Source organism: Streptomyces sp. NPDC088554 (assembly GCF_044752945.1).
Lineage (GTDB): Bacteria > Actinomycetota > Actinomycetes > Streptomycetales > Streptomycetaceae > Streptomyces.
This window is the reverse complement of record NZ_JBIVMF010000005.1, coordinates 1-54,720: the sequence shown is the minus strand read 5'-3', so window position 1 is coordinate 54,720 and position 54,720 is coordinate 1. Positions and strand designations below refer to the sequence as shown.

The following is a 54,720-nucleotide window of genomic DNA, read 5'->3' as shown; positions in this document are numbered from 1 at the left end:
CGCTCGTCGTGGCTGGTGGAGACGAACCAGGACTCGAAGGACGACGGCGGCAGATAGACCCCGTCCGCCAGCATCGAGTGGAAGAAGGGGGTGAAGCGGAACGATTCCTGCTTCTTGGCGTCGTCGTAGTTCCGTACCTCGTCCGCCGTGAAGAAGACGGAGAACATGTTGCTCGCCGTCTGCACCCGGTGCGCGACGCCCTCCTTGGTGAGCGCCTCGGTCACCAGCCCCTGGATCTCGCTCGACACCGCGTCGATCTTCGCGTACGCCGCGTCGTCGAGCAGCCGCAGCTGCGCGAGCCCGGCGGCCGTCGCGACCGGGTTCCCGGAGAGCGTGCCGGCCTGGTAGACGGGGCCCACCGGGGCGAGGCGGCCCATGATGTCGGCGCGACCGCCGAACGCGGCGGCGGGGAAGCCGCCGCCCATGACCTTGCCGAAGGTCATCAGGTCGGGCTCGACGCCGTCGACGCCGTACCAGCCCGCCTTCGACGTACGGAACCCGGTCATCACCTCGTCGGAGATGTACAGCGCGCCATCGGCGGCGCAGAGCGCCTTGAGCCCGGCGTTGAAACCCTCCCCCGGCGGTACGACGCCCATGTTGCCCGGCGACGCCTCGGTGATCACGCACGCGATCTCCCCGGGGTGCGCGGCGAAGGCCCGCCGTACCGCTTCGAGGTCGTTGTACGGCAGGACGATGGTGTCGCCCGCCTGCGCGCCGGTCACGCCGGGGGTGTCCGGCAGCCCGAAGGTCGCGACGCCGGAGCCCGCGGCGGCGAGCAGCGCGTCGACGTGCCCGTGGTAGCACCCGGCGAACTTCACGATCTTCGCCCGCCCGGTGAAGCCACGGGCCAGCCGGATCGCGGACATGGTCGCCTCGGTGCCGGACGACACGAGCCGTACCCGCTCCAGGGGCGCGATCCGCGCCACCATCTCCTCGGCGAGCGCGACCTCGCCCTCGCCCGGTGTACCGAAGGAGGTGCCGCGGGCGACCGCCGCCTGGACCGCCGCGATCACTTCCGGGTGGGAATGACCGAGAATCATCGGCCCCCAGGAACATACGAGGTCGACATATTCGCGACCGTCCGCATCGATGAGGTATGGACCGTTACCGGACACCATGAACCGGGGCGTACCACCCACCGCGTTGAAAGCACGGACGGGAGAGTTCACGCCGCCGGGCGTCACAAGGGCCGCACGGTCAAAGAGTGTCTGCGAAACTGGGGCGTCATAGGGGAAGCTCACGCAATCCATGGTGTCAGAGGCTCGGACGTATCCACGGACCGGTGTTTCACCGGATGACCGTGGGGGAGGTCACTGTCACGATGATCGGGTTGCGCGGCCGGGGCTGCGAGTGGTCGGGTGGAGATATGCATCGCGGTGGCGGAGTGGGCGAGGGGACCGACGACCTGGGTCCGGAGCCTGCCCGGGGGAAGCACCGGCGGGGAGAGCGCCGTGAGCGCGAGGCACACGAGGCGCCGGAAACGCGCGAGCGTGACGAGCGGACTCCCGAGATCAGGAGCGGTGGCCGGGTGGGGGTGACCTACAAGTACTTCGGCGCCCCCGACGGCGCCACGGCGGCCCGCGTCCCGGTCTCGATGCGCCCCGCCGAACTGGGCGGCGACGAGCTGGGCATGGGCGGCATGTTCTCCAAGATCAAGCCGGAGACCATAGCCGCGATGGTCCTGACGGGCATACAGGGCCTCCCCCTGCACCAGGTCCCCCCGCTCGAACTGGTCGTACTGCACCCGGATTACGCGGTGGTCAAGCTCCCGATGACGGTGGTGGACCCCCTGCGCGACATCGGCGAGGAGTCCGTCGGCGCGGCGGCCTTCATCTGGTCCACGGTCCCGGACCGGGGCGGCCCGAGGGACGCGTTCACCGTCTACCAACTGCTGCACGAGTGGCAGGACTTCTCGCACCGGCTGCACGAGGCGGGGCATCAGCCGTACTGCTTGGTGTGGCCGTAGCCTGCCTGCTTGGTGTGGCCGTAGCCTGCGCGGAGCGCGCGCCGGCCCCGCCGCCGCGCGGAGCGCGCGCCGGCCCCGCCGCGTCCGGATGCGCCGGGCGCGGCGGGCCGGGCATGACCGTGGATCAGATACCCATGGACGCGAGTTCGATCGCGGACCGGTAGTTCGCCGCCGTTACGTTGACGCAGGCGCGGTAGGTACGGTCCTGGCTGACGACGAGGAAGTAGTCGCGGAGGTTCTTCCAGTAGCTCACCAGATATCCCAGGCCCGGGATGAACCCCGCCGGCCTGGGGACCAGGGCGAAGGCCGCCGAACAGCGGAGGATCTCGCCGGTGGCGGTGGAGAGGATGTCGGCGACGTCGCTGTTCATGTCCCAGCCCGCCGCCAGGCTGTCGTTCCAGATCGCGCCCGCGACCGCCCGGAGCTTCTCCTGCTCCTCCGGGGTGGGTGCGGCGGCCAGGACGGCGACGCTCCGGGGCGCCGAGGGCTGGGAGGGGGGCGCCGCTCCCGCCGTACCGGCCGTGGCGACGACCAGGGCCGCTCCGGCCACGGACAGGGCCACCGCCGATCTCCAACGGGACAACGCACGCTGCTGCCTCATGAGTTACGCCTTCCGGGTCCGGTGGAATGCCAGAGCCCAGAGTCAGGGATCGCGCACCCTCCGTCAATGGGGCGTGGGCGTCGGGGCCTCGTCCGTCAAGGAGTGCGCAGCGGTACGGAGTCGGCGGCGCCCGGCGCCATGTCGTAACCCCGCAGGGCCAGTTGGCCGAGCGCGAGCGCGGGTCGAGCGCCGGGTCGTACGGCACGGTCCAGAAGCACTCGCCCCGGCGCGGGCACGTTGCCGTATCCCGACACCGGGGCCGGTCCCCCGCTGTTCCCCCGTGCTTCCCCCGTTGCGCTGCGACCATTCTGCCTTTAGGCGGCCCTTACGCGCATTGCCGGAACCCGGCAGCCTTTAACGCGTTCTTAATGCCGGACAGCAACGCAACCGCTGCCGGGGATCACCCGCCCGGGACGGAAAGACGGTGGGTCGCCGCAGCGCCGGAAAGGCACTGCGTCGACCCACCGCGGAAGAGAGGCAAGTCAGAGCCGTTCGATGATCCACTCGCACAGCTCGGCGGTGATCTTCGTGTGGCGCTCGTTGTCCGAGGCGCACAGGAAGTCGTCCAGCGCGCTCCGCTCCGGCGGGAGCGAGCCGATGTCGGTGGTGAGCAGCTCGGTGGTGTCCAGGTCGCAGACGTCGACGGCGCTGACCGAGGGCACGAAACAGATCTCGGGGACCGGGGCCTCGGCGCCGCCGAAGGGGAGGCCGTTGAGGGTGTTGGCGGCGATCTCGAAGGAGTTGAGCGTGCCGCCGGGGGCGCCGTCGATCGCCGGGAGCCCGTCGGTGGTCACGGTCTCGTCCTGCCCGAAGTTCGCCTTCAACTCGGCGACCAGCGCGTCGTCGCCCTCGGCCTGGGCATAGAGGGTGGTGCCGGGGAAGAGCAGCCCGGTGGACCGGAACGCGACCCCGCCGGGCTCGATGCCGGTCCCCAGACCGTCGCCCCTGCCGTTGGCGACGCCGATCTTCCTCGGCCGCATCGGCCAGTTGCCGACGCTCTCCAGCGCGGCGAGGAAGTCACCGCGCGCCTTGTCCTCCCCGGGGATGTCACCGACCGCCTCGATGTGCCGCCACAGCAACTGCCGGGAGGCGGTGCTGTTGATCTGGTCGGAGAGCGCGCCGTTGGCCGGATTGCCCCGCTTGAGGTAGTGCGCGAACGCCTGGAGGCCGATCGGGACCCAGGCGCCCCGGTGCGGACTGTCGTACGAGAAGTAGAGCGCGGTCTGGTGGTCGATGCTCTCCGTCTCCATGCCGGCGAGCGCGTACCGGGCGACCAGTCCGCCCATGCTGAAGCCGCCGACCACCAGCGGCTCGTCGCCCCGGCGCTCGGCGATCAGCTTCATGATCGCCTCGGTCATGTACGCGGCGTTGTCCAGGATCGAGGCGGTGCGGTCGCCGAACCCGAAGATCACCGCGTCCCGGCCGCGCCCGCGCAACTCGCTGATGAGCGGATACTCACCGTTCTCGAACCCGTCGTACAGCTCGTCCAGCTTGCTGGGCCCGGAATTGAACCCGTCGGCCAGCAGCACCGGCCGGACCAGGCCGTGGCGGCTGTTGCTGAAATACACCCAGGCGGTGGCGTCGTAGACCGGCACATAGTCCGCCTGGCCCTGCTCCTCCGGGTTGAGATGCCTCCCGAAGTGCCAGACCGCGTCCGGCACCGGAGCCGGCGGCGGCTCCGGCCGATCCAGCGTCTCCACCAGCCCGAGCGGCCCGACGTACTGCTCCTCGGCCGACTGTCCCTCGCTCATTACTGCCCCTCCCCTTGCGCCCTTGCGCATTGCGCATTGCGCATTGCGCCTTCACGGCTTTGCGCAGACCGGCCCGCACGGGCCGGGTGCTTGATGACGGCTCCATCCTCGGCAGGTGAAAGGTGGGCTAACTGAGACTCATACGATGATCACTCTCTTGAGTGATGTAACGCTCCAAAGAGTTTGAAACCCTCCAGGACGGCAGACGCCGACACACTTACCCCCTGCCCACCCCGCCGCCCGGCCGCGTCGGGAGCGACCACTCCGCCCACACCACCTTCCCGGGCCCGCCACGCTCCCCGACCCCCCACCGGTCCGCGAGCGCGTCCAATGGTGTCGACCGGCAGTCCGCCCGGCGCTGGATGACCGGCAAGCGCTGTCCCACTTACTGGCTTCCGTACCTCGCGGATGTTCTCGGCCTTGAGCTGACGCGCACAGACCCGGAGGATTCCCGGGCGCCTGACGGAACGGTCCTCGATACCGTGGCATCAGTCATCCAGTGGGGAGGAATGACGTGCGACGCCGGAACTTCCTGGCCGCCACCAGTGGATACGCCCTCAGCGCCCTCGCTCTGCCCGACCCGGAGAGCATCACCCGTCGTACCGCCGCGGCTCCGCCCGGCGCGGTACGCGTCGGTACGGGGGAAGTCGCCGCCGTCACGCACATGGTCACGGCGCTCGGCGACGCGGCGGCGGAGCTGGGCGGTGGGCACGCCCGGCACCTTGCCGTCCGCTACCTCACCGAAGACGTGGCGCCCTGGCTGAACGGCAGGTACACCGAGGCCACCGGCCGCGAACTGTTCGCCGCTACGAGCCAACTCGTCCACCTGGCGGGCTGGATGGCCCAGGACGAGGGCGACACCCCCGAGAACCGGGGGCGCGCCCAGCAGTATTACGCACACGCCTACCGGCTCGCCGCCGAAGCCGGTGACCCCGAACTGTCGGCGACCGCCCTGCGCGGCATGGCCGTACAGGCCATCGACCTCGGGCACCGCGCCGAAGCCGTACAGCTCGGCGAGGCATGCGTCCGCCACGGCCGTCACCTGGAGAACCCGAGAGCCGTGGCCTACTACGAGGCCACCCTCGCCAACGCCGCCGCACAGGACGGCGACCGGCGGGCCGCCACCCGGCATCTCGCGCTCTCGGAATCCGCCATCGGCCGACCGTCGGCCCACCCGGGGGATTCCTGGGCGGCCCACTATTCGCCGGGGCGCTGGGCCCATGAGTCCGGCATGATCCTGACCCGGCTCGGGGATCTCTGCGCCGCCGAGGAGCATCTGCGACTGGCTCTGGACATCCATGGGCTGGACCGGCGCCGCACCCGCGCGATCGTTCTCGCCGATCTCGGCGGTATCCGGCTGCGACAGGGCGACGCGGACGGGGCGCTGGCCGCCTGGGGCGAGTTCGTCACCTGTGCTGACGGCATCCGTTCCGTGAAGGTCCGTACCGCGATCGATGACATACGGACCCGGCTCAACCGCCTCGAAGGCCGCGCCGAAGCAGACGAGTTGAGGGCCAGGGCCGCCGGCCTCGCCGCCGCTCCCCGGCCCTGAGCGCCGAGGCGGGTGGATAGCGTTGCCGTCATGCACCCACCGACCGGTACCACCACCGACCAGGCGCCCGCCGATCCGTACGCCACCGACGACATGCTGGCCGCACAGCCCATCGGGTACTGGAGCGGGCTCGCCCACGCGGCCGTCACCCGGCAACTGCGGGACGCCATGGCCAGGCTCGATGTCACGCAGCCGCAGTACTGGGTGCTGAACCGCGTCAGCGGCGGGCCCGGCGCGCCGAGCCGGGAGGAGGTCGTCCGCGACCTCACGCCCCTCGCGGACGGGCCACACGAAATCGCGCGCGTCGTCGACCAGTTGTCGCATCGAGGCTGGCTGCGGGCAGACGCGGAGGACCGGCTGCATCCGACCGCCGCCGGAACAGCCGCCCGGGTGCGGGTGCGCGCGCTGGTGACCGAGTTGCGCACCGTGGTCCACGAGGGCGTCAGCGACGAGGAGTACGTGGCCGCGCTCACGGTGCTCCGCAGGATGATCGCCAACGTCGAGGGCAACAGCGGTTCCTCGCCGGGGCCGCGCTGAGACCATCCCCGGCGAGGGCCGAGAGTGCGGTAGCGCGAACACTCCGAGCACCGCCGCGTGCGGCTACAGCAGGTGGTCGGCCTTGCCCGCCTTGATGTCACGGATGAGGGTGGCGAGCGCTTCGCGGGTGTCGGTGAGGTACGTGTCCTCCTGGCCCGCGATGCTGATGTAGGCGTTGCCGGTGGCGTCGGTGCCGATGCGGAAGCAGTTGTTGCCTTCTCCGCAGAAGGGGGCTTCCCAGGTGATCTCGGTCATGGTGTTCTCCTCACAGGTCACGGACAAGGTGGTGGATGAAGTCGCGTGAGGCGCTTGCAGACAAGCATTCCCTCTCCATCCACTCCAAGTGGGCTCGGTATTTGGCGAGATGTGGCTCGGTGTGCAGGAAATCCGGACCGTGCGCCGAATCCACCTGTGCGGTGTCGAGTTGCGGCACAGCTCCCTGCGCGTAGAGCAGGGCATGTCCCGCCCCCGGGAAACTGCCACGTTCGAACGGCACTATGCGGATGGTGATGTTGTCCTTCTCGGACGCCGTGATCAGCGCGCCGAGCTGGCTCCGGGTTGTTTCGCGACCGCCGAAGCGCATACGTAGCGCCGCCTCGTGTACGTAACCCACGAAGCCGGGAGGCTGTTCCCGGGCCAGCACCTGCTGCCGTTCCATGCGGTGGGCCACGCGAAGTTCGACATCGAGGCGCGAGAGCGCAGGGAGGACTGCCGCGAAGATGCTGCGGGCGTAGTCCTCGGTCTGGAGCAGCCCAGGTACATGGGCGGTCTGGGTTGTATGGATACCGACCGAGTGCCACTCCAGTTCCGCGATGTCCAGCAAGCCGGGTGACAGCTTGCCCCGGTACTCGTCCCACCAGTTCCGCCGGGCGGGTACGGCGAGTTCCAGGAGTGCGGTCGCGTAAGCCTCGTCCGTGCACTCGCAGTAGCTGATCAGGGTCTGGAGCCGGTCGGGGCTGATGTTGCGGATGCCTGACTCGATGTTCGAGATCTTGCCGCGATCCACACCGAGCAGCCCGGCCGCGAACTCGGCGGACATGTCCACGCCGGTGCGCAACTTGCGGACCTCGACGCCGAGTCGCCTCTGTCGCTGCGTGGGTGTTGTCCGTGAGGCCATGCGAATCCCCTCTTCGGCAGTCTTCAGTGCGCCGGGCGCCACGACACCCTCCCCGTGGAGGCTAATTTTCCAATCCTGAGTGGCGAAATACCCATCCAGCGCCCTACCTTCGGTGATGCGACGCTCACGTACAGCAAAGCAGAAGCGCATCGTGCGAGCCTGCCCGCCTTCTCCTGCCCTGGGAGGGGCGTGCTCGCGCCAGGGAGACATGCCACTGCCTTGCCGTATCACCGCAGGCGTCCGTTCACGCGACAACCAGCGCATCGGCAAGTGGAGTTGGCATGCTCGGAAACGAATCCACGCCTGTACCGGTACCGGTTACCGGCGTCCCCGTCCCGCACCCGCCGTACGGCATGTACGGGCCCTCGGGGGCCAGGTCCCGGGGGTGTCCGCCGGCGCGGTTCGACATGGCGGAGCCGGGGGCGGGGAATCTCGCGTACGGGCTCACACTGCCCTCGGCCGTCGCCACGCCCGGGATCGCGTTCTGGGCCACGGAGTCCATCTTCGGGGCGCACGGTGTGGCCGAGGAGCTGATCGAGCCGTACCTGCTGCTCGTACACGAACTCGCCGCCTACGCCTGCCTGTTCACCGGAGCCGGGGAACAGATCCAGCTCACCCTGTGCCGACCGGAGGGCACGGATCCGGTGCAGGTCATGGTGTACGACACCCATCCGCCCCACCGCCACCGCCTCCTGGCCGGGCTGTGCGACGAACGTCGCCGTACCACGCTCACCGGCGTCCCCGACCTCGTCGAGACCCACCGCGGAACCTGGGGCTTCGGGCCCGCGCACCACCCCGCCGCCGGGACCTGCACCTGGGCCACCCTCGCCCAGGCCGCGCCGACGGTCACCACCTGACGAACGGCATCAGCAGGTCGGTCGCACGGCGAAGTTTCTCTTGGGCGAGGCGACTTGGGACCATCAACTGGTCGTACATCCGGTGGGCATGGGCACCGCACAAGCTTGACGCCTACCTCAACACCGGCCCACCCCCGACCCGCGCGGGGAGCACAAGATCGGCACGGCGGGCCCGTATCGGCCGATCTTCGTGGCACTCACACCCAAGGGCAACCTGGCGCCCCAGGTCACCACGCACTCACTGCGGGCAGGCCCGTACACCGACATGGTCCAAGCGAACGTGCCCTCGGCCGAGCGGAAGCGGCGCGGCCGGTGGGCGTCCGGCTCCACCACAGCGGACACCGTGTACAACCGCCCGACCAACGCGGGAAAGGCCGACCCGATGTCGAAGGTACCGGTCGGCGGCCACCCGGAGGAGTAGGAAGTCACCAGCGTTCGAGGGGCCCGCAGGGGCTCCTCGAAACGCTGCCGCACTTACCGGCCTGCTTCTGCGGCCAGCCCAGGGGCGAGCCGTGTGCACCGAGCGGCGTACTCACGAAGGTGACGGACCTCGAACTGCGTCGCGTCCCAGTCGTCTTCACGGACATCGCTGTCTGGCCACACGTAGGCGAGACCGCGCTCACCAGAGGCCAGCTCGACTTCGCGAAGGTCGTACCGATCGTCCTCGAACGCGTCGAGGATCGCCCACTCCCTTCGGCTGAGGTCGGTGAGCAACAGGCCGGGCGCCGCCGCGGTGTCAGCCGCTACGAGCCCTGGATAGACGCGACCCTCCAAGGCCGCCGCGCGCCATCCGGGTGCGTTGGCCCGCACGCGCTGCGGTATCCGGCCAAGCAAGGCTTCGAGCACCGCATCGAATTGGAGCGTCCCGTACGCGAACAGGACCGTGGGATCTTGCGGGAGTCGGTCCCGGCGACTCGAAGCCGTCGGGACCGAATCGGGCTGGGTGATTGCTTGGTACATAGTCGTTCCGGTCATCACGGGCTGGGCAGGAACATGGCGTCGTAGATCGGTGATTCCGGGGCGTGCTTGATCTGCCCCATCACCGTGTACCCCCAATGTAGGTAAGCATCGTGGGCTGGCTGATTATCAACGATGCAGGTCAAAGCGGTGACCTGCTCCACACGCCCCGTGATCACGGTGTCGTGGATCTTCCTTCCCAGCCCCTGATTCTGCACCTCGGGGAGGACCATCAGTTCTCGAAGCCAGAAGACCTGTCCGGCATCGGCCAGCTCCCGCAGCCCCGTCGGCCTCCTGTCGCCGAGCGAGATCCACCATGGCTTGTCCGCGGGAAGTGTGGCGCCGTGCACGTAGCCGACGATCCGACCTTCCTGGCGCGCGGTCACCGTCTCGAACCCCTCATTACCGAAGGCGGCTTCCAGCCGCTCCCGGAACGAGACGACGGAGAAGAAGGGGTCGCCGACGTACAGAGGCGTGTCGTACACCCGCCCGTACACATCCACCAGCTCATCAGCGATGGCCTTGACCGACGCCCCGTCGTACCGCTGGTACTCCGCATCCACTGGTTGCATCTCTCCTTCACTGCATCACGCGACTACCGCGCGAATCTCTTCAAGCAGGTCCCCCACGCCGCGAGCACGGTGGTGAAGGGCCAGTCCGTCGTGGACGATCTTCAACTGCTCGACCGCCCGAGTGGAAGACATGCCCGTCCTGATCAGCTCAATGGCCTTCGTCGTGGAGTCGATGCTGTGCTCGATATCCCCTGCGCCGATGGCCGCGACGGAGAGCCGGCCGAGGCACATGCCGCGGTTCCGCGAGTGCGCCACGTCTTGAAGCTGCTCGGACTCTGTCAGAAGCTTCTGGGCCCGCGCTGTCTGGCCGAGGTCGAGACGGCACATGCCCTCCAGGCACATCAGCTCGGCCAGGTTGAGGAACATCGTCCAATCCGGGTCACGGTCGTCGGTGCCGCGCTCCCACTCCTTCCAGGCCCTCTTGATCGCACCCTCGCAGCTGAAGGCGTCACCGACCCGGGCGTGTCCCTGCGCCTCACGGATCGCCAGGAGCGCCGTCACCCGTGTTGGCGCGCTCCACAGACCGGAGTGAAACTGCGCGATCCGTGCGAAGCGAACAGCTTCTCGCCCCTTGTTCAAGTCCACGGCCTGACGAGCCATGTTGCTCAAGGTCCGGCTGGCGAGCACATCGTCGCCGGTCAGCATTGCGGCGTTCAGAGCTTCGGAGAAGTACTGACGGGCCTGGGCGTGCAGCCCCGCATCATAGCTGAACCAACCGAGGCTGGTGGTGAACTTCCCTGCTAGCGCATGGAGTTGTTTCCCCAGAGGCTCATCGTAGATACCTCGGTCGATCATGTGGTGCACCCAGAGCAAGTGGGCGCGGGTAGGCCGCCAGAGGCGGTTGCCGCCGAACTGCTGATCCTGAGCGTCCATGTCATCCGCGGCCTCACGCAGAAGATCGACCTCGTCCTCGGCGATCCTCCAGTCTGTCGCGGTGGCCGCGTCAGACGTCGTCCGGGCCAGCCACGGCAGCGGGTCTTGGTCACCCCCGCCACCGGGGAGGCGGGGAATCGCGGCGGCCGACTGCTCGATGAGAGGGACTGGCGTGACGACGGGTACGGAGGGTGACTCGAAAGCGCCTTCCCCGGTGGGCCCAGGCCGGAGTCCCAGTTCCTCCACCGACCGGTGGAAGTACGCCTCCAGGACCACCCGCGTCTCCGGGTGCGGGTAGGGACGCGGCTGTGTCTCGCTCTCCCACTTCGACATCTGGCGCACCGTGAAGGTGGGGCGCTTGGCGACGCGCCGCTCAGCGGCGAGCCGTTCCGCCAGGACGTTGAGTTCGGAGACCGCCAACGCCTGGGTCCGGTTACGGCTCTCGCGTAATTCCCTCATCGGGCTGCGGCTCACCGGATACCCCCTGCCAACTGGCGTCAGCTCACCGTAGCGGTCAACCAATGCGTCGCGTGAGGCGTCGCCGGTGAAATTGCAGGCGGGGCTGAAAGGACGGGCCAAAGGGCGGGTGGAGGGCGGCCAAGGTTCCGGCGAAAAGACCTGTTCACGATCCCCCCCTCCGCTGCACTAGGTGACAGCGGGCGCACAGTGCGTGCCGAAGTTGATACAGACCCGGGAGGGCTCATGGAGACCCACACGGTGACCGGCGAGCACGAACGCCTGTCCACGTGGTTCGCCACAGCGGCTCCCGCGCCGACGGACGCCCTGGCCACCTGGCGACTCACCCCGCACTATCCGCGGCGCCTCTCGACCGACATCACCTTTGATGTCGTACTGGCGGACCACTCGCTGGTGGAGCTGTCGTACAAGATCCTTCACCGCTACGAGCAGAACCTCAAGCCGACCAGACCGCCGCCCGGCGGCTTGGAGTTACGCGCCCAGGTCGTCGGGCGGTTCCAGCACAGGGCCAATCCCTGTCCATCAGCCGTCCTCCGGCTCTCCGCTGACCTGGAGAAATGATGCTCACTGCACCCACATATCGCACCATCGAAGGCGCCTATCTCGACCTGCTGCGACTGGCCTGCGAAGGGCCTGAACACCGCATCGCGGCCCGAGGCAACGACGCTCGCGAGGTCGTCGGAGTCAGCTTCCGACTGCCGGACCCACGCCAGCGGCTGCCCTACATCGCCGCGCGGAAGGCCAACCCGGTCTTCCAATTCGCCGAAGCCCTCTGGTATCTGGCCGGCCGCCGGGACCTGGAAATGATCGGCTACTACGCGCAGTCGATGCGCTCCAGCTCCGCCGACGGCATCACGCTCGGCGGATCTGCCTACGGCCACACCCTGTTCAATCCGGCCGATGGAGACACCGAGTCCCCCTTCGCTCGAGTGCTGGAACTGCTGCGCACCGAGACCGACAGCAAGCGCGGGTATCTCCCGGTGTTCTCGGCCGCCGAACTGGCCATCGACCACAACCCCGATATGGCGTGCCTGGCGGGCCTCCACCTCCTTGCTCGCGACGGGCGCCTGCACATGGTGTGCAACATGCGGGCCAACGACCTCGACTGTGGACTCCTGTCCGACGTGTTCTCGTTCACGATGCTTCAGGAGTACGCCGCGATCCAACTCGGTCTCGAACTGGGCCACTACACCCACACGATCGGTTCGGCGCACGTCAACGAGCGTAACGTCGAACGGGTCAAACGGGTTCTCAACGAGGCGGAGCTGCGCCGCACACCGCCCGCGTTCCCCTTTCCCGCGATGTCCGTGGAGACGGGCCCCGACACCATCAAGCAGCTTCTGGAGCACGAAGAGCTGCTGCGCACCAACACGGTGAAGTACTCCGCCGATGAGATCGCCTGTCTGAACGTAGACGCCTATTGGCAGCAGGTGGTGCTGCTGTTCGAGGCATACCGGCAGCTCCAGCACGACGAGACCGACACGGTCAGCCGTGACGTGCTCAATGCGCTGCACCCCGGCCTGCGGTGGCTCCTCGGCCACAAGTGGACGTCCTGCGCAACCACGGAGGGCCCCCGATGAACCGCAAACCGCCGTCCGGTGCTGTGGTCGAGGGCATCGACTTCGGCTGCTGGGCCGTCGTCCTGTGCAAGCCCGACGCGGTGGAGCGCGGCCTGGTCGATGCAGTCCTCGAACGGATCGCCGCCGAGGGCGCCACGATCACGAACCGACGTGAGATCACCGTGCAGCCGTGGCAGGTCCACGTGCACTACTGGGACCTCCTGGTGGACCGTGACTGGTTCCCCGACCGGGACATTCCGGCGTGCCTGGACGAGGCGTACGCGGGACGCACGGTCACCGTCGCGCTGGCCCACGGCGAGCCTGGTGTGCACACCAGGCTGCGCGGCCTGCTCGGGCACTACGACCCCACCAAGGCTGCCGCCGGCACGATCCGCGGCGACCTCGGTGACGACAGCCTGATCGCCGCGCTCGCCGAGAAACGCCTCGTGCACAACCTCGTCCACACCAGCGACGACCCCGACGCGGCCCGACGCGACTTCGGCACCTGGTACGGAGCCGGCCGTCGTGACCTCCTCACCCCGGATCTTCCGGTGCAGAGCACGCCCGCTGACGCCTGACCTACCCCCTGGAGCCCTTATGAGCATCCCCATGCTGGGCGCCCGCCGCGCCTTACCGATCCTCTCTCCGGACAAGATCGGTGGCCTGAAGCGGGAACTCGCTGAGGTGATCGAGTACCGCAAGTCGGGACTCTCGCTGAACTGGATCATCGGCTGCCCGCTGGAGTGCGGGTACTGCATCCGTCACACCTTCGAGAACTTCGAGATGAAGGTCCCGCGGCGTCTGATGAGCGACGAGGAAGCCGTCCGCCAACTGATCGGCCACCCCTACTTCCGGGCGCACAAGACACCGATCCAGCTCCTGAACCGGGCCACCGACCCGATGCTGCCCGTCGTCAAGCCGCACCTGTTCAACGTCCTGCGTCAGCTCGATGATCAGGGCCTGACGAACCACGTCCTGGTCATCACCAGGTGGCGCGTCGATCCGGAGGACTGCGCCGTCCTCAACAGCTTCAAGAACCTGCGTCTCACCGTGCTGGTGACGCACTCCAACATCCAGGATGAGCGGATCGAGCCCGTGGACAGCAACATCGCTGCCGCGAGCCTGCGCACCCTGTTCGAGCACGCCGAGCGTTACCGCACCGTCCTGTACTGGCGGCCCATCGTCCCCGGCCTCAACGACTCCGACACCGACATCGCTCGCGCCCGCGAGCTGTCCCAGCACACGCACGCCACGGTCTTCACCGGCCTGTTCTTCCGCAAGGAGATCGCCGAGTACTACGAGGCGCACGGCCTGAAGATGCCGTACGAGGACACGGCTCGGCGGAAGATCATGCCCGAGGCCGCCGAGCAGCGCCTACTCGACGCCTTCGAGCACGACTCGTCCTGGGGGGCGCTGTTCCGCAAGACCTCCTGTGGTGTCGCGTACGCGCACGGAGAGGCTGATTACAACGGTCACTACGGCATCCGGGAGCTGTGCGACATCTGCCCGCCCACGCAGATCGCGAAGTGTCAGGCCGCCTGGGTCAAGCCGGAGTTGACGGCCGTGACCCAAGAGGCGCGCGGACTCGGGGCAACCGGTTCGGTCGAGGTCAACGAGCGTGCCATCGTCGTGGAGGGACTGGACGAACCGCCGCGCTACTACCTTCAGCACGGCTTCGGCTACCAGTGCCACGACCGAGCCAAGCCCCACCACTACCGCCGGCACGGCCGAGCTGGCATCGGCTGGGAGGCGGGGGACGGAACACCAGTCGCATGAACTTCTCCTCCTGGCCCACGCTCCTCGTTGTCGATGTCGAGGGCAACGGGTGCAACCCGCCCGACCTGGTCGAGGTGGCCGCGCTCCCCGTACGCGACGGGCAGCCCGACAAGAGCACCGCCGGCGCCTGGCTGACCAAGCCGAACCACCCCGTCACGCCCTTCGCTGCCCGGGTGCACGGCCTGACCAACCAGGTGCTCGACGACAAGCCGGGGTGGGAGGAGATCAAGGACGAGGTCCACGCATGCCTCGGCACCGCGTGGATCGCCGCCCACAACGCGCACGTGGACTACCGCGTTCTGTCCGCGCACCTTCCGCGGTGGCAGCCGGCCGGAGTCATCGACACGCTCCGGCTGGCCAAGGCCGCCTACCGGGATCTGCCCAAGTACAGCCTCGACGCGCTGATCGAGCATGTGGCGCCGGACCTGAGCCAAGCCCCGGCACAACGTCACCGCGCGACGTTCGACGCGTACGCGACCGCCCAGATCCTCATCGCCATGGCCAGCCACTGCGAGAGCTGGGAACAGCTCGTGGCCGCCGCTGTCCCGCCCGGTCTGCCCGGAGCCCCCGAACCAGAACAGGAGCCCACCCTGTGGTGACATCACCGAACCTCATCCGCATAGGCGTGATGGGAGCCCACTCCACCGGTAAGAGTCTGCTGATGCGCCGCATCGAGATGGAGCTGCGCGGACGGGACATCCCCGTCGAGCGCACCGGCCAACTCGGGCGCCGCGCTGCCAGTGCTGGGTTGCCCAAGATGCAGCACCACACGGTGGACTCCACCAAGTGGGTCATCGCGACTGGCATCGCTGACGAGATCGCCGCCGGGGCCCGTCTGGACGACGCCCCGGTGCGGGTCGTCCTCGCGGACCGGGCCGGCTGGGACGCACTCGCCTACTTCCGTGCCGCCCAGGAGTGGCACGGAAGGACCGCCCCCCGCACTGACCGCGAAGCCCTGCACCGGCTCGCCGCCGCACACACCCCCTACGACCTCCTCTTCGCGACCGTCCTCGACCCGGACATCCCCGTCGAACGCAAGCACGACTACGACGCCCGCTACCGGACCCTGGTCGATCGCCACACCCACATGCTCCTGCACGAGGAGAACCTTCCGTACGTACGTGTCACCAGCGACCCGTCCAGTCAGGAACTGGCGATCGAGCACGCTCTTCAGCGCTGCCAGACGAAGGCTCCGGTATGACCGGCATCCCGCCCGGCGGCACCATCGAGATCGCCGGAAAGACCGTCTCTCGCCTCGGCTTCGGCACTATGCGGCTGACCGGCCCCGGGACCTGGGGAGACCCCGACGACCGCGCCCAGGCCCTCACCGTGCTGCGCCATGCCGTGCACACCCACGGCATCACCCACATCGACACCGCCGATGCCTACGGTCCCCACACCGTCGAGCACCTGATCAAGGACGCCCTCCACCCCTACCCGGACGACCTCCTCATCGCGTCCAAGGTAGGACTCGCGCGCCCGGCCCCGAACGTGTGGGCACCGCACGGCCACCCCGTGTACCTGCGGTCCTGTGTCGAGGCGAGCCTGCGTCGCCTGGGCGTTGAACGGCTGGAGCTGTGCTACCTGCACCGCATCGACCCCGAGGTGCCGATCGCGGACCAGCTCGGCACGCTGGCCGCACTGCGCGACGAGGGCAAGATCGGGCACATCGGCGTCTCCAAGGTCACCGTGGAGAGCTTCGAGTTGGCACGGAAGGAGGTCTCTGTCGCCGCCGTGCAGAACGTCCTCAACGTCAACGACCGGTACGACCCCGTCATGGAGCGGTGCCGCGACGAGGAGATCCCGTACGTCCCCTACCGTCCCCTCGACGCCGGCGCAGCGGCGCCGGGCGGGAACGTGACCGCTGCCCTTTCCTGGCTGCTCGCCCGCGGCCCGCACATTGCCCCCATCCCGGGGACCGGCAACCCACAGCACCTCAACGACTTCGTGCAGGCAGTGGACGGAGGCGGCTGGACATGACGCCGGTCGCGACGCCACCGGCCCCAGCACCCCAGAAACGGGCGCCGTACGAGAACTGGCGCCCCCCGATCATCGGCGTCAGCGTCCTGCCCCCGTCGGTGTCACCAGCCTGGTCCTCCCCTGTCTTCCCGGCGACGCCTTGGTGTTGCCCACGGGAACGGTCGAGGAAGGGCAGAGCCCCGAAGAAGCAGCACGAGCGGTACTCACCGGTCTGCTCGACGGCCTGCCGGTACGGCGACGAGTCGCCGTGGACCAGGTGCAGATGAGGCGCCGGAAGGTCATCACGCACATCGTCGTCACGGCACCGCTCACCGTGCGCGAGGCGAGTGCCCTCACCTATCGTGATCCGCGCGCGGCCGTAAAGGTTCTGCCCACCGCACAGGCGCTGGCAGCCCTTCCGGAGAGAGCGCGGATGCGGGCGCTCCTGGGCCTCCAAGCTCTCGCGATCCGAGCGATGGTCCACATGCGAGACGGAGAAATTCAGCGGCTCGAATCGGTGCAGGCCGCGTAGGTCGGCATTCCGCCTGGTGGCCCGGCACCTTTGTGACGCCGAGGCCACCAGGTGTAACGCCTGGCGACGTAACTGCGTCCATAGAGCGAGGCCAGCCGTTGATGGTCAGCCACGATCTGATGTAACGCCTCGGCGGACGAGCCGGAGCTGAGCCTCGCGCACGTCTGGATCGTCGCAGCCGAGATCAAGGCCGAGGAACACGTCGCCAAGGGTCGCTGACGGTTCACCCCCGCTCGCGCGGGGAGCGGCACTCAGACCTGCACCACGTGCACGTCCCGCGCGTTCAGCGCCCTCAGGTAGGCGTCGAGGTCCGCCGGATCGCTGGTGAAGACCACAGCACTGCCGTGCCGGGCCGCTGTCAGTGCCACAAGGGCGTCCACCGCGTCGGGACGCTTCTTCGGGGGCAGATCCGCCGTACCGAGAGCGGTGCCGACGCGCTGCCACTCGATGATGTCAGGACCGGTCGCACACACGATGCACGCCGTCTGCCCCGCGCTGGTAGGGCGCATGGCCGGCATCGCGCTACGGGCTTGCGGCACGGTGCAGTCCTTCATCACCTTCGCCAGCGCGTGCACGGAAGCCGGGGCGGGCCGCCAAACCTGGGCCAGTACCGGACCGAGCACCACCGCTCGGTGAGGAGTGTTCCCGATCCCCTCGTGCAGGGCCACGGCCTTCGCCTTGCGGGCCGCCAGCGCGATCAGCATTCCGGTGTCGTACACCGGAACACGGACCGTCACGCGGCACTGCCCGGATGAGCGGCCGGGCCGTGCACGCCATCCGCACCGTCCCTGCCATGGACGAGGTCCATGGCCGCCCGCACCTCGTGCCGCTCCTCCTCGGTGAGATCACCGTCGGCGGACTCCGGCAACGGCGGGAGAGCCGACGCTTCCTCCTCAGCCGCGGCGATCAGGGCGTCGAGCGGCGCGAACTGCGCTTCGGCGACCTCCACCTCGGCCATCTGCCGAGTCGCGGCGTTGACAAGGTAGGCCGAGACATCCATGCCCGCGCGTTCCGCATGGGCGCGAATCCTCTCGGCGTGCTCGCTCTCCAGGCTGATGCTGATCCTCGTCTTGGACATACCTGAAGTGTAAGACGCGTATTACGACTCGCCAAGCACTCCCTCCGGACGGGCCCGGCACCGCCCGCCCGAGCTGGCCGACTGCGGTTCACCCCCGCCCGCGCGGGGAGCACTCTTTCTGGCCAGATAACCCGCGCGCTCCGCTGAAGTGGAGAGTGGCGCCGCCGGAGACGTAGGCGCCGATGCCACGCCGCTGGATCACACCGCCGGGGATGGCCTTCGCGGTCGACGGCAGCTCGGGGACTTTCCGCTTGGCCCGCTGTGTCTGGTCACCGCCGATGAGGTGCCGGTTGCCGAGCAGGGCCTCGCAGTCCTGATCGGCAACGTCCTCGTACGGCCGCCGGCATGACCGGCAGCACACCTCAAGAGCGTCAACGCGCGTGCCCTGCACGGTCGTGAACGAGCCGCGAAAGTCGGCGAGCTTCGCCACCCGGTCCTCGACCTTGATCTCTGCCGCGACGATCCAGACGTGCGCGAAGGACTCTTCCGGCTCCTCAACGACGGCGGCCGGCTCGGCGGTTTCCTGCGGCAGGGCGAAGAGATCAGCGAAGGGTTCGAATTCCAGTTGATCGCGAACTACTGGAGTCGAGGTCGGCACAGTGCGGGTCCTCCCGGCGGCGATACATCAGATCGTGGCCGAGCGTCAACGCCTGACCTGCCATGTAGACGTAGTCACGGCGCCAGGCGTTACACCGTGCAGCCGACCTATGTCCCGCTCTCCGTGTGGAGGATCGCTGTCCTGGCTGCCCAGGCCAAGACGCTCTGGCTTCGCATGGACAAGCCGAGCCGGTTCCAGTGGAAGATCACGTGGTAGCTGAGCACCTGTCTCAACCCGCGCTCCAGCGTAGCGGTTTGAACGGCACGGCGGAGTTCCCGTCCTGTGCTGCGGAAGGCGTCGGCCCACTCGGCGACGGGCTCCAGCAGCCCGCCGGGGCGCAGCAGTACGTCGCTGTCGGCAAAGAGCAGGGGCCGGATCTCCTGGGCGCGCGCGTCGAGCCGGTCTTGGGGGACATCGCTGACGGCCGAGCGGTGCTCTTCCGTGATGACGCGGTGCCAGACGTCCCCCTGCTCGTACCACTCCAGGCCTGCGGCGCGCATCATGATCGTGCAGAGGAGAACGGACAGCTCTCGCGGTCCCACGGGCACGTCCCGGCGCTGCATCAGTTGCGGCGCCTCTCGGCTGTCGGTGACGAACAGAGCGTGCGCGCCCGTCATGCTGGCCGGGCCCCCGAACGCTGCGGTTTCCGGCTCGTAGATCCCGGGCCACCAACGTTGCAGGTGTCCCTCGGAGACGAGGCGGTCGAAGCTGTCGCCGAGGGCGAGCTTGGTTCCGGGCTCGGGATGCAGACGAAGGCGCATGCGCCAGCACGGGTGCTTACGGGTGTACCACCAGCCACCAATGGTCCCCGCGGCCTCTGCCTCCCGGAGCACGGGGAGCACGTGCGCGGTGAAGGTGGCGTCGGTGTCCCCCCAGTCGGCGAACTGGAGGTACGCCTGCCACCAGTCGGTGGTGGCGGCGTGGCGGGCCAGGGCCTCCCGGCCGGCCTGGTCGTAGACCGCCACGGCGTCGGACAGGACCGTTGGTTCCATCCCGTACTGCCCTGCGACCTCGGGGATCGGCAGGCCGGTGAGGGCAGCGGTGACCGCGCGCTGGACGGGGGTCGGTTCCGTCGAGATCAGTTGATCAGGAGACATGCGTCCCATCCGTTGATCGGGGCTTGCTGTGAGACATAGGTGGTGAGGGCGAGCGCGGTGCCGGCGTCACCGTTGATCAGGCCGGGGTCGGGAAGACCGGCGCGGGCGTTCGCTGCGAAGGTGTCGCCGAGGCCCTTCTGAAGGGTCTGGAGGCGGGGGTCGAGGGCATCGGCGGCGGCGCGGGTGGCGGTCTGGTAGATACCTGCCCAGCCGTGGCACAGGCCGGAGTCGGTGACGTGTGCGAGCTGTTCGGGGTCGGTCAGGGCGCAGTACAGGGCGTCTTCGTAGAACGCCTGGACGTCGGGGGCGCGCAGGGCGAGCCCGGCGAGTTGCCCGGCTCGCGCGATGCCCGTGGTTCCGTAGCACCAGCTCGGCCGGGTGGGAGCCTGGTGGTGCGGGCGCCCGAGGCCGAGGTCGCGGCGCGAGATCTGCTCGGGCCACCAGGGACCGGAGGGGCTGAGCTGGCACCAGGCGTCGAGGTGTTCGCAGATACTCCAGATGGCTTCTCGGTGGCCGCTGACGGTGATGCCTCGGCGCATGGCCTGGGCCAGCAGGAGGAGCGGACCGGTGATGCCGTGGGCAGCGCCGAAGTTGCCGTGGCCGCCGGGGAAGTGGGGGGACTCACCGCGGACCGGGTCGTGGCGGACCCACCAACCCGGCAGGCCGCGGCCGTCGGCGGCCAGGGGGCGGGTCAGGGCGACGAGGTACTTCAGGACTCGTTCCAGGAGCAGCCCTTCGGGGTCGGTCCGCAGGAAGTACGCCCCGAGGCCGGTGAGTCCGTAGAACAGGTCGTACTCGGCGAACGTGGGCAGGTCGCCCTTGCGGATGCGGGTGAGCGCGGCATCCACGCGGCGGTGGGTCAGGTCGATGATGTGCTGGTGCAGGGTCCGGCGCGCCGGTTCGTACAGGTGCTGGAAGCACGGCGGGACGGTGGTGAGGACGAAGCCGAGGGCCGGGGCGCCGAGGAACAGCCCCGCGGTGTCGGCCGCGCTGATGTGCCCGGCCGCTGCGGCGGTGATCCACCGGTGGGCGGGGCGCCAGGAGCCGCCGTGACGGCTGGCCATCTCGATGTGCAGCAGGCTGATCCCGGCGGCGCCGTCGGCGAGGGACTGCACCGCCCAAGGTTCGTCGGGAGGCGGCGGAGCGGGTTGTGCGAGGTGGGCGGTGTACTGCTCCAGGGTCGCCGCAGTGGTGACGGCCGGCGCGGTCATCGGGTCGCCATCCGGTGCTGAAGGGCCGCGGTCCGTACGAGCCGGATCGTGGTCTCCTCGGCGCGCGGGTCGACGCCCAGGGCCCGGACGTGGTGCTGGTGCAGCAACGACCGGGCGACGTCGAGCGGATCACGCCGGCCGGTCAAGGCCGTCCGGTAGGTGTCCACGGCGGCGGCGCGGGCCCGCCATGCTTCGGCGACCGTAGGGCCTCCGGGGAGGGTCGCGAGCACGGAGGCGCCGTTCGGCGCGGCGAGTTCGAGCACCTGGGTACTCAGGGCCCGATCCAGTCGCCCCGTGCTCTGGGGGAGGTTGCGCACCAACCACTCCTCGGCCGCCGCGATGTCCGGCGCGAGGGGGGTGACGAGATGCAGGGCGCTGGCGGCGGCGAGGGCCTGCGGGGCGAGCGCGTCGGTGCGCTCGGTGAGTTGGATCTGCGCGAGGGCGGCGGCGGAGTCCGCTGCGAACACCTGGTGCGCGGCGTCCATGGCCGCCGCGCCGCCGAAGCGCCCGGTCTGCGGCTGGTAGGGAGCCAGGACGAGCCCGGCCGCCAGACCGGTCCCGTGCAGGTCGTCCGCCCACCTGCGGACGTGTCGGGCGGCGGTCCCGTATGAGTCCGGCTGCAGGTGCAGCGTGAGGTCGAGGTGCTGGTCGGCGTCCGGGCGGGCCATCTCCCGGTGCCGGGTGAACCACCAGAGTGGCGGGGTGTCGCCGAACGCGGCGAAGAGGCTGGGCAGGTGGCGGCTCAGGATCTCGTCGTAGCGGCGTGGGTGGGCGTGGAGCTTGGCGAGGAGGACGTCACCAGCGCCCGGAAGGTGTCGCCCGGGGGCCGGCGGGGCGGCGGGGCGGGGGCGGGGCACATCGGCGGTGTCCGGCTGCAACCGGCCCAGAGAGAGCCAGATCTCGTGTGCCCGTCCGATCCAGCCATGGGCGTCTGCGTCCGGGACCTCGCGCAGCTCCAGGCGCCGGGCGTTGTCGAGGTGGGCGCGCAGCACCCGGCGGTGGACCGGGTGGGACAGGTCGAGGGGGAGGCGTTGGTCGTACTCGATGATGGCGACCTGCAACGGGACCCGCAGCCGGTCCCGCCAGGCGGTGAAGGCGTTCTCCCACTCCTCGGTTGACGCTTTGCGGCCGGGCAGGTCGGCGGCCATCAGCAGCCATCGGGCCTGTGTGAGGATGGTGCGGCGGTAGCGCACGCGGGGGAGGAACGGGAGCCGGGAGCCGGCGCCGAAGTCGAACGGCTTGTAGGCGGCGAACCGCCCGTTGGCCACTTCGGCGAGGAACCGGGCCAGTGGCGGGGTCTGCGTCCCGCCTTCCAGCGCGTGCAGGACCCGCACGTCGATGCGTCGGCCGGTGGAGAGCTGCACGAGGTGGAAGCTGCGCGGGTCCGCGGTGACGGCGATATCGGCGAGCGGGATCGTCGTCTCGTCCGTCTCCTGATGGCCGGACAGCTCGATGACGTGTGGCAGCAGTCGCGGCGTGCGGGTGACGTTCTCGTTGCGGTGGCGGCGCGGCGGGAACACGAGCTGGGCCGTGAGGCCGTCCGGCGCCCCGTGGTACGTGGCGGCGAGCGCGTCCTGGTGCTCGGGCGGCAGGACGTGGGCGAACCGGCCCGCCATGCTGCTGCCGGGGCGGGGGACCGCGGTGAGCAGGATGTTGAAGGTGCCGCTGGACAGCGCCCGGGTGCTGGGTGAGTGAACCTCAAAGGCGGCCTCCACCCGGGGCACGAACAGCCGCTCGTCCGTCCCGGCGGCCTTCTCCAGGGCGTCGACCATGTCGTCCGTCAGCCGCAGCTCACGGCCGCCGTCCAGGAGGACTTGCTGTACCAGGGCGAGCAGCAGTTCGTCGCGGCCGGTGCGCACCTTCAGGGCGGCGCCGCGTTCGGAGCCGACGTATCCGGCGGGCAGGCCGAGGCCGCTGTCGGCGACCAGGTCCATAACCGGCACCAGGGCGCCGACGCCGTACCGGGCCCGGAAGCGACGGTGGTAATCGCGCCAGTGCTGGTAGCCGTAGGGCTGCGGGGTGGTCCGGTAGAGAGCCGACACGGCTGCTTGCGCTTCCGCGATCACGGCCTGCGGGAGCTGGGTCTCGCAGTCGAGGGCGGTGTCGATGAGCAGCGGTGTCGGGGTGACGGTGGTGAGGTCGAGCATCCGCGCGGCGACGGCGCTCACGCTGGTGTCGGAGAGCGTCGGCTGGTGCGCGGACACGTCGTCGCGTAGCGCGTACAGCGCGTGGACCAGGTCCCGCACCTCGGGGACGTTGTCCGCCTGGTGCCGGTCCAGTTCGCGGCACAGGTGCTGGAAGGCGTCCACGGTGGTCATGGGCGCCCAGAGGCTGGTGATGAGGAACTGCTGCTCGACCAGGCTGGTGAGAAGGGCGTCGATCTTCTCCGGCGTGGCCTGCGGGAAGCAGTCGCGCAGGTGGCCGTGGAGGTCGCCGTAGGGGATGGGGGTGCGGGCCGCGTCCAGGGCGGTGGCCACCGGCCGGGCGTTGCGGACTGATATCTCGACCGGGGCCAGGAGGACGGAGTGGCCGTCGGAGGGCGGGCCCGGCGCCACGAGCCGGTCACCGCGGGCACGGGCGGCGTTGTTGGCGACGAGCGGTAACCGTTTCAGCAACGCGGGGGTGCGCTGGAGCCGGAGAACCATGTCGGTGACCCATTCGGCGTCCGGCCGGATCATCGCGCGGTGTTTGTCGCGCCACCGCGCGCTCGCCCGGGGCCCGACGGACACCGGGGCGACCCCGGCGAACAGGCCGAGCGGGGTCGGCCGGTGTTGCCACCGCAGGAGGTAGGAGACGGTCGACAGCGCGGTGCGGCGAACGTGACGGGGCTCGCTCTGCCGGCCCCGGACGACGGCCCCGATGGCGTCGGACAGGACGGGGGTGGCCAGCTCCAGCGCGCTGCGGAAGTCCTCGCGCTGCCAGATGCGGTTCAGCCATCCGCGGGTGACGGCCACATTGTCCAGGTCGAGGGTACGGGGGATGTCTGCCGGCCCGGGGCTGGTAGTGGCGCGCAGCATCGCAACGCCCTGCCACAGGTATCCGGCGGCTGCTCGGGAAGCCATGAGGCCCTTCCATGAGGCGGCGCGGGGAGGTGAGGGGCCTGTGGGCCGGGCGAAGCGCTTCGCCCGGCCCACAGGCGAGGGGTCGGCCTGGATCAGGCCGGGTCCTCGGTGAAGGAACCGCAGGCGGAGGCACCGGTCGCGCAGGTGGTGCCGCAGCCGTCGCCCGTGGAGCACATGAGGTGGCCGTACGAGTGCTCGGCGATGACGACCTTCACGTCCAGGGGCGCGAAGTCGTCGTCCAGGTCCGCCGACGGGGTGACCGGGGGCGGGGCGAGAGTGGCGCTCGTCATGCTGTGCCCTTCTTCTTGTTGGGGTGGTGCGGGATGACCTGGCTCCCGGGGTTACGCCGAGGGCCAGGAGAGCGAGATCCTGCTGTGCACCTTGTCGATGACCCGGTCGGCCGGGATCTGGTCATCGGGGGTGCTGGCCGGATAGACCCGGATGACCGGGCTGGGGCCGCCGCGCCGGTTGGCCTCCCAGTCGCGGAGCACGTCGGCGATCCTGTCGGCGAACTGCTCCGCGTGCGGGCCGAGGGCGTGCACTCCGTACTCCAGGTGCTTGTTGTCCTCGGTGCGGCGGGTAACGAGGTAGGCGAAGGTGTCGTCCTCGACGGCCGCGAGGGCGAACCGCTTGTTCACGGGGTCGACCAGGCCCGTGTCCGAGTTCTCATCGACGGCCATCGTGCAGAAGCCCGGCAGGCTGATCGCCATCGCCATCTGGAGGGTGTCGATGAGTTCCTGGATGCGGACGGTGACGCCGGTCCACAGTTCGTGGCGCGGGAACGTGACGGCGTTGTCGAGGCGGTGGGGGTCGGCCGGCAGGCCGTCATCGAACTTGAGCCCGATCTCCGGGGTGCCGTTGACGAGGAGGAGTTCTTCCCGGTGGGCGTTCGAGCCCTGCATCGGGACGAAGCCGCAGATCCGCGCCGACTCGCTCTCCAGGTAGGGGCCGTGCCCGCCCGCGGCCTGGGTGAAGGCGACCGACCGGGTCAGGCCGCGCATCCGCAGCGGGACGACGAGCCGGCCGCCCTGCTTGAGCTGCGTGGTCCAGGCCGGGGAGATGTCCCAGGCTCCGGCGGTCACCATCACGATGTCGACCTCTCCGAGGTCCGGGATAGGCTCGGCGGCGTCAGCGGTGACGACGTGCACCCGGCCGTAGCCGTGCTCGTTCAGGAGTCGGCGCGCGCGGTCGGTGACGACGGGGTCGATGTCCACGGTGACGACTTCACCGTCCTCGCCGACGAGTTCGGCGAGGTAGACCGCGTTCAGCCCGCCCGAGCCGATCTCCAGGACTCGCATGCCGGGCTTCACCCGGGCCTGCTCCAGCATCATGGCCTGGATCTGCGGGGCGGAGACAGAGCTGAGCTGCACGCCGCGCTCGTCCGTCTTGGTGATCACGGCGGCATACGTGTCGTACGCCTTGTCCAGCGGCGTGTCGGCGGGGGTGAACTCGTGCCGGGGCACCTTGCGCATCACCGCTTCGATCTCCGGGGAGGAGATGTTGCCGTCCGCGCAGAGCTCGTCCACCACCTTGTTCCGCAGGCGGGTCGCCTCGTCGGGCTCGACGGTCGTGTTCGTCATGAACTTCCTTCGGTCGTACGTGTTCGGGGGAGAGGCCGGCATGAGCGTGCCGGTGGGCCGGGAGGCTATCGGCGGACGTTCTCCGTTCTCGTCGGCTCGCACAGGGTCGGCGGTGTCGTGATGGACGCGCGCGAGGAGTTCGCGGGCTGGTAGAGCGCCGTCCTGCGGGCCGATCAGCGATCAAGACCGCAGAACGGCCGTCTAGGCGGCGGGCACATAGGCGGCGGGCACAAGATCGTCCAAATTGACGACCGCGTACTCTCGCAGTTCGCTTACGAGTTGGTTGGCCAGAAACCAGCCCAATTGGGGGTGCTGGTACGAGACTGGGGCGTCGTCGTCCTCTGCGGGGAGCGGTTCAAGGCCGGTTGCTGTGAGGCGGTACCGGGAGCCGATGACGCCCCAGATCGATGTCGCCCGCGCAAGGAAGGCGATGTGCCCTTCCGTAGGTGCTTACACAGTTCTGCTGAGGGGCGCGCGTGCTTCAGACACACCGGTGGCTGGGCCGTTCTCGCCGGCTCCCCGGCACGGTGAGACGCATCTTCCGCTGCTCCGGCGAGAAAGAGGTATCCGCCGGGCGTCTCGGCCGCGCACAAGTTGATCTGGCACCGAAGCTGCTGCATCGCCTCTCGCTGCCGGTTGGGGTTGACCAGGCGCCACTGCGGATCGAAGCCCGCTACATCAAGGGGGGCCGAGTTGATCTCGGCCCAGGTGACCTTGCCCCAGCGGTTCCTGTTGTAGCCCCACCGAGAACTCAGCGCGTCGACCAGGCGCAGGCCCCTGCCGGATTCGGCGTCGTCCGTAGCCGTCTTGACGCACGGGACGACCCTCGACCTGTCGGAAACCCCGATACGGACGGAGCAGTCGACCCGGCGCCCGATGACCACCTTCGTCAGGGGTGTCGTGGTGTGGTCGACGACGTTCGTCAGCAGCTCGGAACCGATGACCTCTCCGCAGCCGGCCAGGTCGTCGTCCAGGCCCCAGACAGCCATAGCGCTGGAGACGAGGGCGCGGGCGACGGACTCGGGAACACCCGGCAGCTCAGCGGTGTATCCGGGGGCTCCGGTCGCTTTCGGTGTTGCAGCGGTCGTAGTCACAAGGTCAGTCCCTCCGGCGTGGGGTGCCCGGCCCTGACGGGGGAAGCAGGGCCGGGCTCTCCTCCAAGCCACCGTGCCGAAATCGATCCGGCGGCTGATAGCCAGTCAACGAGCCACGGACAGAGGGGAACAGGAAGAGTTCCGGTTTCGTGCATCGCCACCAACCGGAAGTCTTTACGTTCGCATTACCCGAGATCTGGGCAACAGAGTGACGGTGACACTACGTTCAGTGCATGGGAGCGAACTTCACCCTTCAGAGCCGCATGGATCAACTCGGCCTCACACAAGAGGAGTTGGCTGCCCAGCTCAACATCGCGCTACAGGAGATCACCGGCCGGCCCGGGGAGATTTCGTCTCGGTCTGTCCGCAACCTGCTCAACGGGTCAAGCCGACGTCCGATCAGCCGCACTTGCGCCGCTCTGGAGCGTGTGTTCGGCTGCCCCGTGGCGGATTTAGGGTTCAGCGCACCCAGCTCCATGCAACACCCCCCGGAGGGCCCCGTGCGGCGTCGCGATTTCATGCTTTCCACCACTGGAACGGCAGCCGCCGCTGTCCCCATCGTCAAACAGCAGCGCCGGTCAGTAGGGATGACTGACGTAGTCCGTGCCACGGCCGGCATGAACAAGCTCGTCGAGGCAGACGACCGTCAAGGCGGCCACAAGTCCCTCGCAGCCGCGGCCCTCGAAGGACGCGACGAGGTTCTGGAACTCCAGCAGCGGAACGCCAGCGAGCGCGTGCGCCGCGCCCTGTACGCACTCGCGGCCGAGTACACCACCATCGCGGCGTGGTCGTGCATCGACCTGCGCGACCTGGACACGGCCCAGAGATACCTTCACGAGTCGACGACATTCGCCGGGCTCTCACAGGACCCGCCCACAGGCATGCGCGTGTTGATCAACATGGCCATGCTCGCCTACCAGCGGCAGAACTGGCCGGAGCAACTCGCAGCGGCGCAGGCGGCCAACGCATCTCAAGCGGCACGCAGGGACCCGTTCTTCGGCTCCATGGGCCGCGTCCGGCTCGCCCTGGCCCACTCGTCGCTGGGAGACCCACGAGCCGCCAAGAGGGCCCTTGGCACGGCACAGGAAACCCTCCGGAAGGCGGTCGAGGACGAGCGTCCCCGGTGGACGGCGTTCTACGGACCGGCCGAGCTGAATCACCTCGCGGCCATCATCCTCAACCGCAACGGGCAGTCCGCCGAAGCTGAGGCGATGGCCCACCGCGCCCTGGCCAAGATCCCGGCGGAGTTCCAACGCAACCGCGCCTTGGCCACATGTCAGCTAGCGCTCGCGCAGCTCCGGCAGGGAGAGCCCGAGCAGGCCACGACCACAGCCGCCTCCGTTTTCACGATCATGGATGGCGCACCACTACCTGGACGAATGCGCACCCTGATCGGGGACTTCCACCGAGACCTGCTCCGGCGGGCGCCGTCCACGACGTACGCCCGCAACTGGGCAGACCGTATGCGAGATGAATGGAGTCGAGCGTGACCAGGGTGATCGACCTGCGGCACTACGGCCAGGGAAGCCTTCCAGAGGACTTCAAGCAGATGCTGATCGACGTGCACGCCGACGCCTACGCCGAGGCCATGGACGACGAGTTCAACCAGCGGTTCCCATGGTTCGTCGACCACTGGTCGGGCATGGACGGCTTCACCTGCGTCGTCGCCTTCGACGGGGAGGAGCCGACCGGCTTCGCGTACGGGGCTCCGCTTCAGGCGGGTCGCGAATGGTGGCGCTCCACCGAGTTCGAACCGAACAACGGCTACACCGCGACCTACGCCGTCTCCGAAGTGATGGTTCGCCCGCAGTGGCGGAAGCAGGGCATCTCTGATCGTCTCCACGGAGCACTTCTGAAGGAGCGGAAAGAGGATCTTGCCGTGCTCCTGGTCGACGTGACCCACCCGAAGGTCCAGGGGCTATATGAGACCTGGGGCTACGAGAAGGTGGGCGAGCAGCGACCGTTCGCCGACTCCCCGGTGTATGCGGTCATGGTGAAGAAGCTGCACCCCTGAACGAGCCCGCCCCCGCGGCGGACACGCGGGGGCGCTGGTCACGCGGTCTCGGGCAACCCTGCGGCGCGAGCCTCCGCGACCGCCGCTCGCGCAGGGCCGCCGAACTGCGGGACCTTGTCGAGCGGGTCGCTTGTCCCGACACCGTGGCGCCGGTCGTAGACCGTGTCCGCGGTGTGGGAGCCGTCCGCCCACCGGCCGGCCCGGTTGCGCTCGGCGAGCGGAACGCCCTTCTCGGCCATGTCGGTGTTCGCGCCGGCCCGCCACGAGTGGGAGGTGGCCTTCTTGCCGTCGATGTACGGCACGCCCGCCTGCTCGGCGAGGAGCTGGAGCCGTTCGTTGAGCGAGCCCGGCCGCATCCTGGTACCGCGCTTGCGGTTCGCCGGGGACGACCGGAGACCGCCTTTCACCGTCAGGGCCCGGAAAGTCGGCTGGTCGGGGCCGTCCGCGCCGAGCTCGCGCAGCACGGCGAACCAGGCGCGGGCGCGGTGTACGAGCTGGAGGTCGGCACGGTCGTTGATGTAGCGGCCGGACCCCCTGCCCGCCCGGTCCGTCTTGGACATGGCGGTGGTGACGTGGATGCCCGTGTCGTAGATCCGCAGCCGCTTGTTGAGCTGGTCGGCCAGCTCGGGCTCCCGGTGCAGGTTGGCCTAAGCGAGCACCACGAGGAACGCGTCCCGCTTGCCGATGTTCGTGCTCTCGTCGATCGAGTCGAGAATCCGGACGGTGTACTCGATCGTGGCCGCTGCCGCGCATTCGACCTCGCCGCCGGCCTTCACCCACTCCTTCTTCCGGGCGCGCAGGCGCCCCTTGAAGCGGCTGGGGTCGGGCCGCAGGTCCATCGGCTGCCAGTTCCAGATCCGGGACATGTACTGACCGACGCTGTCCGGCTTGAACTCCCCGGCCTTGCCTCGGCGGATCAGGTGCAGGCCGTACGAGGTGTACGTCGCTGTCGTGCAGGGCTGAGCCAGCCGCGGCGGGTCCTGCGCCGCGCACCGCTCCTCGAAGGCGCGGATCGTGGACGGTTCACCCCGCGCGCGGGGAGCACTCGGACGGTGCTCCCCGGTCGGGGTCGACCGTGGGTTCACCCCCGCCCACGCAGGGAGCACGCTTGCACGTTGTCCCCGAGTTCGAGCGTCACCGGTTCACCCCCGCCCACGCGGGGAGCACTCGGGCACGGGCGTCGGGCAGGCGGACCGGGTCGGCCCACCCCCGCCCGCGCGGGGAGCACCCTTCCTGACCTGGGGCTTCGGAGGCGCTTTGCCATTCCTTGACCGGCGCTTCCTTCCGTCCCCCCTTCGCGTCAGCCCCGGGACGGGGAGGGGTCCGCCTGCGGCCCCTCCCCGTCCCGCGCGAGCTCAGCCGTCCTCGCCCTCCAGCTCGCCTTCCGTCTCCAGGAACACCTTCCGCAGCGCGTCCAGCACCGCCGGGTCCGGCTTCTCCCACATGCCGCGGGACTCGGCCTCCAGCAGGCGTTCCGCGATGCCGTGCAGGGCCCAGGGGTTGGCCTCCTGGAGGAAGGCGCGGTTCTCGGGGTCGAGGACGTAGGTCTCGGTGAGCTTGTCGTACATCCAGTCCGCGATGACGCCGGTCGTGGCGTCGTACCCGAAGAGGTAGTCGACGGTCGCGGCCAGTTCGAAGGCGCCCTTGTAGCCGTGGCGGCGCATCGCCTCGATCCAGCGGGGGTTGACGACGCGGGCGCGGAAGACGCGGGAGGTCTCCTCGACCAGGGTGCGGGTGCGGACGGTCTCCGGGCGGGTGGAGTCGCCGATGTACGCCTCGGGGGCGGTGCCCTTGAGTGCGCGTACGGTCGCGACCATGCCGCCGTGGTACTGGAAGTAGTCGTCGGAGTCCGCGATGTCGTGCTCGCGGGTGTCGGTGTTCTTCGCGGCGACGGCGATGCGCTTGTACGCGGTCTCCATCTCGCCCCTGGCCGGGCGGCCGTCGAGTTCGCGGCCGTACGCGTAGCCGCCCCAGACCGTGTAGACCTCGGCGAGGTCCGCGTCGGTGCGCCAGTCGCGGCTGTCGATGAGCTGGAGGATGCCCGCTCCGTACGTACCGGGCCGGGAGCCGAAGATACGGGTGGTGGCGCGGCGTTCGTCGCCGTGTTCGGCCAGGTCGGCCTGGGTGTGGGCGCGGACGTGGTTGTCCTCGGCGGGCTCGTCCAGGGAGGCGGCGAGCCGTACCGCGTCGTCCAGCAGGCCGATGGCGTGCGGGAACGCGTCGCGGAAGAAGCCGCTGATGCGCAGGGTGACATCGATACGGGGGCGGCCCAGCTCCGCCATGGGGATGGCCTCGATGCCGGTGACCCGGCGCGAGGCGTCGTCCCAGACCGGGCGGACGCCCAGCAGCGCGAGGGCCTCGGCGATGTCGTCGCCGGAGGTGCGCATCGCGCTCGTACCCCACAGGGAGAGTCCGACCGAGGTCGGCCACGCCCCGTTGTCGCTGCGGTAGCGCTCCAGGAGGGAGTCCGCGAGGGCCTGGCCGGTCTCCCAGGCGAGGCGGCTGGGGACGGCCTTGGGGTCGACGGAGTAGAAGTTGCGGCCGGTCGGCAGGACGTTGACCAGGCCGCGCAGCGGGGAGCCCGACGGGCCCGCCTGGACGAAGCCGCCGTTGAGCGCGTGGACGACGCTGTCGATCTCGTCGCCGGTGGCGTCGAGGCGCGGGACGACCTCCTCGGCGGCGAAGGTCAGGATCGCGGCGACCCCCTCGGGGTGGCCCTCGGCGACCGCGGCGACCGCCTCCGGCTCCCATCCGGCGTCCTCCATCGCCTGGACGAGCGCGCGGGCCCGCTCCTCGACGGCGTCGGCGTCGCCGCGGGTGGGCGCGGACTCGTCCAGGCCGAGCGCCTCGCGCAGGCCGGGCAGCGAAGCCGTACCGCCCCAGATCTGCCGGGCGCGCAGGATCGCCAGCACCAGGTTGACGCGGGCGGCGCCTTCCGGTGCGGCGCCCAGGACGTGCAGTCCGTCGCGGATCTGCGCGTCCTTGACCTCGCAGAGCCAGCCGTCGACGTGCAGCAGGAAGTCGTCGAACCCGTCGTCGTCGGGCCGGTCCTCCAGCCCGAGGTCGTGGTCGAGCTTGGCGGCCTGGATGAGCGTCCAGATCTGGGCGCGGATCGCGGGCAGCTTGGCCGGGTCCATCGCGGAGATCGCCGCGTACTCGTCGAGGAGCTGCTCCAGCCGCGCGATGTCGCCGTACGACTCGGCGCGTGCCATCGGCGGTACGAGATGGTCCACCAGCGTGGCGTGCACCCGCCGCTTGGCCTGGGTGCCCTCGCCCGGGTCGTTGACCAGGAACGGGTAGATGAGCGGCAGATCGCCGAGCGCGGCGTCCGGCGCGCAGGACGCGGAGAGGCCCGCGTTCTTGCCGGGCAGCCACTCCAGGTTGCCGTGCTTGCCCAGGTGGATCATGGCGTCGGCGCCGAAGCCGCCGTCCTCGCGGGCGGCCTGGATCCAGCGGTAGGCGGCCAGGTAGTGGTGCGAGGGCGGCAGATCGGGGTCGTGGTAGATCGCGATCGGGTTCTCGCCGAAGCCGCGCGGCGGCTGGATGAGGATCAGCAGATTCCCGAAGCGCAGGGCGGCGAGCACGATGTCACCGTCCGGGTCGCCGCCCGAGGCGACCCGGCTGCGGTCGAGGAACATCTCACCGGGCGCCGGGCCCCAGTGCCGCTCCACCGATTCCCGCAGGTCGGCGGGGAGTTCCGCGTACCAGCGGCGGTAGTCGGCGGCCGGGATGCGGACCGGGTTGCGGGCGAGCTGCTCCTCGGTGAGCCAGTCCTGGTCGTGGCCGCCCGCCTCGATCAGCGCGTAGATCAGCTCGTCGCCGTCGCCGGACTCCAGCCCCGGTACGTCCGTGTCCGCGCCCATCTCGCCGAAGTCGTAGCCCTGCCCGCGCAGTTCGCGCAGCAGCTCGACGGCGCTGGCGGGGGTGTCGAGGCCCACGGCGTTGCCGATGCGGGAGTGCTTGGTGGGGTAGGCGGAGAGGACGAGCGCGATGCGCTTGTCGGCGTTCAGGAGGTACGAGAGCCTGGCGTGGCGTACGGCGATCCCGGCGACCCGCGCGGCCCGCTCGGGGTCGGCGACATAGACCGGCAGCCCCTCGGGGTCCAGCTCCTTGAAGGAGAACGGGACGGTGATCAGCCGGCCGTCGAACTCCGGCACCGCCACCTGCGACGCGGCGTCCAGCGGGGACAGCCCCTCGTCGCTCGCCTCCCAGGTGGCGCGGGAGCTGGTCAGGCAGAGCGCCTGGAGAATCGGTACGTCCAACGCGGCCAGCGCGCCCGCGTCCCACGCCTCGTCGTCCCCGCCGGCCGACGCCTCGGCGGGCTTCGTACCCCCGGCGGCGAGCACGGTCGTGACGATCGCGTCGACCTCGCCGAGGGCGGCCAGCAGCTCCGGCTCGGGGGCGCGCAGCGACGATACGTAGAGGGGGACGGCGCGGCCGTCCGCCGCCTCGATCGCGTCGCACAGGACGTCCACGAAGGCGGTGTTGCCGCTGAGGTGGTGGGCGCGGTAGTAGAGCACCGCGACGAGCGGCCGCTCCGCACCGTCCCGGCCCGCCTCCGCCTCCACCGGCTCGCGGTCGATCCGGCCCCAGGTCGGCGAGGCGGCGGGCGGCTCGAAGCCGTGGCCGGTCAGCACGACGGTGTCGGAGAGGAACCGCGCGAGCTGCTGGAGGTTGGCCGGGCCGCCGTGCGCGAGATAGCCGTGCGCCTCGGCGGCGATCCCGATGGGGACGGTGGACGCCTCCATCAGCTGGGCGTCGGGCGCCTGTTCGCCGGTGAGCACCACCACGGGACGGTCGCCCGCCAGCAGCAGGTCGATCCCGTCCTGCCAGGCGCGCAGCCCGCCGAGGAGCCGTACGACGACCAGGTCGACGCCCTCCAGCAGCGCGGGCAGTTCATCGAGCGCGAGCCGGGCGGGGTTGGCGTACCGGTACGGGACCGGGCCTCCCGCCGCGCGGGCGCTGAGCAGATCGGTGTCGGACGTCGACAGGAGCAGAAGCATGCGGCGTCTGGCCTTCCTCGGGGTCCGCGCCCCGGGCGGGATGAGTGGACGGCGGGAGTTCCTGGCTCGCCCGGCTCGCGTTGCCGCTTGGCCGGGCTCACAGTGGCGGGACCGCGCCGGGCTCGCACCGGGCTTCCTCCCCATGACGCCGTCGTGGCGTTGTGACGGGTCCGGTGACCCGCCGTCTGCATAGTAAGTGCTGAGGTCACGGCCCGGGAGGCCGCCCGGACGGACCGGTGGGGAGCACGGCCCGGCTCGGTATGCTCGCCGCCATGCCGCCCACCACTCCAACACCCGTGAACCGGGACGAAGCCCCCTCCCGGCCCCCCGTCCGGGAGCGCGGCGACGCCTGCCCGGGTGCGCTGCGGCTGCACAGCGCCGACGACGGACGGCTGGCGCGGCTGCGACTGCCCGCCGGGATCCTGACGCACCGTCAGGCGCAGGTGCTGGCGGAGGCCGCGGAGCGCCTCGGCGACGGGCATCTGGACATCACCTCCCGGGGCAACATTCAGCTCAGGGGGCTGGCCGCGAGCTGCGGCGATGAGCTGGGCGCGCTGCTGGACGAGGCGGGTCTGCTGCCCTCGCCGGAGCACGAGCGGGTACGGAACATCGTGGCCTCCCCGCTCTGCGGGCTGGACGGATCCGCCGCCGGGGACGCCCAGTCGTGGGCCCGCGAGCTGGACGCGCTGCTGTGCGCGAGCCCGGCGGCGACGGCCCTTTCGGGGCGTTTCCTGTTCGCGCTGGACGACGGCCGCGGCGATGTCGCGGCCCTCGGCGCGGATGTGACGTTGCTCGCACGGGGGGACGGCGCGGTCACCGTACATACCGGGGCGAACCGCTCCGGGGTGCGGGTGGCCGCGGCCGACGCCCCGCGCGCCGCGCTGCTGGCGGCGGAGACCTTCCTCACGCTGGCGGCGGCGAGCGGCTCGGGCGCCTGGCGGGTACGGGAACTGCCGCCGGGCCCGGGGCGGGAGCTGGACGGCGCGGTGGCGCGGGCACTGGCACGGGCGGGGATCGGGGCGCCGGGGGACGGCGGTTCCGGGGGGTTCGGGGACGGGACTTCCGCGGACGGTACGCCGGGGGACGGCGGTTCCGGGGGGTTCGGGGACGAGGCTTCCGCGGACGGTGCGCCGGGGGACGGGACTTCCGCGGACGGTGGGCCGGGGGACGGCGGTTCCGGAGGGTTCGGCGACGAGGCTTCCGCGGACGGTGGGACGGGGGACGGTGCTTCTGCGGACGGTGGGACGGGGGACGGCGGTTCCGGAGGGTTCGGCGACGAGGCTTCCGCGGACGGTGCGCCGGGGGGCGGGACTTCCGCGGACGGGGCGCCGGGGGACGGGACTTCCGCGGACGGGCCCGCCTGGCCTCGCTCCGGGCCGCCCGCGCCCGGTCCGACGCGGTCCCCCGACGGGACCGTCGCCCTCTCCGTGTACGCCCCGCTGGGACGCCTCAGCGCCGGCCAGTGGCGGCTGCTGCTGTCCGCGGGCGCGGGCGGCGTACGCGTGACCCCCTGGCGCGGCGTGGTCGTACCCGCCCTGGACCCGGCCGCCGCCGACGCGCTGCTGGACCGTCTCCGTACCGCGGGACTGATCACCGACGCCGGCTCGCCCTGGCACGGCGTCGGCGCGTGCACCGGCCGGCCGGGGTGCGCGAAGGCGCTGGCGGACGTACGGGCGGACGCGGCCGGAGCCCTGCCGGCGCCGGGCGGACGCGACGCGCTGCCGGTCTACTGGTCGGGGTGCGAACGGCGCTGCGGCCACCCGGGGGGCGCGTGGGTGGACGTGGTCGCGACCGCCGAAGGCGCGTACACCGTCTCCGTGCACGACGTGCGCGAGGTACATGGCCCCACACCTGTGGCCGCCCAGCGAGAACTGGCCGAAACGATCAGAACAGCCCGAAAAACAACAACGACAGCGACGACAGCAGTGACGAAATGAGCGAGCCCAGCGTGTCCACAGCGTTCGACTACGAGAAGGACGGCGCGGCGATCTACCGCCAGTCCTTCGCCACGATCCGCGCCGAGGCGGACCTCTCCGGGCTGCCCGCCGATGTCTCCCGGGTCGCGGTGCGGATGATCCATGCCTGCGGCATGGTCGACCTGGTGCGCGATCTGGCCTTCACGCCCACCGTGGTGGCCCGTGCCCGGGAGGCGCTGCTCGCGGGCGCGCCGATCCTGTGCGATGTCTCGATGGTCGCCAGCGGCGTGACCCGCAAGCGGCTGCCCGCCGGCAACGACGTCGTCTGCACCCTCTCCGACCCGTCCGTGCCCGCGCTCGCCGCCGAGCTGGGGACGACCCGCAGCGCCGCCGCCATGGAGCTGTGGCGGGACCGGCTCGACGGGGCGGTCGTGGCCGTCGGCAACGCCCCGACCTCGCTCTTCCGGCTGCTGGAGATGATCGAGGACGGCGCCCCGCGCCCGGCCGCCGTGATCGGCGTACCGGTCGGCTTCATCGGCGCGGCCGAGTCCAAGGACGCGCTCGCCGGGCACCCGGCCGGACTGGAACACCTGGTCGTACGGGGACGGCGCGGCGGCAGCGCCATCGCGGCGGCGGCCATCAACGCGATCGCGAGCGAGGAAGAGTGACCGAGAACAGCACCCCCACCGGTACCCGTGGCGAACCCGGTACCCGTGGCGAACCCGGCAGGCTGTACGGGGTCGGCCTCGGCCCCGGCGATCCGTCGCTGATGACCGTACGCGCCGTCCAGGTCATCGCCGGGGCGGACGTGATCGCGTACCACAGCGCCGGGCACGGCCGTTCGATCGCGCGCTCGATCGCCGCCGAGCATCTGCGCCCCGACCACATCGAGGAACCGCTGGTCTATCCGGTCACCACCGGCACCACCGACCACCCCGGCGGCTACCGGGGCGCGATGGAGGACTTCTACGCCGAGTCCGCCGCCCGGCTCGCCGTCCATCTGGACGCCGGGCGCACGGTGGCGGTGCTCGCCGAGGGCGACCCGCTCTTCTACGGCTCGTACATGCACATGCACAAGCGGCTGGCCGACCGCTACCCGACCGAGGTCATACCGGGCGTCACCTCCGTGAGCGCGGCGGCGGCCCGGCTCGGGGCGCCGCTCGTCGAGGGCGAGGAGGTGCTGACGGTCCTGCCGGGCACGCTGCCCGAGGAGGAGCTGACGGCCCGGCTGGCGTCCGCGGACTCGGCGGTCGTGATGAAGCTCGGGCGGACCTTCCCGGCCGTACGGCGGGCGATCGAGCGGGCGGGGCGGCTGGACGACGCGCGGTACGTCGAGCGCGCCACGATGAGCGGGGAGCGTACGGGCGCGCTGGCCGACATCGATCCGGACTCCGTGCCGTACTTCGCGGTGGCGGTGCTCCCGAGCCGGGTGGACGCCGCGCCCCGGGAGACCGGGCCGGACGCCGGTGAGGTCGTGGTGGTCGGTACGGGTCCGGCGGGGCCCCTGTGGCTGACCCCGGAGACCCGTGGCGCGCTGGCCGATGCCCAGGATCTGGTCGGCTACACCACCTATCTGGACCGTGTTCCGGTCCGGCCGGGGCAGCGGCGGCACGGTTCCGACAACAAGGTGGAGTCCGAGCGCGCCGAGTTCGCCCTCGATCTGGCGCGCCGGGGACGCCGGGTGGCCGTCGTCTCGGGCGGCGATCCGGGGGTCTTCGCGATGGCCACGGCCGTACTGGAAGTGGCGGCGGCGGACCCGTACAAGGACGTGCCCGTACGGGTGCTGCCGGGGCTGACCGCCGCCAACGCGGCCGCCGCCCGGGTCGGCGCGCCGCTCGGCCACGACTACGCGGTGCTCTCGCTCTCCGACCGCCTCAAGCCGTGGGAGGTCATCGCCGAGCGGCTGCACGCGGCGGCGGCGGCCGATCTGGTCCTGGCGCTCTACAACCCCGGCTCGCGCAGCCGCACCTGGCAGGTCGGCAAGGCCCGCGAACTCCTCCTGGAGCACCGTGCCCCGGACACCCCCGTCGTCCTCGCCCGCGATGTCGGCGGCGCGGAGGAGCGGGTACGGATCGTACGGCTGGCGGACCTCGACCCGGCCCAGGTCGACATGCGGACGATCCTGCTGGTGGGTTCGTCGCAGACGGTGACGGTACGGCGGGGGCCCGGCCGGGAGGAAGTGGTCTGGACGCCGCGCCGCTACCCGGAGCCTTCCGCGGAAGCGTCTCCGGGGAGCTGACGCGCCACCCGGTCCGCCGCCCAGTCCGCCGCCTCGCCGGGGGTCGCCACCACCGGCACCCCCGCCGGGACGGCGGGCCGGCGCACCACGATCACCGGGATCCCGGCCTCGCGCGCGGCGGTGAGCTTGGGCGCGGTGGCCGCGCCGCCGCTGTCCTTCGTCACCAGGACGTCGATACGGTGGCGGCGCAGGATCTCCCGCTCACCGTCGAGCGTGAACGGCCCCCGGTCCAGGAGGGTTTCCGTACGGGCGGGGTACGGCGGCTCCGGGGCGTCCACCGACCGTACGAGGAACCACGCCTCGTCGAGCGCGGCGAACGCGGCCAGCCCCATCCGCCCGGTCGTCAGGAACACCCGGGGCCGCCCGCCCAGCGCGGCCAGCGCCCCGGCCGCCTCCGCCAGCGAACCGACCGGACGCCAGTCGTCCCCGGGACCGGGTACCCAGGAGGGGCGACGCAGCGCGAGCAGGGGAACATGGGCGGTGGCGGCGGCCCGCGCCGCATGGAAACTGATGGTCCCGGCGAAAGGATGGGTGGCGTCGATGAGCGCGTCGACCCGGTGCTCGGTCAGCCAGCGCCCGAGCCCCTCCACGCCGCCGAACCCGCCGATCCGCACCTCGCCGGGCGGCAGCGAGGGCCGCGCGACGCGCCCGGCGAGGGAGGACGTCACGCACAGGCCCTCCTCGGTGGACAGCAGCTCGGCCAGCCGACGGGCCTCGGTGGTCCCGCCGAGGATCAGCAGCCGCGCCTTCTCGTTCCGTGCCACGTCCGCGCATCCTCCGGGGTCCGTTCATGAGTGAGCAGGTCACGCCGGTCACCGGTGGTACGGAAGCCACCGGTGGCCGCGGCGCCCAACTCAAGCACACCGGTCTGCGCCCCGGCTGGACGACCGGTGCCTGTGCGACGGCGGCGACGACCGCCGCGTACACCGCGCTGCTGACCGGCGACTTCCCCGACCCGGTGACGATCACGCTCCCCAAGGGCCAGACGCCGTCCTTCGCGCTGGCACGGGAGCTGCTGACGCCGGGGGCGGCGGGGTCATCTGGACCTATGGGGTCGGCGGGGTCGGCGGGACCTGCGGGGTCATCGGGACCTGTGGGGTCGGCGGGGGCGGCGGGGGCGGCGGGGCCACCGGAACCGCCCTCCGCGATGGCGGCGATCGTCAAGGACGCGGGCGACGACCCGGACGTCACCCACGGCGCCCTGATCCGCGTGACGGTACGCCCGGCCGAGCCCGGTGCGGGCGTCGTCTTCCGCGCGGGCCCCGGCGTCGGCACGGTGACCCGCCCCGGCCTGCCCCTGGAAGTGGGCGAACCGGCGATCAACCCCGTACCCCGTCAGTTGATGCGCGACCACGTCGCGGAGGTCGCCGCCCGCCACGGCGGCACGGGCGATGTGGAGATCACCGTCTCCGTGGACCACGGCGAGGAGATCGCCCGCTCCACCTGGAACCCGCGCCTGGGCATCCTCGGCGGCCTGTCCATTCTCGGTACGACGGGGATCGTGGTCCCGTACTCCTGCTCCGCCTGGATCGACTCGATCCGCCGGGGCGTGGACGTGGCGCGCGCGGCGGGACGTACCCATGTCGCGGGCTGTACGGGCTCCACCTCCGAGAAGACCGTCCGGACCGTCCACGGCCTCCCCGAGGACGCGCTCCTCGACATGGGCGACTTCGCGGGCGCGGTCCTCAAATACATCCGCCGCCACCCGGTCGACCGCCTCACCCTCTGCGGCGGCTTCGCCAAACTCTCCAAACTCGCGGCAGGCCACCTGGATCTCCACTCGGCCCGCTCCCAGGTCGACAAAACGTTCCTGGCCGACCTGGCGACCGCCGCGGGCGCCCCTCCCGCCCTGGCCACCCGCATCACCACGGCCAACACCGGCCTGGAAGCCCTCCGCCTCTGCGAAGCCGCCGGCATCCCCCTGGGCAACGCGGTGGCCGCCCGCGCCCGCGACGAGGCCCTGGCGGTACTGCGGGGAGCGCCGGTCGCGGTGGACGTCATCTGCATCGACCGGGCGGGGGCGGTGGTGGGGCGGGGGTAAGCGGGCGGGGTGGGCGAGTTGTGGCGCGGATCAGTGGAACCAGACCAGGACCGGGATCCGGATCTCACGGATGTCCCGTAGCACCACGTACTCGAAGACGACGGGCTCGCCGTCGATCTGCACGCTGTACCGCACCCCGAGATCATCCATCGGGTCACCCAGCGACTGCTCGCCGTCATCGATAGCGGTGCCGACTCCACGGGCCAGCGCCACGAGGAAATCCGTCGTTGATCTTCGCCAGCTCGGGAGCCATGTCCAGCATGGTCTCCGCCGGGTTCTGCTCGGTGAAGACCGCCCAGCCACGGCGCGGTGGTAAACCGGTCACTGTCCGGTTCCTCCGACCCGCGCGGCAAGCTCACCCACGGGGACAAGGTTGCGGCCCGCGGAAACATTGGCCCGACTGCGCTCGGCGCCGGGAGCGCGGTTGAGCATCGCGGTCTTCCACCAGCGGCGCATGACCGCCGGAACGACACCCTCCTCGGCAGCCGGCACCTCGGTGTAGAAGCGCGCGCGGTCAGCACCGCCCAGCGCGTCCCCGACGGCGTTGATGGTGTGCGGGATCTACGGAATCGCGGTGCTCCGGTCCCCCGCCGAGTGCCCCGGCTGAACAGTCAAGGCTCTCCCTCCTCATCCCTGAAGCCCCCCGACCAACGACCCCACCGACAACAGGCGGCAGCCGTCCCTGCCGGACCACCCCCGCACACGCGGGGAGCGATCCGTGCGGGCTGTACGGCCCGGACTTTACAGGGAGAAGCCCCGCGGACGCGGGGAGCAGATGAAGGTGGTGGGGATGGCGGGATCCACGTCGGGACCATCCCCGCGTAGGCGGGGAGCAGCCGTCGGCCGATGCCCGGTGGTGTCACCTGTGGGGACCATCCCCGCGCACGCAGGGAGCAGCGCCTTGACCATCGATGCCTGCTCACTGGTCAGGGACCATCCCCGCGCACGCGGGGAGCACACTGCCCGACCTGCGAGTCTACGAGCCCGCCCCGCCCGCTCCGTCCAGTTTCACCGAATCCGGCATTCGCCCCACCTGCACACAAACCTCAGCACACATGCTCATCGTCCCGCCCCCGCTCCCGCCCCGTCGAGTACAGGTGGCTGTCCCTGAACTGCTCCGCGCCCAGGGTGCGGCCCACCAGGATGACCGCCGTGCGGACCACGCCCGCGGCTTTGACCTGGGGGGCGATGTCGTCGAGGGTGCCGCGGAGGACCAGTTCGTCCGGGCGGCTGGCCATCGCGACCACCGCGGCGGGGCAGTCGGCCCCGTAGTGCGGGAGCAGTTCCGCCACCACCCGGTCGACGTAGCGCGCGGCCAGGTGCAGGACCAGCAGGGCGCCGCTGCGGCCGAGGGTGGCGAGGTCCTCGCCCTCGGGCATCGGGGTGGCGCGCTGGGCGATGCGCGTCAGGATGACCGTCTGGCCGACCGTCGGCACCGTCAGCTCGCGCTTCAGGGCCGCCGCCGCCGCCGCGAACGCGGGCACGCCGGGGACCATCTCGTACGGCACGCCCGCCGCGTCCAGCCGCCGCATCTGCTCGGCGACGGCGCTGAAGACCGACGGGTCGCCGGAGTGCAGCCGGGCCACGTCGTGGCCCTCCTCATGCGCGCGGACCAGTTCGGCCGTGATCCCGTCCAGATCCATCCGCGCGGTGTCGATCAGCCGTGCGCCCGGCGGGCATTCGGCCAGCAGTTCGCGCGGGACGAGGCTGCCCGCGTACAGGCAGACGTCGCACGCGGCGAGCCGGCGCGCGCCGCGCACCGTGATCAGGTCGGCGGCGCCGGGGCCGGCGCCGATGAAGTACACCGTCATCGTTCTTCTCCCACTGAGATCCCACTGAGACTGAAAGGGCGCGCATCACACGAAGGGCGCGCATCACACGGTCGTTCGTCACCGCGCCTTCGTCACCGCGCCTTCGTCACCGACCACTGCGTGACCGGCATGGCCTGCCGCCACCCGGTGAATCCTCCGACCGGTACGGCGTGCGCCACCGCCAGCCGTACCAGCTCCCCGCCGAAGCGGCGGTACCGGTCGGCGAGCAGCGCCTCGGACTCCAGCGTCACCGTGTTCGCGACCAGCCTGCCGCCCGCCGGCAGCGCCTCCCAGCAGGCGTCCAGCAGCCCCGGCACGGTCAGCCCGCCGCCGACGAACACCGCGTCCGGCACCGGCAGGCCCGCCAGCGCGGCGGGCGCCGCACCCGTGACGATCCGCAGCCCCGGGACGCCGAGCGCCCGCGCGTTGCGGCCGATGCGCTCGGCGCGCGCCGGATCGCGTTCGACGGACACCGCCCGGCATGAGGGGTGCGTACGCATCCACTCCACGCCGATCGAACCGGACCCGCCTCCCACGTCCCAGAGCAGTTCCCCGGGCGCCGGTGCCAGCGCGCCCAGCGTGGCGGCGCGCACATGGCGCTTGGTGAGCTGGCCGTCGTGTTCGTACGAGCTGTCCGGCAGCCCCGGTACGGCGCCGAGGCGCGGCGCGTCCTGCGCCCGGCGGCACTCGACCGCCACGACGTTCAGCGGGTCGCCCTCGGGCAGGTCCCAGTCCTGGGCGGAGCCCTCGACGTACCGTTCCTGCTCCGATCCGAGCCGCTCGAACACCCGCAGCCGGCTCGGCCCGTACCCCCGCGCCCGCAGCAGCGCCGCCACCTCGGCCGGGGTTGCCGCGCCCGCGCTGAGCACCAGGACCCGGCGGCCGTCGTACAACGCGGCGGCCAGTCGTTCGGTGGGGCGTCCGACGAGCGTGACGACCTCCGTGTCCTCCACCGGCCAGCCGAGCCGCCCGCAGGCGTACGACACCGACGAGGGGTGCGGCAGCACCCGCAGCGCCCCAGCCCCGGCCACCTCGGCCAGCGCCCGCCCGATCCCGTAGAACATCGGATCCCCGCTGGCCAGCACGCATATCCGGCGCCCGGCATGAGCCGCGAGCAGTACGGGAACGGCGGGCCGCAGCGGCGAGGGCCACGCCACCCGCTCGCCCACGCACTCGCCGGGAAGCAGGTCCAACTGGCGGTCGCCGCCGATCAGCACCTCCGCCCGGAGCAGCGCCTCCCGCGCCCCGCCGGACAGCCCGGACCACCCGTCGGCGCCGATCCCGACCACGGTCACGGCGGAAGGCGGTACGGGGTCCACCACAGGCGGGATGCTCACTGCCGTACACCTCTGAGCTGGAAGAAGTCGAAAGGAAATCGAAGAAGACCGGACAGGACAGGCTCGACGGGACAGAACCAGACCGGAAAGGACCGGAAAAAGACCGACCCCGAACTCTACTGTCCGCCCGATCCCGGCAGGGCGATGCCCTCCGGCAGCGCCCGCACCGCCTCCCGCGCGAAGCCCGCCGCGTCTCCGGGACGCAGTACGCCCTCCGGCGGCTCCGGCGGCTCCGGCTGCTCCGGCGGCTCCAGCGGCTCCAGCACGAAGACGAGTTCCAGGAAGGCCCGGTGGAAGCACGCGCCGATACGGGCCACCTCCTCCAGATGGTCCGCCACCGCGCCCGCACCGGCCGACCCGCCCCTCCAGCGCGGCCAGCACGGCCAGCCCGTCCGTGAAGCGTGGCGCGCGTTCGCGCAGGACGCCGACGAAGATCTACTCCTTGGTCTCCTCCTTGGTCTCCTTCTTGTCGCGGAAGTGCTTGTAGAGCGCGGCCTCCGAGCAGCCCACCGCCCGCGCGATCTCCTTCGTCGTCGTACGCGTCAGGCCCACCGTGGTCATCAGCGACGCCGCCGCGTCGAGGATGCGCGCACGCGTCAGGGCTCCCCCGGTCAGGAGAGGCGCCGGGGGCGGCGACGGGGGTGTCGGAGCGGCTTCTCGGTCCATTGCCCGGACGACCACGGTGGCAGGTGAGTGAACACTCACCTACTACGGGATCCGCTCGTCACTGGACTGGCACTGGACTGGAGGGGTCGTGGAACTCAGGGAGCTGTACACCGGCCTGGAGGAGAGGGAACGGATCCTGCGGGCCGGTGATCTGGAGCGGACCTCCGTACGACCGCCCCGGCTGACGAACGGAGCGGGCAGAGGCACCTACCGCCACGCCGTCGAAGCGGGCCCGCCCGGCTCCGCCATCGCCCGCGCCGATGTCGCCCGCGCCATGCTGGACTTCGTCCCGGTGGAAACGACCGTCCGCCACGCGGTCGGCGTCAGCGACTGAGGCGTCACTCCTACGGGTGAGGTAGGGGAAAGTCGGCGGGCCTCGCCCCGGCGGGAAGAAATGATCGGGTGTCGGCGCGCCGAAGTCGCGCCGGGGCACTCGATGCCTCAACACATCGATACAAGGGCTGGGACCGATGGCAACAGGCACCGTGAAGTGGTTCAACTCGGAGAAGGGGTACGGCTTCCTCAGCCAGGACTCCGGCGGCCCGGATGTGTTCGTACACTTCTCGGCCATCCAGAGCAACGGCTACCGGACCCTGGAAGAGGACCAGAAGGTCGAGTTCGAGGTCACCCAGGGGCCGAAGGGACCGCAGGCGGAGACGGTCCGCGCGCTCTCCTAAGCGTGTCGCGAACGTACCGCCTGCCCGTTCGGCCTTCAGCCCGTTCTCATCCGCCGCGCGCTGTCCCTCGGACCGCCTCTGTTGGACGACCCGTGGGACAGTGCGCGGTTCCGGAGGGTGTCAGACACACCGACCCGGCAGGATGCCGCCTTTCGACCGGGGCCTAGGACGGGACTACGGACGGCGCCTCGGACGGCGCCTGTGACGACGCCTCGGATGCCGTCCCGCTCGGCTCCGCGCCCGGCTTCCCCTGCTGGAGCAGCCGCTCGGCCAGCACCCCGAAGATCACCCCGAACGCCGTCCACAGCACTGCCTGTACGGCGATCGACGCCAGCCTGAACTCCCAGAGCAGCGCCGCCGGGAACGACTCCGGGACGGCATCGGTGTTGGACGGCAGTACGAGGCAGGCAAGGGCGATGACGACGACATAACCGGCGCCCGCGACGAGCGACGCGTTCCAGTTGCCGATCCGCGGCGCGAGTCGCTTCCCCGCGATGACCGCGATCAGCGCCACCAACACGCTGAGCAGGATCATCAGGAAGTAGAGCGCGGTACGCCTGCCGATGGTGTCCGGACTGCCCACCGCGGGCGGGGCCGCCGGATACTTCAGGAACGGCACCAGGAACACCGTGACGAAGGCCGCCCCGGCGATCATCGTGGCGGTCGCCCTCGGGCCGAACCGGCCGATCCTGCCCAGGCCGACGGCGAAGACCAGCGAGGCGATCCCGCCCACGGCCACCCCGTACACCAGGACACCGGTGGCCAGTCCGAACGTCGACTGGACCGGCCTGCTGACCAGTTCCTCCTCTTCCTCCTCGTCGCCGTGCGCGTGCGCGGCGGACGATTCCTGTCCCTCGGACACTTCCTGGTGCGCGGGAGCGGACCGCGCCTCCTCCTGGGCGATGGACGCCCGTACGGAGGGCTCACCCGCCAAGTAGGCCAGCGCGAACGCGAAGAGCCCGGCCAGCAGCCCCGCGACCATGCCCCGGACCAGGAGATTTCTGACGGTGGATCCATGCATGTGCGTGATCTCCGTCAGTGGCAGGGAAAACCGAGCAGATGACGGCCGTCGTGCACCCACTCATGCACCCCCGCACCGGAGAACACCGATGTCGCGCCCTGTTCGGCGCCGACGAAATAGAGCAGCACCAGCATCAGGGTGCCCACGAACACGGCCCACGGCAGAACCGCGCCCAGGGGAAGCGGAGTTACCGGGGTGCTGACGGGGGAAAGGACCGGGGTCGCTATGGACTGAGCCATGGCACAACCTCCTTGGGGAACTCGCGTCCCATTGAATGGAGCTCGAACGACGGCCATCGGGTCTGACTCACCGGACCCCTTCACGCCGTACGCGCGACGAACCCCCGGTATTACAGTGGCGCGACCGTGCCGGATTCCCACCGGACTTCCGTCTCGCCGTCGTGATTATCGACGTGAAGGTACCGCGAACCGGCAAACAGGCCAAGAGGCACTTCCGGGAACCGCCCAGGCCATGGAGCCGAAGAGCCCCCCGACTCCGAGCCTCCCGCTCACCCCTGGCGCTTATCCTCGGCCCTTCACCCGGTCCAGCGCGGCGACCCCCGCCGCCGCCAGACCGACCTGGATTATCAGCTCGATCCAGTCGAACCCCTTGGTATCGGCCACCCCGAAGCCCGCCGCGACAGCCGTACCGATCAGTGCCGCGACAACGCCGACCGCGATGGTCCACAGCACACCGATGCGCTGACATCCGGGTACCACGAGCCGCCCCAGCACGCCGATGACGACGCCGATCACGATGGCCGTGACAATGCCGGAAATCTCCATGTCCCGTCCCCTCCTCCTCACACACCCGCTACGGACAGTGGTGCATGACCAGACGTCTGCCCGTCGAGAACCCGTTCAGTCCCGAAGTGCGATAGTTCGCCAGTTCGGTTTGGTGGGCCGGGAACAGGGAATCTCGCGGGCGCTTTCACCGCGCGAACGGCTCGGCGTCGCGCTACGGACGGCTCCAGCCCGGGTCCCGCCCGGTCAGCGCCAGCAGCGCGTCGAACGGCTCCGCGTCCTCCGCCACCGGCACGGGCTCCCCGAACACCCCCGTCTTGCGCGCCGTCGGCGCCAGCGTCCGGAACTCCGCCCCGACCGCCCCGACCAGCGTCGCGTCCGGCTCGTACGGCTGCCCGCGGCCCGCGCCAGATCCCACCCGTTCCCACCCGTACACGATCAGCGCGCACGGAGTAGGCGCGGTGGGCTGGTCGTCGGTGACGCCCCTGACAACGGTGACGGTACGTTCGGCCGCCACCCCCAACAGCGTGCCGATCTTGGCGTTCATAGTTCCGACCCCAGGCACCCGCAGCCCGAGCGTTACGCAGCCGTCGTAGGGGTGGCGGTGCGGCAGCCGAGGGCCGAACGCCTTATGCCACGCTGGCAACCATGGTCGTACTGCGCTCCGTCGTTCTCTTCGCCCTCGCCGCCGTTCTCGAAATCGGCGGCGCCTGGCTCGTCTGGCAGGGAGTACGCGGCGACGGCACCGGCGGCGGGGGGCGCGGCTGGATCTGGATCGGGGCCGGGATCATCGCCCTCGGCGCGTACGGCTTCGTCGCCACGCTCCAGCCGGACGGCGAGTTCGGCCGGATCCTCGCCGCGTACGGCGGGGTGTTCGTCGCGGGGTCGATCCTCTGGGGCATGGCCGCCGACGGCTACCGCCCGGATCGCTGGGACATCACGGGAGCGCTGATCTGTCTGGCGGGCATGGCAGTGATCATGTACGCGCCCCGGGACCACTGAGGCGGCCACCGGCCACGGACCCACCGGGCCGTCCGGCCGCCCCGGAAGCCCCCCGGAGGAAGACCACCCGGAAGCCCACCATCCGGTCGGCGCGCCCGCCGCCGTCCGCACCCCGCCTATCCTGGCCGGACAGATCAGCCGATCATATGCGCGAGGAGTACGAAATGACCGCCGCCGGGACCCCCATCGCCGTCATCACCGGAGCGAGCAGCGGCATCGGCGCCGCCACCGCGCGGACACTCGCCGCCGCCGGCTATCACGTCGTCGTCACCGCCCGCCGCGAGGACCGCATCGAGGCGCTCGCCGCGAAGCTCACCGTCGAGGGCCACCGCGCCACCGCGTACGCCCTCGACGTCACCGACCGCGCCGCCGTCGACGCCTTCGCCGGCGCCCTGGACACCCTCGCCGCCGAGACGGCCGAGACGCCCGAGACCGCCGAGACGCCCGGCACGCCCGGCGGCGTGCTCCAGGTGCTCGTCAACAACGCGGGCGGCGCCCTCGGCGCCGACCCGGTCGCCACCGGGAACCCCGAGGACTGGCGCCGGATGTACGAGACGAACGTCCTCGGCACCCTCAACCTCACCCAGGCCCTGCTGCCCGCCCTCACCGCCAGCGGCGACGGCACGGTCGTCGTCCTCTCCTCCACCGCGGGCCACGGCACCTACGAGGGCGGCGCCGGCTACGTGGCCGCCAAGCACGGCGCCCATGTCCTCGCGGAGACGCTCCGCCTGGAGATCGTCGGCACCCCGGTCCGCGTGATCGAGATCGCCCCCGGCATGGTCAAGACCGACGAGTTCGCCACCACCCGATTCAACGGCGACACCGAGAAGGCCGCCAGTGTCTACGCGGGCGTCGCCGAGCCGCTCACCGCCGACGACATCGCCGACACCATCACCTGGGCCGTCACCCGCCCCAGCCACGTCAACATCGATCTCATGGTGGTCCGCCCCCGCGCCCAGGCATCCAACACCAAGGTCCACCGCGAGCTGTGACTCCGCGCAGGCGTCGGCGGGAACGCAGGGCAGCGCGCGTTGGCAGGAGCAGGCCCTGTTCTCCCGAAGCTACGGCGAAGTGACAAGTAGCTCTCTGTAGCGGATCCGGGGTGTGCTTGTCAGCGTTCTGGACCTTCTGGGCTCACCGGGGGGCCTGCTCGGCGAGGTTGGTCCGGTCATAACGACCGGAGGGAGCCTGGGGTGCGGCAGGAGTGGGAGCCGGAGGACCTGATTGAGGTCTGGACGCTGCTGGAGGAGGACCAGGAGCGGCTGCGGAACAAGTCGGGGGCGAACCGGTTGGGGTTCGCGCTGTTGCTGAAGTTCTTCGAGGTAGAGGCCCGGTTCCCGGAGGACGCCGGGGAGATCCCGGTGCCGGCGGTGTCGTACGTCGCCCAGCAGGTGAGGGCGCCCGCGGAGGAGTGGGTCGCGTACGACTGGTCGGGGCGGGCGATCAAGCGGCACCGGATGGAGATCCGGGGCGCGTTCGGCTTCCGTGAGTGCACCGAGGAGGACCAGGCCCAGCTCGCCGAGTGGCTGGCGGTCGAGCTGTGCGGGGTGGAGCTGAACCGGGAGCGGCTGGCGGAGGCGGTGGTGGCCCGCTGCCGGAAGGACCGGCTGGAGCCACCTGCCCCGGGACAGATCGCCCGGCTGGTGGGCAAAGCGGTCAGCACCTTCGAGGAGCGGTTCTGCGCGGCCACGGTGGCCCGGCTGTCGGCGGCGACCCGGTCCCGGCTGGACGACCTGATCGCCGAGGACGCCTGCACGGACGCGGAGAGCGCGGGCGGCGGGGGCACGTTCTTCACCGAGCTGAAGGCGGACCCCGGGGCGCTGGGGCTGGACAGCCTGCTGGCAGAGGTGAACAAGCTCCAGTGAGTGCGCGGGCTCCAGTTGCCGCCGGAGCTGTTCGCGGACGTGTCGGAGAAGCTGGTGGCGGCCTGGCGGGCCCGGGCGGCCAAGGAGTACCCATCGGACCTGCGGGCGGCGGCCGGACCGGTGCGGTACACGCTGCTGTCGACGCTGTGCCATGTGCGGGAGACGGAGATCACCGACTCGCTGGTGGAGCTGTTCATCCAGCTCGTACAGAAGATCAACACGCGGGCGGAGAAGAAGGTCGAGGGCGAGTTCAACAAGGAGCTCAAGCGGGTCCGCGGCAAGGAGGGCATCCTGCTGCGGCTGGCGGAGGCGGCGGTCGCGGAGCCGGGAGGCACGGTCCGCAAGGTGATCTATCCGGTGGCCGGGGAGTCCACGCTGAAGGCGCTGGCGGCGGAGGCCGCGGCGAATGAGGCACGCTACCGGGCCCGGGTGCGGACGGTGCTGCGCTCGTCGTACTCCAACCACTGGCGGCGGATGCTCTCACCCCTGCTCAACGCGCTGGAGCTGAAGTGCAACAACACCGCCTACCGGCCGGTGATGGACGCGATCGACCTGCTCAAGCGGTACCTGGACCAGCCCATCGCGAAGGAGGGGGCGTTCTTCGACGAGGCGGAGAAGATCCCGCTGGCCGGGGTGGTGCGCGAGGAGTGGCGCAAGGCTGTGGTGGATGAGCGCGGTCGGGTCGAGCGCATCCCGTACGAGCTGTGCGTGCTCGTGGCCCTGCGGGACGCGCTGCGGCGGCGGGAGATCTGGGTGCCGGGCGCGAACCGGTGGCAGAACCCGGAGGACGACCTGCCACCGGACTTCGAGGACAACCGCGATGTGCACTACGACGCGATCCGCCAGCCGCAGGACCCGGAGAAGTTCATCGAGGCCCTGGAGAAAAGGCTGCGCGAGGCCCTGACCCGCTTCGACACGGCGCTGGAGCTGGGCACCACGGGCGGGGTGGACATCGTCAAGAAGCACGGCGAGCCGTGGATCAAGGTCTCGCCGCTGGGCAAGCAGGAGGAGCCGGAGAACCTCGTCGCGCTGAAGGCGGAGATCGAACGCCGCTGGGGCACCATCGACCTGATCGACATCCTCAAGGAGGCCGAGTTCGCCACCGGCTTCACCGGCGAGTTCACCTCGGTCGCCACCAGGGAGGCGGTCCCGAAGGCGGTGCTGCGGCGCCGGCTGCTGCTGGTGCTGTTTTGTGCACGCTTGGTCACTGTTCATGTACCTTGCGTGCGTGATCGAGACGGGATGGCGGGTGTACTTCACTCGCAGAGACCTTCCGTGCCCGGCCTCGCCGCTGCCGTTCCTGCTGTCGCCGACGTACGCGTACGACGTCGCTCTCAACTCGTTCTTCCGTCGTCCGCAGATGGTCGCGGCCCCGCAGAACACGCGGACGGGGTACGCCAGGGACATCGCGAAGTTCCTGAACTTCCTGTGGGCTTCGCGCGGCGGTACATCGTGGCGGGACGCATCCGAGGACGACCATGTGGCGTATCTGGTGTGGCGCCGTCAGGACACGGCGGGGCCGCGGGTGGCCGGGTCGACGTGGAACCGCGAGGTGTCGCTGGTCAACCAGTTCTATCTATGGGCGGTACAGCGCGGGCACGTGGTCGCGCATCCGATCGTCCAACGCTCCCGCCGTCTGGTGCCGGTGGAGGCGGGCCGCATGCCGGTCCGCGGGCAGGAGCCGGGGACCACGCCGGCGACGTACGCGCACGATGCGGAGAAGGACAAGGTCGAGTGGCTGCCTCCGGCCGCCTACCGCCGTTGGCGGGACGTGGGCGTACGCGGCTACCGCCTGGACGGGCTGCCGGATGAGAGGTTCCGGGGCCGGTGGGCGGCCCGCAACGCGTGCTTCACGGACCTGATGGTCCGCACCGGGCTGCGGCTGGCCGAGCAGTCCGCGCTGAGCGTCTTCGAACTGCCGCTACTGCACGGTGCGGGCGGCTATCAGCGGTTCTGGCTCCCGGGGGCGATCGCGAAGAACTTCTCGGCCCGCTGGGTCTACACGCCCGAATCGCTGATCGGTGAACTCGCCGCCTACGCGCGGTTCGACCGGGTCGAGGTGATCGAGCGGGCCCGGGCGGCGGGCCGCTACGCCAGGATCCGTCGGCCGCTGGTAGTGGAGGACCCCGGCAAGCCGGTGGCCGTGCAGAGCGGCGGCGGGCGGAGCCGGGTGAAGGTGTCCCAGCTCGATCCGACTGAGCGGTATCGGCTGCTCGTGGACACCCCGGACGGGCTGGAGCCTGGCATGTTCTGGCTCGGCGAGGAGGGCCTGCCGCTGGCGGTCTCAACATGGAAGAGCATGTTCGCCGACGCCAACGAACGGTGCCGTCGGCACGGCCTTGGCGTCACTGCTCACGCCCATGCTCTGCGTCACACCTTCGCCGTGGTGACCTTGGAACAGCTCCAGCGCGGACACATCGCGGCACTCGCGTCGATGACCGCGGACCAGCGCGGCCACTACACCCGGATCTTCGGCGACCCGTTGGACTGGGTCCGCCGCAGACTCGGCCACCGGTCGGTCCTGACCACGACCATTTATCTTCACGCCCTGGCCGAGTTGGAGATGGAGACCCGCATGGCCCTGGTCCCCGACTTCTGGGAGGACCCCAGGGACATGCCCCTCGCACTGGTTGCCGGGGACGTGTCATGACGGCGGCGAAGACCGGCCGGGGCAGCACCCGCACCGGCCGCCCGGCCGTGCTGCCGGGCCCCGCCTACGTTCCGCCGCCCCGGCTGCGGTCCGAGGACGGCTCACTGACCGTGGACTTTCACGGTGAGGATGGCCGTCGGCGGCAGTTCGTCCTCTCCGCGCTACCACTTGGGAGCTGGCACGCGCCCCTGGCCGAGGCGCTTGAGCGGCGGATCGGGCCCAGCGGGACGGTCCGCACACTGGCGTCGGCCCGCAGTTGTTGGGAGCCGGTCCAGAGGTTCATGAGGTTCCTCGCCCAGCTGCCGAACCCTCCGGCACATCCGGGCGAGCTGACAGCCGCTCAGATGGAGGCGTTCTACCGGCACCGGTGCGAGACAAACCAGCAGGTGCTTGCCTGGCACGAGGTCCGCAAGGTCGGACAGTTCCTGGAACTGCCACCCTTGCGCGACGTGGTGGCTTCGGAGGTCCTCGACTTCGTCGCCCGCCGCTACGAGCGGCACCGCTCCGCGGGCAAGCCCGGGTACTCCGACGGTGAGCTCAGCCGTCTGGTCGCGGCTGCACGCCGGGACGCGGCTCGCATCCGGGACCGGATCGACGCCGCCGAGGCCATGCTGGAGCAGTTTCGCACCGCACCCGACACGCTGAGCGGCGCCGATCGGGCACGCGCCACAGCTCTCGATGAAATGGCCGCCACCGGCGAGGTTCCGCGACTGCCCGGTCGCGGTCGCACGGAATGGACCGAACGGTCCGCACGGGCAGCCGAGTTGTTCCTGACGCCCGCCGACCTGGCACCGCTCATGGTTCTGCTGGTCGCACTCACCGGCCGCAACATCGAGACCGTGAAGGAACTGCCCGCCGAGCACCGCGTTCTGGAAGGCCGCGCGGTCGAACTGCGGCCGGTCAAGCGCCGACGCGGTCCTCACCGCTGGTTCGACACGGTGACCTGGGAGATCGGCCCGCCGGGCCGGGAGCTGCACACACCCGGTGGGCTCTATCTGTTGGTACACCGACTCGCTGCCCGCAGCCGCGGCTTCAGCGGAGCCAAGAGCCTCTGGTCAGTCTGGCGCAACGGGAACCGCGCCGGAGTCACCGGCCGGGACGAGCACCACGATCCGTTCGCCACCGCCCTCTACCACTCGTCCGGTCAACGCCAGTGGGCCCTTCAGCGGGGTCTGCTGGCCGACGCCCCTTCCGCGGACGCGGAGGCGCCGCCGCTGGTGATCGAGTTCAACCGGCTCAAGACCAGCATCGACGTCCGCCGCACCCGGCAGGTCGGCGGACACCTGCCGTCTGCTGTCCGCACCAACACCATCCCCGTCCTGTTCCGGCACTACCTGCGCGGCGACCCGACGACGATCGCCTGGGCCCACGAGGTCGTCGGCGAAGCCTTCGCCGACGCCGAGCAGGCGGCCCTGGCCGCCCATCAGCGGACCCTGCGCTCCGCCGGCGGCGCCCTGCGTGTCATCCCGGGTTCCGCCTGCGGCGACAACCCCGAAGACGGCGGCCTGGACGCCGATCTTGCCCACCGCGCGGAGCACGGACAGCTGGACACCGCCTGGTCGGCCTGCACCGATCCGGAACGGCACCCGGTCACGGACAGCCGCTGCGAAGCATCCTTCCTCGACTGCTTCCACTGCGGAAACTGCCTGATCACCACCGCCCACCTGCCCCGTCTGCTGGGCCTGCTCGATGCCCTTGCCGAGCGCCGCCAGCAGATGAGCGAACCGGACTGGTGGCACCGCTACGGACCCGCCTGGGCCGCGATCCGCCACGACGTACTCACCCGGTTCGGCCCTGAGGAGGTCACCGCCGCCGAGCAGAACAAGCCGACCGACGCACTGCTGCATCTGATCGAGAACCCCTGGGAACAACCATGACCACCGCGCTCACCCGGCTGCCGGCCTCGGCTGAGACAGGACCGCTGGTTCTGCACGGCCGCCGCCTGCGTCCCGGCGCCTCCTTGGAGGCCACCTCCAGGTTCACCGACGGAGTCTGGAGGCTGGAGGACGCCCTCCTCCAGCGGCATGCGCAGTCCCTGATGCTGGACTTCGCTGCCCTGCCCGCCCGTTACCGGCAGACCGTCAAGCACCTGTGCTACGCGATGCTTTCCGGGCCCCTGCCGCCCGGGGAACGCCGGGCCAGCGTCAACACGGTGCACCGCACCTTCGGGGAGCTGAAGCGGTTTCTCAGCTGGGCAGACGCCTATGTTCCAGGGCCGGGACGGCCGGCCGGGGTGGTGCTGGCGGGCCTGCAAGCCCGAGACCTGGAGCAGTACCAGCTACATCTGCTCGCCACGGTGACCAGCCCGGGCGTCCGATACTCGGCCCGGCGAGCCGTCCGATTCCTCTGGCGCTATCGCCACGGCCTGCCCGACGACGGGCTCACCCTCGACCCCCGCCACGTCGAGGGCTGGGGCGAGCCCTCCCGGCCCAAGACGGCCGAGAACGCCACCGACCGGATCCCCGAAGCCGTTCTCGGACCGCTCATCGCCTGGTCTCTGCGGTTCATCGACGACTTCGGCCCCGACATCCTCGCCACTGAGGAACACCGTCGTCAGCTCTACGACCGTCGCAGCGAAGGCCGCACGAGCTACAGAACCGGTGCCAGCGACGCACTGCGCGAACTCCTCGCGCGGCACTTGAAGGAGAGCCGCCCGCTGCCCGGTCACCGAGGCCGCCCGAACATGCACTTCCTCGGCCTGCTCCTTGGCTGCCACGTCAAGACACTGGAGGCGCTACGGCCACAGATCGACGCCACCGCCGCGAAGGTCGGCCTGGACGCCTACAGCTGGTTCGAGCTGCCGATCACTGGACAGCTGGACGGACAGCCGTGGCTTGACGGCGGTCTCCGTAAGCTCCCCGTGTGCGGCCAAATACCGCGCAATTTATGGCCACGGGTTTCCCCGCGTACGGCCAGATCTTCTCCCCGC

The 54,720-nt window shown here is 70.6% G+C and carries 58 protein-coding genes, 1 pseudogene and 2 riboswitches (1 of these 61 only partly in view); of the genes and pseudogenes, 28 read left to right on the top strand and 31 right to left on the bottom strand.

The window, feature by feature from the left end:
• Window positions 1-1,250, bottom strand: partial view of a glutamate-1-semialdehyde 2,1-aminomutase gene (hemL, locus tag ACIP8W_RS07610; RefSeq protein ID WP_402151095.1) — the 5' portion only. Its footprint begins 109 nt before the window's first position; the window shows 1,250 of its 1,359 coding nt (coding positions 1-1,250); it begins with the start codon at window positions 1,248-1,250; its stop codon lies beyond the left edge, outside the window.
• 116 nt (window positions 1,251-1,366) lie between these two features.
• On the opposite strand from hemL, the gene ACIP8W_RS07605 reads away from it, so the two are divergent.
• Complete coding sequence (locus ACIP8W_RS07605; RefSeq protein ID WP_401952154.1) at window positions 1,367-1,966, top strand: hypothetical protein; 600 nt, start codon at window positions 1,367-1,369, stop codon at window positions 1,964-1,966.
• Between the two features lie 124 nt (window positions 1,967-2,090).
• Here the strand turns inward: ACIP8W_RS07605 and ACIP8W_RS07600 are convergent, their stop codons facing one another.
• From ACIP8W_RS07600 to ACIP8W_RS07590, 3 genes are all read right to left on the bottom strand, one after another.
• Window positions 2,091-2,567, bottom strand: coding sequence for a hypothetical protein (locus tag ACIP8W_RS07600; RefSeq protein ID WP_401951892.1), 477 nt, complete (start codon window positions 2,565-2,567; stop codon window positions 2,091-2,093).
• A 95-nt stretch (window positions 2,568-2,662) separates the two neighbouring features.
• Complete coding sequence (locus tag ACIP8W_RS07595) at window positions 2,663-2,785, bottom strand: hypothetical protein (protein ID WP_402202323.1); 123 nt, start codon at window positions 2,783-2,785, stop codon at window positions 2,663-2,665.
• A gap of 264 nt (window positions 2,786-3,049) precedes the next feature.
• The gene (locus ACIP8W_RS07590) at window positions 3,050-4,318 is read right to left on the bottom strand and encodes an esterase/lipase family protein (RefSeq protein WP_402202321.1); all 1,269 of its coding nucleotides are present in this window, start codon (window positions 4,316-4,318) and stop codon (window positions 3,050-3,052) included.
• Between the two features lie 514 nt (window positions 4,319-4,832).
• On the opposite strand from ACIP8W_RS07590, the gene ACIP8W_RS07585 reads away from it, so the two are divergent.
• The gene (locus tag ACIP8W_RS07585) at window positions 4,833-5,870 is read left to right on the top strand and encodes a tetratricopeptide repeat protein (protein ID WP_402202319.1); all 1,038 of its coding nucleotides are present in this window, start codon (window positions 4,833-4,835) and stop codon (window positions 5,868-5,870) included.
• A 30-nt stretch (window positions 5,871-5,900) separates the two neighbouring features.
• Window positions 5,901-6,407, top strand: a complete 507-nt coding sequence (locus ACIP8W_RS07580) for a MarR family winged helix-turn-helix transcriptional regulator (RefSeq protein ID WP_402202317.1) — start codon at window positions 5,901-5,903, stop codon at window positions 6,405-6,407.
• A 63-nt stretch (window positions 6,408-6,470) separates the two neighbouring features.
• On the opposite strand, the gene ACIP8W_RS07575 is transcribed toward ACIP8W_RS07580, so the two are convergent.
• Window positions 6,471-6,662 (bottom strand): hypothetical protein, encoded by a 192-nt coding sequence (locus ACIP8W_RS07575; protein ID WP_401951916.1) that lies wholly within the window; start codon window positions 6,660-6,662, stop codon window positions 6,471-6,473.
• Window positions 6,663-6,672: 10 nt separating this feature from the next.
• Window positions 6,673-7,524 (bottom strand): helix-turn-helix domain-containing protein, encoded by an 852-nt coding sequence (locus ACIP8W_RS07570; protein ID WP_401952157.1) that lies wholly within the window; start codon window positions 7,522-7,524, stop codon window positions 6,673-6,675.
• Between the two features lie 407 nt (window positions 7,525-7,931).
• Between ACIP8W_RS07570 and ACIP8W_RS07565 the strand changes: the two genes are divergently transcribed.
• A complete protein-coding gene (locus ACIP8W_RS07565; protein ID WP_402202315.1) occupies window positions 7,932-8,381 on the top strand; it encodes an ATP-binding protein in 450 nt (149 codons plus the stop codon).
• Between the two features lie 190 nt (window positions 8,382-8,571).
• Window positions 8,572-8,802 carry a hypothetical protein gene (locus ACIP8W_RS07560; RefSeq protein WP_401951921.1) on the top strand — a complete coding sequence of 77 codons (231 nt, stop codon included), beginning with the start codon at window positions 8,572-8,574 and terminating at the stop codon, window positions 8,800-8,802.
• Window positions 8,803-8,855: 53 nt separating this feature from the next.
• On the opposite strand, the gene ACIP8W_RS07555 is transcribed toward ACIP8W_RS07560, so the two are convergent.
• From ACIP8W_RS07555 to ACIP8W_RS07545, 3 genes are read right to left on the bottom strand one after another with little or no spacing between them, the layout of a single operon-like run.
• On the bottom strand, window positions 8,856-9,356 hold the full coding sequence (locus ACIP8W_RS07555; protein WP_401951924.1) for a gamma-glutamylcyclotransferase family protein: 501 nt from the start codon (window positions 9,354-9,356) through the stop codon (window positions 8,856-8,858).
• Window positions 9,356-9,901, bottom strand: coding sequence for a GNAT family N-acetyltransferase (locus ACIP8W_RS07550; RefSeq protein WP_401951927.1), 546 nt, complete (start codon window positions 9,899-9,901; stop codon window positions 9,356-9,358). The genes ACIP8W_RS07555 and ACIP8W_RS07550 overlap by 1 nt, the downstream gene beginning before the upstream one ends.
• 24 nt (window positions 9,902-9,925) lie before the next feature.
• Window positions 9,926-11,257 (bottom strand): hypothetical protein, encoded by a 1,332-nt coding sequence (locus tag ACIP8W_RS07545; protein ID WP_401951929.1) that lies wholly within the window; start codon window positions 11,255-11,257, stop codon window positions 9,926-9,928.
• Between the two features lie 228 nt (window positions 11,258-11,485).
• Here ACIP8W_RS07545 and ACIP8W_RS07540 point away from each other — a divergent pair, with 228 nt between their 5' ends.
• From ACIP8W_RS07540 to ACIP8W_RS07505, 8 genes are all read left to right on the top strand, one after another.
• Complete coding sequence (locus ACIP8W_RS07540) at window positions 11,486-11,821, top strand: hypothetical protein (protein ID WP_401951932.1); 336 nt, start codon at window positions 11,486-11,488, stop codon at window positions 11,819-11,821.
• The gene (locus ACIP8W_RS07535; RefSeq protein WP_402202311.1) at window positions 11,818-12,840 is read left to right on the top strand and encodes a thymidylate synthase; all 1,023 of its coding nucleotides are present in this window, start codon (window positions 11,818-11,820) and stop codon (window positions 12,838-12,840) included. Before ACIP8W_RS07540 ends, ACIP8W_RS07535 begins: the two co-directional genes overlap by 4 nt.
• Complete coding sequence (locus ACIP8W_RS07530; RefSeq protein WP_401951938.1) at window positions 12,837-13,397, top strand: nucleoside-diphosphate kinase; 561 nt, start codon at window positions 12,837-12,839, stop codon at window positions 13,395-13,397. The genes ACIP8W_RS07535 and ACIP8W_RS07530 overlap by 4 nt, the downstream gene beginning before the upstream one ends.
• A gap of 19 nt (window positions 13,398-13,416) precedes the next feature.
• Window positions 13,417-14,595 (top strand): radical SAM protein, encoded by a 1,179-nt coding sequence (locus ACIP8W_RS07525; RefSeq protein WP_401951940.1) that lies wholly within the window; start codon window positions 13,417-13,419, stop codon window positions 14,593-14,595.
• Complete coding sequence (locus ACIP8W_RS07520) at window positions 14,592-15,194, top strand: exonuclease domain-containing protein (protein ID WP_402202309.1); 603 nt, start codon at window positions 14,592-14,594, stop codon at window positions 15,192-15,194. The genes ACIP8W_RS07525 and ACIP8W_RS07520 overlap by 4 nt, the downstream gene beginning before the upstream one ends.
• Window positions 15,191-15,796, top strand: a complete 606-nt coding sequence (locus ACIP8W_RS07515) for an AAA family ATPase (protein ID WP_402202307.1) — start codon at window positions 15,191-15,193, stop codon at window positions 15,794-15,796. Before ACIP8W_RS07520 ends, ACIP8W_RS07515 begins: the two co-directional genes overlap by 4 nt.
• Window positions 15,793-16,575 (top strand): aldo/keto reductase, encoded by a 783-nt coding sequence (locus tag ACIP8W_RS07510; RefSeq protein WP_402148182.1) that lies wholly within the window; start codon window positions 15,793-15,795, stop codon window positions 16,573-16,575. Before ACIP8W_RS07515 ends, ACIP8W_RS07510 begins: the two co-directional genes overlap by 4 nt.
• A gap of 145 nt (window positions 16,576-16,720) precedes the next feature.
• Window positions 16,721-17,086, top strand: coding sequence for a hypothetical protein (locus ACIP8W_RS07505; protein WP_401951951.1), 366 nt, complete (start codon window positions 16,721-16,723; stop codon window positions 17,084-17,086).
• Between the two features lie 251 nt (window positions 17,087-17,337).
• On the opposite strand, the gene ACIP8W_RS07500 is transcribed toward ACIP8W_RS07505, so the two are convergent.
• From ACIP8W_RS07500 to fxlM, 8 genes are all read right to left on the bottom strand, one after another.
• The gene (locus tag ACIP8W_RS07500) at window positions 17,338-17,823 is read right to left on the bottom strand and encodes a hypothetical protein (protein WP_402202305.1); all 486 of its coding nucleotides are present in this window, start codon (window positions 17,821-17,823) and stop codon (window positions 17,338-17,340) included.
• Window positions 17,820-18,164: a hypothetical protein gene (locus tag ACIP8W_RS07495; RefSeq protein WP_401951956.1), complete on the bottom strand. Its 345-nt coding sequence runs from the start codon at window positions 18,162-18,164 to the stop codon at window positions 17,820-17,822. Before ACIP8W_RS07495 ends, ACIP8W_RS07500 begins: the two co-directional genes overlap by 4 nt.
• A gap of 88 nt (window positions 18,165-18,252) precedes the next feature.
• Window positions 18,253-18,762, bottom strand: a complete 510-nt coding sequence (locus tag ACIP8W_RS07490) for a hypothetical protein (RefSeq protein WP_401951959.1) — start codon at window positions 18,760-18,762, stop codon at window positions 18,253-18,255.
• 107 nt (window positions 18,763-18,869) lie between these two features.
• Window positions 18,870-19,859: a thiopeptide-type bacteriocin biosynthesis protein gene (locus ACIP8W_RS07485; RefSeq protein WP_401951962.1), complete on the bottom strand. Its 990-nt coding sequence runs from the start codon at window positions 19,857-19,859 to the stop codon at window positions 18,870-18,872.
• On the bottom strand, window positions 19,841-21,070 hold the full coding sequence (locus tag ACIP8W_RS07480) for a lanthionine synthetase C family protein (RefSeq protein ID WP_401951965.1): 1,230 nt from the start codon (window positions 21,068-21,070) through the stop codon (window positions 19,841-19,843). The genes ACIP8W_RS07485 and ACIP8W_RS07480 overlap by 19 nt, the downstream gene beginning before the upstream one ends.
• Entirely contained in the window at window positions 21,067-24,132 is a 3,066-nt protein-coding gene (locus ACIP8W_RS07475; RefSeq protein WP_402202302.1) for a lantibiotic dehydratase, read from the bottom strand. Before ACIP8W_RS07475 ends, ACIP8W_RS07480 begins: the two co-directional genes overlap by 4 nt.
• 92 nt (window positions 24,133-24,224) lie before the next feature.
• Window positions 24,225-24,422, bottom strand: a complete 198-nt coding sequence (gene fxlA / locus ACIP8W_RS07470) for an FxLD family lanthipeptide (RefSeq protein WP_255138522.1) — start codon at window positions 24,420-24,422, stop codon at window positions 24,225-24,227.
• Window positions 24,423-24,473: 51 nt separating this feature from the next.
• The gene (gene fxlM / locus ACIP8W_RS07465) at window positions 24,474-25,712 is read right to left on the bottom strand and encodes a methyltransferase, FxLD system (RefSeq protein WP_402148192.1); all 1,239 of its coding nucleotides are present in this window, start codon (window positions 25,710-25,712) and stop codon (window positions 24,474-24,476) included.
• A 1,711-nt stretch (window positions 25,713-27,423) separates the two neighbouring features.
• Here fxlM and ACIP8W_RS07460 point away from each other — a divergent pair.
• Window positions 27,424-28,296 carry an XRE family transcriptional regulator gene (locus ACIP8W_RS07460; RefSeq protein WP_401951974.1) on the top strand — a complete coding sequence of 291 codons (873 nt, stop codon included), beginning with the start codon at window positions 27,424-27,426 and terminating at the stop codon, window positions 28,294-28,296.
• A complete protein-coding gene (locus tag ACIP8W_RS07455) occupies window positions 28,293-28,820 on the top strand; it encodes a GNAT family N-acetyltransferase (protein ID WP_401951977.1) in 528 nt (175 codons plus the stop codon). The genes ACIP8W_RS07460 and ACIP8W_RS07455 overlap by 4 nt, the downstream gene beginning before the upstream one ends.
• Window positions 28,821-28,858: 38 nt before the next feature.
• On the opposite strand, the gene ACIP8W_RS07450 is transcribed toward ACIP8W_RS07455, so the two are convergent.
• The 3 genes from ACIP8W_RS07450 to cobN form a co-directional block, all read right to left on the bottom strand.
• Window positions 28,859-29,380, bottom strand: coding sequence for a hypothetical protein (locus ACIP8W_RS07450; protein WP_401951980.1), 522 nt, complete (start codon window positions 29,378-29,380; stop codon window positions 28,859-28,861).
• Between the two features lie 87 nt (window positions 29,381-29,467).
• Window positions 29,468-29,926, bottom strand: a complete 459-nt coding sequence (locus ACIP8W_RS07445; protein WP_401951982.1) for a hypothetical protein — start codon at window positions 29,924-29,926, stop codon at window positions 29,468-29,470.
• A 249-nt stretch (window positions 29,927-30,175) separates the two neighbouring features.
• Window positions 30,176-33,823: a cobaltochelatase subunit CobN gene (gene cobN, locus ACIP8W_RS07440; RefSeq protein WP_402148195.1), complete on the bottom strand. Its 3,648-nt coding sequence runs from the start codon at window positions 33,821-33,823 to the stop codon at window positions 30,176-30,178.
• Between the two features lie 34 nt (window positions 33,824-33,857).
• Window positions 33,858-34,022, bottom strand: a riboswitch (cobalamin riboswitch).
• A gap of 73 nt (window positions 34,023-34,095) precedes the next feature.
• Here cobN and ACIP8W_RS07435 point away from each other — a divergent pair.
• The 3 genes from ACIP8W_RS07435 to cobJ all read left to right on the top strand — a co-directional run bounded on the left by ACIP8W_RS07435 (window position 34,096) and on the right by cobJ (window position 37,978).
• The gene (locus ACIP8W_RS07435) at window positions 34,096-35,760 is read left to right on the top strand and encodes a cobalamin biosynthesis protein CobG (protein ID WP_402202298.1); all 1,665 of its coding nucleotides are present in this window, start codon (window positions 34,096-34,098) and stop codon (window positions 35,758-35,760) included.
• On the top strand, window positions 35,757-36,407 hold the full coding sequence (locus ACIP8W_RS07430) for a precorrin-8X methylmutase (protein ID WP_401951989.1): 651 nt from the start codon (window positions 35,757-35,759) through the stop codon (window positions 36,405-36,407). Before ACIP8W_RS07435 ends, ACIP8W_RS07430 begins: the two co-directional genes overlap by 4 nt.
• Window positions 36,408-36,508: 101 nt before the next feature.
• A complete protein-coding gene (gene cobJ / locus ACIP8W_RS07425; RefSeq protein WP_401952159.1) occupies window positions 36,509-37,978 on the top strand; it encodes a precorrin-3B C(17)-methyltransferase in 1,470 nt (489 codons plus the stop codon).
• Here cobJ and ACIP8W_RS07420 read toward each other — a convergent pair.
• Window positions 37,939-38,742, bottom strand: a complete 804-nt coding sequence (locus tag ACIP8W_RS07420) for a cobalt-precorrin-6A reductase (RefSeq protein ID WP_402202296.1) — start codon at window positions 38,740-38,742, stop codon at window positions 37,939-37,941. The two genes, cobJ and ACIP8W_RS07420, sit on opposite strands and share 40 nt — an antisense overlap.
• 26 nt (window positions 38,743-38,768) lie before the next feature.
• Here ACIP8W_RS07420 and ACIP8W_RS07415 point away from each other — a divergent pair, with 26 nt between their 5' ends.
• Window positions 38,769-40,019, top strand: a complete 1,251-nt coding sequence (locus ACIP8W_RS07415; RefSeq protein ID WP_402202295.1) for a cobalt-precorrin-5B (C(1))-methyltransferase — start codon at window positions 38,769-38,771, stop codon at window positions 40,017-40,019.
• A gap of 30 nt (window positions 40,020-40,049) precedes the next feature.
• Here ACIP8W_RS07415 and ACIP8W_RS07410 read toward each other — a convergent pair whose 3' ends face one another.
• From ACIP8W_RS07410 to ACIP8W_RS07390, 5 genes are all read right to left on the bottom strand, one after another.
• Window positions 40,050-40,232 carry a hypothetical protein gene (locus tag ACIP8W_RS07410; protein ID WP_402148204.1) on the bottom strand — a complete coding sequence of 61 codons (183 nt, stop codon included), beginning with the start codon at window positions 40,230-40,232 and terminating at the stop codon, window positions 40,050-40,052.
• A gap of 833 nt (window positions 40,233-41,065) precedes the next feature.
• Window positions 41,066-41,830: a precorrin-4 C(11)-methyltransferase gene (cobM, locus tag ACIP8W_RS07405; protein ID WP_401952000.1), complete on the bottom strand. Its 765-nt coding sequence runs from the start codon at window positions 41,828-41,830 to the stop codon at window positions 41,066-41,068.
• Between the two features lie 92 nt (window positions 41,831-41,922).
• Complete coding sequence (gene cbiE, locus ACIP8W_RS07400; RefSeq protein WP_401952003.1) at window positions 41,923-43,167, bottom strand: precorrin-6y C5,15-methyltransferase (decarboxylating) subunit CbiE; 1,245 nt, start codon at window positions 43,165-43,167, stop codon at window positions 41,923-41,925.
• 116 nt (window positions 43,168-43,283) lie between these two features.
• Window positions 43,284-43,505 (bottom strand): hypothetical protein, encoded by a 222-nt coding sequence (locus ACIP8W_RS07395; RefSeq protein WP_402202292.1) that lies wholly within the window; start codon window positions 43,503-43,505, stop codon window positions 43,284-43,286.
• A 97-nt stretch (window positions 43,506-43,602) separates the two neighbouring features.
• Window positions 43,603-43,833 (bottom strand): TetR family transcriptional regulator, encoded by a 231-nt coding sequence (locus ACIP8W_RS07390; RefSeq protein WP_401952008.1) that lies wholly within the window; start codon window positions 43,831-43,833, stop codon window positions 43,603-43,605.
• An 88-nt stretch (window positions 43,834-43,921) separates the two neighbouring features.
• Between ACIP8W_RS07390 and ACIP8W_RS07385 the strand changes: the two genes are divergently transcribed.
• On the top strand, window positions 43,922-44,167 hold the full coding sequence (locus ACIP8W_RS07385; protein WP_402202290.1) for an NAD(P)H-binding protein: 246 nt from the start codon (window positions 43,922-43,924) through the stop codon (window positions 44,165-44,167).
• Between the two features lie 136 nt (window positions 44,168-44,303).
• Window positions 44,304-44,510 carry a cold-shock protein gene (locus tag ACIP8W_RS07380; RefSeq protein ID WP_401952013.1) on the top strand — a complete coding sequence of 69 codons (207 nt, stop codon included), beginning with the start codon at window positions 44,304-44,306 and terminating at the stop codon, window positions 44,508-44,510.
• Window positions 44,511-44,673: 163 nt separating this feature from the next.
• On the opposite strand, the gene ACIP8W_RS07375 is transcribed toward ACIP8W_RS07380, so the two are convergent.
• From ACIP8W_RS07375 to ACIP8W_RS07360, 4 genes are all read right to left on the bottom strand, one after another.
• On the bottom strand, window positions 44,674-45,531 hold the full coding sequence (locus ACIP8W_RS07375) for a CbtA family protein (RefSeq protein ID WP_402148232.1): 858 nt from the start codon (window positions 45,529-45,531) through the stop codon (window positions 44,674-44,676).
• 14 nt (window positions 45,532-45,545) lie between these two features.
• A complete protein-coding gene (locus ACIP8W_RS07370; RefSeq protein ID WP_401952018.1) occupies window positions 45,546-45,770 on the bottom strand; it encodes a CbtB domain-containing protein in 225 nt (74 codons plus the stop codon).
• Between the two features lie 37 nt (window positions 45,771-45,807).
• A riboswitch (cobalamin riboswitch) is annotated at window positions 45,808-45,979 on the bottom strand.
• 73 nt (window positions 45,980-46,052) lie between these two features.
• The gene (locus ACIP8W_RS07365; RefSeq protein WP_402202287.1) at window positions 46,053-46,316 is read right to left on the bottom strand and encodes a GlsB/YeaQ/YmgE family stress response membrane protein; all 264 of its coding nucleotides are present in this window, start codon (window positions 46,314-46,316) and stop codon (window positions 46,053-46,055) included.
• 172 nt (window positions 46,317-46,488) lie between these two features.
• Complete coding sequence (locus ACIP8W_RS07360) at window positions 46,489-46,821, bottom strand: hypothetical protein (RefSeq protein ID WP_401952023.1); 333 nt, start codon at window positions 46,819-46,821, stop codon at window positions 46,489-46,491.
• Between the two features lie 101 nt (window positions 46,822-46,922).
• On the opposite strand from ACIP8W_RS07360, the gene ACIP8W_RS07355 reads away from it, so the two are divergent.
• From ACIP8W_RS07355 to ACIP8W_RS07345, 3 genes are all read left to right on the top strand, one after another.
• Window positions 46,923-47,276 (top strand): YnfA family protein, encoded by a 354-nt coding sequence (locus ACIP8W_RS07355; RefSeq protein ID WP_401952026.1) that lies wholly within the window; start codon window positions 46,923-46,925, stop codon window positions 47,274-47,276.
• A 164-nt stretch (window positions 47,277-47,440) separates the two neighbouring features.
• A complete protein-coding gene (locus tag ACIP8W_RS07350) occupies window positions 47,441-48,268 on the top strand; it encodes an SDR family NAD(P)-dependent oxidoreductase (RefSeq protein WP_402202285.1) in 828 nt (275 codons plus the stop codon).
• Between the two features lie 201 nt (window positions 48,269-48,469).
• Entirely contained in the window at window positions 48,470-49,141 is a 672-nt protein-coding gene (locus ACIP8W_RS07345) for a DUF4158 domain-containing protein (protein ID WP_402202283.1), read from the top strand.
• 480 nt (window positions 49,142-49,621) lie between these two features.
• Here the strand turns inward: ACIP8W_RS07345 and ACIP8W_RS07340 are convergent, their stop codons facing one another.
• The gene (locus ACIP8W_RS07340) at window positions 49,622-50,356 is read right to left on the bottom strand and encodes a hypothetical protein (RefSeq protein ID WP_402202281.1); all 735 of its coding nucleotides are present in this window, start codon (window positions 50,354-50,356) and stop codon (window positions 49,622-49,624) included.
• On the opposite strand from ACIP8W_RS07340, the pseudogene ACIP8W_RS07335 reads away from it, so the two are divergent.
• The 4 genes and pseudogenes from ACIP8W_RS07335 to ACIP8W_RS07320 form a co-directional block, all read left to right on the top strand.
• Window positions 50,355-50,678: pseudogene (locus ACIP8W_RS07335) on the top strand (site-specific integrase); the annotation flags it as partial. The gene ACIP8W_RS07340 and the pseudogene ACIP8W_RS07335 sit on opposite strands and share 2 nt — an antisense overlap.
• A 234-nt stretch (window positions 50,679-50,912) precedes the next feature.
• Window positions 50,913-51,791 (top strand): hypothetical protein, encoded by an 879-nt coding sequence (locus tag ACIP8W_RS07330; RefSeq protein ID WP_402202471.1) that lies wholly within the window; start codon window positions 50,913-50,915, stop codon window positions 51,789-51,791.
• Window positions 51,788-53,668: a hypothetical protein gene (locus ACIP8W_RS07325; protein ID WP_402202279.1), complete on the top strand. Its 1,881-nt coding sequence runs from the start codon at window positions 51,788-51,790 to the stop codon at window positions 53,666-53,668. Before ACIP8W_RS07330 ends, ACIP8W_RS07325 begins: the two co-directional genes overlap by 4 nt.
• The coding region (locus ACIP8W_RS07320; RefSeq protein ID WP_402202277.1) for a hypothetical protein at window positions 53,665-54,720 on the top strand (1,056 nt) is incomplete at its 3' end. The genes ACIP8W_RS07325 and ACIP8W_RS07320, both read left to right, overlap by 4 nt.

Excerpts from the sequence above, each read along its gene's own strand:
- ACIP8W_RS07510 (WP_402148182.1), top strand. The coding sequence starts at position 15,793 with ATGACCGGCATCCCGCCCGGCGGCACCATCGAGATCGCCGGAAAGACC.
- ACIP8W_RS07565 (WP_402202315.1), top strand. The coding sequence starts at position 7,932 with ATGGCGGAGCCGGGGGCGGGGAATCTCGCGTACGGGCTCACACTGCCC.
- ACIP8W_RS07555 (WP_401951924.1), bottom strand. The coding sequence starts at position 9,356 with ATGACCGGAACGACTATGTACCAAGCAATCACCCAGCCCGATTCGGTC.
- ACIP8W_RS07580 (WP_402202317.1), top strand. The coding sequence starts at position 5,901 with ATGCACCCACCGACCGGTACCACCACCGACCAGGCGCCCGCCGATCCG.
- ACIP8W_RS07350 (WP_402202285.1), top strand. The coding sequence starts at position 47,441 with ATGACCGCCGCCGGGACCCCCATCGCCGTCATCACCGGAGCGAGCAGC.
- ACIP8W_RS07530 (WP_401951938.1), top strand. The coding sequence starts at position 12,837 with ATGAACCGCAAACCGCCGTCCGGTGCTGTGGTCGAGGGCATCGACTTC.
- ACIP8W_RS07495 (WP_401951956.1), bottom strand. The coding sequence starts at position 18,164 with ATGTCCAAGACGAGGATCAGCATCAGCCTGGAGAGCGAGCACGCCGAG.
- ACIP8W_RS07480 (WP_401951965.1), bottom strand. The coding sequence starts at position 21,070 with ATGACCGCGCCGGCCGTCACCACTGCGGCGACCCTGGAGCAGTACACC.
- ACIP8W_RS07575 (WP_401951916.1), bottom strand. The coding sequence starts at position 6,662 with ATGACCGAGATCACCTGGGAAGCCCCCTTCTGCGGAGAAGGCAACAAC.
- ACIP8W_RS07360 (WP_401952023.1), bottom strand. The coding sequence starts at position 46,821 with ATGAACGCCAAGATCGGCACGCTGTTGGGGGTGGCGGCCGAACGTACC.
- fxlA (WP_255138522.1), bottom strand. The coding sequence starts at position 24,422 with ATGACGAGCGCCACTCTCGCCCCGCCCCCGGTCACCCCGTCGGCGGAC.
- ACIP8W_RS07570 (WP_401952157.1), bottom strand. The coding sequence starts at position 7,524 with ATGGCCTCACGGACAACACCCACGCAGCGACAGAGGCGACTCGGCGTC.
- ACIP8W_RS07365 (WP_402202287.1), bottom strand. The coding sequence starts at position 46,316 with ATGGAGATTTCCGGCATTGTCACGGCCATCGTGATCGGCGTCGTCATC.
- ACIP8W_RS07390 (WP_401952008.1), bottom strand. The coding sequence starts at position 43,833 with ATGGACCGAGAAGCCGCTCCGACACCCCCGTCGCCGCCCCCGGCGCCT.
- ACIP8W_RS07450 (WP_401951980.1), bottom strand. The coding sequence starts at position 29,380 with ATGTCCAAGACGGACCGGGCGGGCAGGGGGTCCGGCCGCTACATCAAC.
- ACIP8W_RS07590 (WP_402202321.1), bottom strand. The coding sequence starts at position 4,318 with ATGAGCGAGGGACAGTCGGCCGAGGAGCAGTACGTCGGGCCGCTCGGG.
- ACIP8W_RS07520 (WP_402202309.1), top strand. The coding sequence starts at position 14,592 with ATGAACTTCTCCTCCTGGCCCACGCTCCTCGTTGTCGATGTCGAGGGC.
- ACIP8W_RS07430 (WP_401951989.1), top strand. The coding sequence starts at position 35,757 with ATGAGCGAGCCCAGCGTGTCCACAGCGTTCGACTACGAGAAGGACGGC.
- ACIP8W_RS07340 (WP_402202281.1), bottom strand. The coding sequence starts at position 50,356 with ATGAACAGTGACCAAGCGTGCACAAAACAGCACCAGCAGCAGCCGGCG.
- ACIP8W_RS07540 (WP_401951932.1), top strand. The coding sequence starts at position 11,486 with ATGGAGACCCACACGGTGACCGGCGAGCACGAACGCCTGTCCACGTGG.
- ACIP8W_RS07525 (WP_401951940.1), top strand. The coding sequence starts at position 13,417 with ATGAGCATCCCCATGCTGGGCGCCCGCCGCGCCTTACCGATCCTCTCT.
- ACIP8W_RS07600 (WP_401951892.1), bottom strand. The coding sequence starts at position 2,567 with ATGAGGCAGCAGCGTGCGTTGTCCCGTTGGAGATCGGCGGTGGCCCTG.
- ACIP8W_RS07355 (WP_401952026.1), top strand. The coding sequence starts at position 46,923 with ATGGTCGTACTGCGCTCCGTCGTTCTCTTCGCCCTCGCCGCCGTTCTC.
- cobM (WP_401952000.1), bottom strand. The coding sequence starts at position 41,830 with ATGACGGTGTACTTCATCGGCGCCGGCCCCGGCGCCGCCGACCTGATC.
- ACIP8W_RS07460 (WP_401951974.1), top strand. The coding sequence starts at position 27,424 with ATGAACAAGCTCGTCGAGGCAGACGACCGTCAAGGCGGCCACAAGTCC.
- ACIP8W_RS07415 (WP_402202295.1), top strand. The coding sequence starts at position 38,769 with ATGAGTGAGCAGGTCACGCCGGTCACCGGTGGTACGGAAGCCACCGGT.
- ACIP8W_RS07325 (WP_402202279.1), top strand. The coding sequence starts at position 51,788 with ATGACGGCGGCGAAGACCGGCCGGGGCAGCACCCGCACCGGCCGCCCG.
- cobN (WP_402148195.1), bottom strand. The coding sequence starts at position 33,823 with ATGCTTCTGCTCCTGTCGACGTCCGACACCGATCTGCTCAGCGCCCGC.
- ACIP8W_RS07435 (WP_402202298.1), top strand. The coding sequence starts at position 34,096 with ATGCCGCCCACCACTCCAACACCCGTGAACCGGGACGAAGCCCCCTCC.
- fxlM (WP_402148192.1), bottom strand. The coding sequence starts at position 25,712 with ATGACGAACACGACCGTCGAGCCCGACGAGGCGACCCGCCTGCGGAAC.
- ACIP8W_RS07375 (WP_402148232.1), bottom strand. The coding sequence starts at position 45,531 with ATGCATGGATCCACCGTCAGAAATCTCCTGGTCCGGGGCATGGTCGCG.
- ACIP8W_RS07485 (WP_401951962.1), bottom strand. The coding sequence starts at position 19,859 with ATGTCTCCTGATCAACTGATCTCGACGGAACCGACCCCCGTCCAGCGC.
- ACIP8W_RS07475 (WP_402202302.1), bottom strand. The coding sequence starts at position 24,132 with ATGGCTTCCCGAGCAGCCGCCGGATACCTGTGGCAGGGCGTTGCGATG.
- ACIP8W_RS07535 (WP_402202311.1), top strand. The coding sequence starts at position 11,818 with ATGATGCTCACTGCACCCACATATCGCACCATCGAAGGCGCCTATCTC.
- ACIP8W_RS07370 (WP_401952018.1), bottom strand. The coding sequence starts at position 45,770 with ATGGCTCAGTCCATAGCGACCCCGGTCCTTTCCCCCGTCAGCACCCCG.
- ACIP8W_RS07605 (WP_401952154.1), top strand. The coding sequence starts at position 1,367 with ATGCATCGCGGTGGCGGAGTGGGCGAGGGGACCGACGACCTGGGTCCG.
- cobJ (WP_401952159.1), top strand. The coding sequence starts at position 36,509 with ATGACCGTACGCGCCGTCCAGGTCATCGCCGGGGCGGACGTGATCGCG.
- ACIP8W_RS07380 (WP_401952013.1), top strand. The coding sequence starts at position 44,304 with ATGGCAACAGGCACCGTGAAGTGGTTCAACTCGGAGAAGGGGTACGGC.